Below are 56138 nucleotides of genomic sequence, written 5' to 3' on the forward strand. Positions count from 1 at the left end.
ATATCTTCACACCTGGAACTACCTTGCGCCGGGAGAGGGTCAAGCGAGCTCAAATCATCGCTATCCCGTCGGAAGACGAACTCCAGTCCTAGAGGAAGACGGTCCCCGTGGAACATGGCCGAAGCTGCGTCCACGGTTAGAACCATCCTGGTGTTAAGCCGCTAACCGGCCATATGTAAACCGTTTTCGGCCACGGCCGCCCCCGTGAGACCTGGTCCTGAGATCGATGGGACTCACCGGAGGGCGTGGGCAGCTCCATGCGTCGTCGCGTTCGAGCTGACACTCTTCGCTCCAACCTGGTCAAAGGCCCGGCCCGCCGGTGGGCGCGCAGCCGTTCTAAGGGCGTAGCCCTAATTGGCGGAAGCGTTCCAGGGTGTCTTCCAAACCCCAGGCCTTGGCGATCAGACCGTCGCGGAAGGTGAAGAAGTACACCTCGTCGATGTTCTCGAACCGCCGGCCCGTGGGCGTGTAACCACGCCAGTCACCGAGGTGGGTGCCGGAACACCGGAACCGGGCGGCTACCGTGTCACCGTCGCTGACCAGTTGCACGATCTGCATACGGGTATCGGGGAAAGCGGCGCGGAACGGTGCGATCCAGCGCCGGGCGACCGGGGCCATGGCCGGGGTGTAGAGCTCGTCCAGAACCTGAAGGTCCCCGCCAACCAATACCTCCTGGACCAGCCGGGTGACCACCGCGGTGTTCGGGGACTGCGCGGGGTCGTCAGGGACGGTCATGGTGTGTCCTCCGGGCGGGTGGGACGTGGGTGTGCCGCCACCATACAAGGGCCGCCCCACGTGGCCACCCACAGCGCCGGCGCCTACCAGTCCCTGATCACCCCGGGCCGAGGGTCACCTCCCGCAGGGACAGCTTGGACCCCGCGTAGGGCCTCGAAAACTATGGAGGTCTTCCGGTCTTGGACGGACACGGTCAAGGTGCACCGACCACCCTCCAGCCGTAACGCGAGGGTGGTGCTGCAGTCGTTGTCATGCTCGATCCGAGCAAGCGCCGAGACCTCGATGAGTCGCTCGATGGGCAGGTCGACCACGAGGGAGTCACCATCGACTAACACCGGACAGTGTTGAAGGATGTCCTGCCAGTGACTCCGGCGTCTCGCGCGTCCGTCTTCATCAATCCATCGCTGGCCCGGGGAGTCCGAGAGCACCAGGAACGCGCACTCCGAGCGGCACCGTTCGGGGCTGTCCGGGCACGCCATGACGTGTCTGCTGGCGGCGTTGAGGTGCTCGTGGAGTCTGGTGAGCTTGGCCAGGTTCTCCTCGACCTGCGTCAGCTGCTCGGTGAGCAGCGGTTGCAAGGCGGCTTTGACCTTTGTGCAGGTCCCCGTATCGGCCAGATCCAGCAGGTTCTTGATCTCGGGCAGCTCCAGGCCCAGCTCCTTGGCGGCATCGATGAATTCCAGGCGCTCCAGCGCGTGCTCGTCGAAGGCCCGATAGCCGTTATCCGAACGCTGCGGGGCGAGCAACCCCATGGACTCGTAGTAGCGCAGCGTCGTGGCCGGCACCCCGGAGCGAGCGGAGACCTCGGAAATACGCACGCCCCCACCGTAAGCACCCCCGACTTGACCTTCAACCCATCTCTAAGGTTTACGATCCTCCCCTGACTTACGTAAGCGCCGCGTCCGCGCGCACGTGACGGCCCGCGCCTGGGTTGATGACTGTCCGGTGGGTGGCATCGACGAAGGACAGCGGATGGTCGAGATCCACCGCATCGAGAAGGAGGAGTACCCCATGTCCTGGTGGGAACGGTTGCAAAGTGTGCTGGTGGCGGTCGCCGCTGTGGCCGGCCTGGCGGTGGGAGTGGCCTGGTCGGTCGGTGCGGCCGCCGAGCACGTGGTGCTGCCGGCGTTGATGGTGATGCTCGCGGCGGTGTTCGTGCAGATGGACGCGACCCAGCTCGCCCAGGCCAAACGCGCCCGGGCGGTGGTGGCGGCCAGCCTGGTGCTCAACTTTGTGTTCACCCCGTTGCTGGCCTGGGGACTGGGTGCGGGGCTGCTGGGTGGATCACCGGACCTGCGGATCGGGTTGCTGCTGCTGCTGGTGACCCCGTGCACGGACTGGTACTTGGTGTTCACCGCGATGGCCCGGGGCCATTCCGGGATCGCCGCGGCCTTGTTGCCGGTGAACCTGATCCTGCAGCTGCTGCTGCTGCCGCTCTACGTGCTGCTGCTGGGCGGGCAGGCGGCCATGGTCGATCTCGGCACGCTGGCCGAGTCGGTGCTGCTGGTGCTGGCCGTGCCCTTGGCGGTGGCCCTGCTCGCGCGCTGGGCCTCCGCCCGGTACCGGGGCGTAGCCTGGCGCGAGCAGCGGATCCTGAATCCGGCCGGGCGTCTGGTGCTGCCGCTGCTGTACCTGGCGGTGTTCGCGATGTTCGCCTGGCAGGCCCGCACCGTGCTGGCCCACCTGGACGAGCTGGCCATGTTGCTGGTGCCGCTGGCGGCGTTCTTCGTCATCGCCCCCCTGGCCGCCACCGCCACCGCCCGCGCACTGCGCCTGCCGGCCGACCAGCGAGTGACGCTGACCATGACCACCACCGCCCGGAACTCCCCGATCGCCCTGGCTCTTGCGGTGGCCGCGTTCCCGGACCGGCCACTGATCGCCGTCGCCCTGGTCGTGGGCCCCTTGGTGGAGCTGCCCGTACTGGCGGTACTGGCCCAGATCGTGCGCGCCCCGAAGCAGGTAGAGCGACAGGCGGCCGGCGCCTGACCGGAAAGCAACCCTTTAGCGCAGCGTCGCGGTCCTGGGAAGTGTCCGGTAGACGGCCATATGTAAATCAAACGGCCTCATGCTGGCCGTGCGCAGGAGTGATTCCGTCCCCACTTGTGCGGCACAGCACACACCATGTATTTGCATAACTAAACTCGTGCTCGGATGGGTGGTGGCCCGGCGTCACATCTGCTCCTGCACCCGGCGGACCGACCCACATCCTGCAGCAGACCACACCGGCCGCGCTGCCCGCACACTTCCGGAAGGCAGCTGCCGTGGCCACGACTCTCCAGGAACGCTTGAGCGACCGCCACAACCGCCTCAATGCCATTCGCCTGGTCCTGGCGTCTGTGGTCATCCTGGGCCACGCCTGGCCGCTGACCGGCGCGGACGGCCCGAGCCTCGTTTTCCTGTCCGACGTGGCCGTCAACGGCTTCTTCGTGCTCAGCGGCTACCTCATCGCCGAGAGCAGGGTGCGGACCACGCTGATGCCGTACCTGTGGCGACGGTTCCTGCGCATCTACCCGGCCTTCCTGGTGAGCCTGCTCGTGGTGGCCGTCGTCTTCGCGCCGCTCGCGGCCGCCATCGAGGGCAGGCCGCTCGACCTCGCTTCCGCGGCCGGCTTCGTGCTGAGCAACGCCGACCTGAGAATGTCGCAGTGGGGCATCGACGGGACGCTGACCGCGGTTCCGGCTCCGGACTCCTGGAACGGCTCGCTCTGGACGCTGTTCTACGAGGCCCTCGCCTACGTGCTGATCGGCCTGGTCCTCAGCGTCGCCGTCGCGGCGCGGCACGCCCGGTGGGTGCTCCCGGGGATGTTCCTCGCCGTGCTCGTGCTCCGGCCCTTGGTCGAGGGCCCGCTGGAGGTCACGACCGGCATCTATCTCAGTGGCGCCCGGCTGGTGGGCTACTTCCTGGCGGGTGCGGCGGTCTGGGCCTGGGCGGGAAGGTGGCGTCCCACCTGGGTGCACGTCGTGGGGGCGGGCGTCGTCTACGCCGTGCTGACGGACCAGGGCTGGGCGGACCTGTACGGGCAGCTGCCGCTCGCCGTGCTGCTCCTCGGCCTCGGCGCCAGCCCGTCCCGGAACTGGACCACCCGCACCGACCTCTCCTACGGCGTCTACATCTACGCGTACCCGGTGCAGCAGCTCCTCGTGCTGCTCGGCACGGCGTCGTGGGGCGTCGCCGTCAACTCCCTGCTCGTCGTCCTGCTGACGCTGCCCCTGGCGCTGCTGTCGTGGACGCTCGTCGAGAAGCCCGCCCTGCGGGCCAAGGCGTGGCTCGATCCCCGCGACCGGCCCGACCGGAGGGTCCCCTCCGACGGCGCAGAGGGCCCGCACGCCGCGGCCGTGACGGGGCGCCGTCCGGACTGACCCGGCCGGGCCGCCGGCGTCCTGGCGGTGCACCTGCCCCCAGACCCGGGGAACCCCCACTGCAACATCGCCTCACGGAAAACCGGTAGCTGACCATATGTAAAGCGGTGGACGTTATGTCCCGAATGGGCACCCTCGTCGAGGACGATTGAGGAGCACTGCTTGTCACAGGGCCACTCGGCGTTGCGCGGTGATCATGACCACCGTCGTGGCGTGGGATGCCGATCAGCCGTCGTTCTCTACGAGCTCGCCTTCCCAGGCTTCCTTGCCCTCATGGATCGCGAAGGCGGCGATGACGAACCCGGCCACCGGATCCACCCATGCCGCTCCGGTGAGGGCGAAGATGAGCAGCCCGACCAGAGTGGAGACCGACAACAGCACGCAGATCCTGGTCTCGGCCGCGTCGGCGAGGATGAGATTGTCCCCCAGGGTCGTGCCGACCTTCTTCTTGGCCGCGGCCAGGATCGGCATGATGGTCAGTGAGAGCACCAGGACGATGATGCTCGCCGGGGAGGATTCCGGGGTCTCCCCCGCGAGCAGGGACCGGATCCCTTCGTAAGTGACGTAGGCGGCGAGGACGAAGAAGGTCACCGCCACCAGGCGCAGGGCGATCTTCTCCTTACGCTCATCGGTCACACCGTGGCGCAGCCGCGCGGACAGGCGCAAGGCGACCAGCACCGCGGCGATGGACTCGATGCCCGAGTCGATACCGAAGCCGACCACGGAGACCAGCCCGGCCAGCAGGCCGGCGGTGACGGCAACGACGCCTTCGACGACGTTGTAGCCGACGGTGAACTGGGCCAAGCGCAGCCCGCGACGGGTGAGGGCTTCGGTCTCCATAGGAGACAAGGTGGTGGTGGGGTTGCTCATCGATCACCTTCCGTGGACGTGCCGTAGGTGGGGCAGAGCGCGACCTTCGACCCGGTGGCCGCCAGCAGTGTCTCAGCGGTGGCCAGCAGGTCCATCAGTTCCGGGCGGGCCAGTGTGTAAAAGGTCTGCCGGCCCTCGGTGCGCCCGACCACCAGCCCGCACTCGCGCAGGCAGGACACATGGGCCGAGACGGTGGACTGGGCCAGACCGGTCTGCTCGACGAGGTCCCGCACGCGGGCCTCACCGGCGGCCAGGCGGGCCACGATGGTCAGGCGGGTGGGATCGGACAGGGAGTGGAACAGGGCCACGGCCGGGTCCAGGTCGGCCACACAACTGATGTCCGTCATGAGTCGATGTTATCGCTTAATGGCGATTGATCGTTGAGTGACGATGTGCTTGTGCTTGCCAAGGGCACTGGTCATCGATCAGGCCCACTCGGAGGCCAAGCGCACCAATCGGGCGGGAATGATGCCGTGGGTGAGCTTCTTGGCCGCGGCCAGCACCGACAGGATGATCAGCGCGAGCACCAGGATGATGGTGCTCATTGGGGAAGCCTCGGGGGCCTCACCTTCGGATTGCCCATTGAGGATCTGAGAGGCCGTCCTGTGCCCGTCGGATTCTCCGGTCCGGGCTACGTCGCTTTTCGACAATATCGACGGGTGCCCCAGCCTAAGGGGAGCAAAGACTGGGGCACCCTAACGCCCGTGCACGGGGTGATGAGAACGGGGTGTTCTCACTTGCAAATTATGCCCTCACTGGCTCGGACGAACAGCCCGTAGAGCAGCCAGGGAGCAAGCTATGGGGAATCTTCACGCCGTCTTGAGGAAAGCTATACAAACGACTTCGAAGTCAATACGGGCATCCTCCGATGAGCAGGGGCAGCACTGGCGTGGGTGTCCCACTAATGGTGGTCGCTTCCATCCCTCAAACGGAGCGCGTCGTGTCACCGGATGCGCGGCACCGTCGGGAACAGCCAGAGGGCCCCTGCCATGGCAGGGGCCCTCTGGCTGTTGTTCGAGGACATCCAACAGCAGGTGCTGCGGCAAGATCCAGGGGGCAGTTGTCGGGTCGCTGGACATCGTGGCCATGGCATCTTTGAAGGGGCGCTATGGCCGGAATCGTTCAGGGGTGGGTCAGAGGCCGGTGAAGGTAGAAAAGAAGCGGAAGAACACCGAGGCAGCCACGGCCACGTAGGCGATGGCCACCAGGGTCCAGGCCCACTCGGTGGCGAAGCGCACCAACCGGGGCGGGGCGGGGATGACGCCGTGGGCGAGGTTGCGCACGGTGAGCAGGAGGAACAGCGGGATCATCGCCGCCCACACGATCATGCAGTACAGGCACAGGATGTAGATCGCGAACAGGGCCTGGGACCACAGCCAGATCACGAACACCGCCCCGAGAGTGACCCCGACCTGCAGGCCCGCCCAGTACCAGCGCCCGAGGCGGGCCCCGGCCAGGATCGTCATGGCGGTGGTGATCACCACCGCGAAGGCGACGATGCCGATCAGCGGGTTGGGGAAGCCGAAGAGCTCCGACTGCCAGGTGCCCATGACTTGCCCGCAGGACACCCAGGGGTTGATGTCACAACTGGTGACGTGGCCCGGGTCCTTGTAGAGCTGAAGGCGCTCGAGCACCAGAATCGCCGAGGCGACCCACCCGATCACCCCGGTCACCAACAGGACCAGGGCGAAGGGGCGGCGACGGGCGAATCCGGGCAGGTGCTCCTCGGCGACCGGGCCGGCGCCTGGGTGGCGGTGGGCGCTGGTGGTGGTTTCAGCCATGGTGGATGTCCTTGGGGGTTCCTCGATCAACGGTGGCGTCGGTGGTGCCGTGCTGGTGTCTTCGAGCCAGGACGGCCAGGGCCGCGGCCAACAGGGGCAGGACCCCGGCCAAGAGGATGGAATGGGCCGCGGATTGTTGATCCGCCAGCGGAGAAGGCCCCCAGTCTCGGCCGAGTCCGGAGAACCACTCTGGTTGGATCACCGTCGGTGACAGGGCCGTGAACACCACCCAGATCCCCAGCACGGTGGCCACCGCGAGCAGCACCAAGGCCTGCGTGCGCACCGCTCTGCGGTCCGGTGGGGCGGCCAGCGCGGCGGTAGCGAAAATCAGGCCCAGGGCCACGGCGGTGGTGTTCATCAGCTCGTGGCCGACGTGGGTGTGCAGGGCCACGGCGAAGGCGGGGGTGTAGTAGAAGACGCCCAGCCCGGCCAGCATCAGGATCCCGGCCGGGGCCGGGTGAGCCAGCAGGGCCCCGGCCCGGGAGGTGCGCCATGCAGCGGCGAGCTCGCACCACCCGGTGCTGCCGTCAGTGCGGACCGGAACCAGGGCCGCGGCCAGGCGGCCGGGCGCTCCGGCGATCAGCAGCAGCGGCACCGGGAAGCTCAGCAGCAGGTGGGCGGCGGTGTGGACGCTGAACAGGATCGGGGCGTAGAGGGCCATCGCTCCGCAGGTGACGTAGACCAGCAGCACCAGACCGGCCAGGAATGCGGCCGTGCGTGCCACCGGCCATGGTGCGCCGGTGCGGCGCAGGTGTCGGGCCCCGCCCAGGTAGAGGCAAGCCGCGAGGATCGCCACGGCGATCCACAGCCAGTCGACGCGCCACTGGGTGAACCAACCGGAGAAGCTCAGGGGCGGGGGCAGGAGGTAGCCGGTGAGGATCTCCGCGGGGGTGATGTCAGGTTGTCTCTCCAGAGGCACCGGGGTGGGGGTGCGTGCCAGGGCCACGCCCAGGGCCATCACGGCGCAGAGGATGAAGACCTCCACGGTGATCAGCCGCCACACCCGGCCTAGCGTCGGGGTGCCGGCGGTGATCGCCCGGCGGTTCAGGTATCCCAGCACGCCCAGGACCACGGTGGCGATCGTCTTGGTGATCACCAGCGCCCCGTAGCCGGAGTCCAGCCCGTCCCAACCACCGATCCGGTAGACGGTGTTGATGACCCCCGAGATGGCGACCAGGACGAAGGCCACCCCGGCCAGGGCCGAGAAGCGTTCCAGCACGGTCCGGGCTGACCCGTGGCCGGTGGCGGGGGCGGTCAGCAGCGGGGCGAGCAGGGCGAGCACGATGATCCCGCCGGTCCAGATCCCGGCACCGAGCAGGTGCAGGGCCAGAGCATTGACGGCCCCGTTGTGATCATCGACCCCGGCCACGTGTCCCAGTTGGGACAGCGGGATGACGGCGGCCAGGGCCACCAGGGCGGTGGCGGCCACCGCCGCCGGGGAACGAACGAGCACGGCCAGGGTGGTGGTCAGTGCCGCGGCCACCGCGGTGACGGCCCATGCTTGGCCGGGGATCAGGCGGGTCACGTAGTAACCCAGTTGCCCGGTGAACTCGGCCGAGCCGGACACGGGAGCCCCGATGGTGTCGGCGTAGCTGAGCACGATGATCGCCACCGCCGCCAGGGTCCACACCGCGGCCGCGGCCGCAGCCACCGTCATGGCCCGGGCGAAGGCCGGGTGCTCGGCCCTGGTCTGTCCCGCTCCGGGGACCGGAGTGGACCGGGGCACCACGGTGGTGGCGAAGACCAGCCCGGCCCAGGTGATGCCCATGGCCAGGTGATGCACGGTCGTGGCCAGCGGCAACCCCCAGCGCACCAGGACCCCGGGATCGAGCACTTCCCGGGGCGCGGTGGCCCCGGAGGATCCCAGGGCCACCCACAGCACGGCCAAGGTCCCCACCCCGATACCGATGTAGACGGCAGCCATGGCGCGCCGGCGCCGTCCAGTCGGCGTCGGGCCGGGAGGCGGGGGGAGGACCACCGGCGGGGTGGGCGTGTGGGGTGGGGTGACCATTGGGTCAGTCGGTGGCTGCGGTTTCGACGGCGTCCCGGAAGCCTTCCAGGGACTCGGGGTTGAGCACTTCCCCATCGAGGAAGAACGTGGGAGTCCCACCCACCCCCAGAGCCTCACCGTCAGCGACATCGAGCTCGATGCGCTCCTGGGTGGCCGGATCAGCCACCGCGGCGTCGAAGGCGGCCATGTCCAGGCCGAGGTCTTCGGCAAAGCCGCGGAAGACCGCGCTCTGGTCCTCGGCCGACTCCCCCCACTGTTCCTGGGTCTCGAACATACGCTGGTACATCGCCTCGTACTGTCCCTGCTGGGCGGCGGCTTCGACCGCGAGGGCGGCGTTCATGGAGTTGCGGTGGCCCGGCAGCGGGAAGTAGCGGTGGACGAAGGTGACGGTGTCGGCGTACTCGGCCCGCAGCTCCTCGATGACGGGGTAGGCGGCCCGGCACCCTTCGCACTCATAGTCCAGGAACTCCACCAGCACGGCCTGTTCGTCCGGTGCCTGGGAGAGCACCCGGCTGTTCTCCCGCACGACCTGCCCCTGGCCCTGGGGCACCGTTTCGGGGGTGGAGTTGGCACGGGCGATGAGGATCGGGATGGCCACGGCGGCCACGACGGCGACCAGGAGGACCCACACGATGATCTTGGCCTTGGAGGGCTTCTGCTTTGGGGTGGGCGGGCTGGCGGTAGTACTCACAGGGGTGTCCGTTCTGTCTCCGGCAGCAGGGCGTACCGGTGGAGGGGGCTAGGGGTGGAGGGTCTCATCGTGGCGGTGGGAGGCCGGTTCGATCTGGAAGGTGGAGTGCTCGATGGCTACGTCGAAGTCACGGGCCACGCAGGCCTGCAGATCCGCCAGGACGACCCCGGCGTGCTCAGCGTTCAGGCAGCCGTCGTGGACGGTGACGTGGGCCGAGAGCACCGGGGTGTCGGAGTCGATGCGCGAGGCGTGCAGATCGTGCACACCGACCACGTGCGGCAGGGCTTCCAAGCGGGTGCGGACCTGCTCGAGGTCCAGGCCCTTCGGGGTGGTTTCCATCAGGACCTCGATGGTGTCGCGCAGCAGGATCAGAGCCCGCGGCACGATCAGGGCGGCGATCAACAAGGACACGACCGCATCCGCCCGGGTCCACCCGGTGGTGGCGATGACGATCGCGGAGACGATCACCGCTACCGAGCCCAGGGCGTCGTTGGCCACCTCCAGGAACGCGGCCTTCATGTTCAGGTTCTCCCCCCGGCCCGAGGCGAGGATGACCAGCCCGATGATGTTGCCGACCAGCCCGACCACCCCGAACCACAGCATGGCCGTGGACTCGACCTCGGGGGGCTCCAACAGCCGGCGCACCCCTTCGACGGCGATGAACCCGCCCACAGCCAGCAGCACCGAGGCCTGGGCGGCCGCGGCGACGATCTCGGCGCGCTGGTACCCCCAGGTGCGTTTGTCCGTGGCCGGTTTCAGCGCCAGGGTCGCGGCGGTGAGGGCGATGAGCAGCCCGGCCGAGTCGGTGAACATGTGCCCGGCATCGGCCAGCAGCGCCAGGCTGCCCGAGACCACCGCACCGATGATCTCGGCGACCATAATCGTGGCGGTGATGGCGAACACCACTGCCAGTTTCCCCCTCCGCCCGGCGCCGGCGTGGGAATGATCGTGCTCGCCGCTCATACCGGAATCTCCTGGGTGGTGGCGTCATCGGCGAGGGCCTCGGCGGCGCACTCGGGTGTCCCGCACCGGCACACCGGTTCGACGGTGAGGATAGTGCCCAGCAGGTCCTCCAACGCGTGGGCCAGCTTGGGGTCCGAGAGTTCATAGCGCACGTTGCGCCCCACCGGCACGCCCACGACCAACCCGCAGTCGCGCAGACAGGCCAGGTGGTTGGACAGGATCTGCCGGCTCACCCCGATCCGGGCCGCCAGTTCCGAGGGCACCGCTGGGCCCTGCTGCAGCTGCAGCAGCACCGCGGCCCGGGTGGGATCGGCCAGTGCTTTGCCGAAACGGGACATCACCGCGACCGGGGACAAGATCCTCATCCAATAACCGTACAGCAGAATCTGTATCAAAGGAGATGAGGGGCTTCCCTTGATGATCGGGCAATGTCCAGCTCGTATTCATACGGTGAGGGCGGACGGGGGTGCCGTCCGCCACTGCGGCATCCCCGTCCCCCGAGCCATCGCTGCACCCTAAGGGCTCTCGCTCCAATGCCGAGGCGGAGCAGGATAAGCACTGCCCGCGTCCAGCGGAAGACAGGGCAAGGCCATGAGCACTCTCCGATCCTCTCCGCAGGACTGCTCCCCGTGTGCCGATTCGCTGGCGTGTGCACATCGACAGGATCGTGGCAATCGTTCGAGTCTGCGGCTACAGCTGCGGAGTGCACCCATGCGGTCCATCCGAGTGCACCCATGCGGTCCATCGACGATGATCCTGGCGGGGCACTCCGCACCTGACGGATGAGCCCACCGGCCGGCCTTCACCACATCGGCGAGACTCACCGGTAGGTGTAGTACCCGTCGACGGGCATGGCGTTGACGGAGTGGACGAAGGTGCCCTGGGTCGGGTTCAGCGCCGAGACCATCTTGCCGCCACCGATGTAGATGCCGATGTGGTTGCCGCCGTTCTGGGACACCAGGTCACCAGGCTGCGGGTTGGACGTCGGGGTGGCGGCGGCGATCTGCTGGAAGCTGGTGCGGGGGATGTCGATGCCGTTCTGGGCGTAGACCCAGCCGGTGAATCCGGAGCAGTCCCAGGCCCCGAAGGAGGTCCCGCCCCAGACGTAGCCGGTGCCCACGCCCTGCATGGCCGTGCCCACGATGCCGCCGGCGGCCGGGGCGATCTCGGTGATGGCGGTGGACTGCGGGCTCACGCTCGAGGTGGCGGCGCTCTGCTGCGGGGCCGGGGCTTGGTCGGCGGGGGCGGCGGGCTGCGCGGCGACCGGGGCCTGGTAGGTGTAGGAGGCCAGATCGGCCATCGCCGAGGCCGGAGCCGCATAGGAGGACCCGGAGGCGGCGGGGATTTCGGCGTAGGCCTGGGCCGGAGCGATGGAGCCCACCAGCGCTGCGCCGGCGGCGGCGGCGATGGTGGTGGTGCGCACAGCTCGGGACGAGGTCTCGGCGCGGTGGCGGGCAGCGTTCAGCTTGAAAAGCGACATGGTGGAGTTCCTCCCTTTGCCTACGAGGTGAGCTGTCGGATGCGGGTGGGAGACACCCGGTCGCAGAACGCACGCGCTCTGAGACTTAACCCCAAGGCCCCGGATCACCGGGACCGGTAATGGTTCCCCCGCTTCTGCCAAGCGATTTCTCTTCAGGAACCCCGGGCACCGGCAGAACTCGGCGATGTGCCACGAGGGCGCCGACAGGATCAGTGGTCGGCACGCACTGAAGAGTACAAGGAGATTACGAAACAATCACAATCCGATTCGGGAATGTATAGAGATCGTAAAGAAGTGGTCAAGGCTTGATGAAGACCTGAATTGTTGTCGGCTTTTTCCTGTTAATTTCCCGAGAAAGGCGGGGCGCTCTGCGCTTTGAGTGAGGTGGCTTGTTGGTGCGTGGGCGCTGCGCGGGGAGTCGTCGCCCACACAGCGGTGGGGACAGGAGCCACTTCAAAAGGCGCGGCGGGTGGATCGAGAGCGAAGCCCGCGGCCATCCTGGGATATTTCGCGCTGCATCAAGCCCCGGAAATTTGGGCTCTGTCCATGCTCGCACTGACTGGCGGAACGTTAGCCAGCGTTGTGGTCGAGGAGATGCCCGACCAAGCCCACGAAGGCGACACCAGCGTGCCGGGACCGATCCTGCTCACCGGCGGAGTTGCGCTGTTCGCCGCGATCTCCGTCTACCTCGGTTCCTGAGAAGCCGTGCGCCCCGGCGTCCTCGTCTCGGGGCGCCGACGCGTGCCGACCGTGCTCAGTGGGCGCAGTTGGGACCGCATCCACCGCAGTGTGCACCGTCCTCGGCGGTGAGGACCGCAACGGGAGTGCAGCAGGCGTCTCCGCGCCAGGCCTCCAGCCCCTCCTTGACCGCCACGGCGGCGATCACCAGCGCAGCCAGCGGGTCGGCCCAGGACCAGCCCAGGGTGCTGTTGAGCACCAGGCCTACCAGCAGCACGGCGGAGAGGTAGGTGCACAGCAGGGTCTGCTTGGAATCGGCCACCGCAGAAGCAGAGCCCAGCTCCCGGCCGGTGCGGCGTTCGAACCAGGACAGGAACGGCATGATGAGCAGGCTCACCGCGGCCAGGGCGATCCCGACCGGGGAGTGTTCCGGCTCGGCGGCCCCGAGCAGGGCGCGGATCGCATCGACGGTGACGAAGGCAGCCAGGCCGAAGAAGGAGAACGCGATCACCCGCATCGCCACCTTTTCCCGTCGGTGCGGGTCCGGGGCGGCGAACTGCCACGCCACCGCCGCCGCGGAGAGGACCTCCACGATCGAGTCCAGGCCGAAGCCGATCAGCGCCGAGGAGGAGGCGATGGTGCCGGCGGTCAGGGCGATGACCGCCTCGAGCACGTTGTAGGTGATGGTGCCGGCCACGATCCAGCGCACCCTGCGATGCAGCACCGCCCGGCGTGCATCGGCGATGGGCTTGGGGTCCAGGGTCAGGGAGGTCATGTGCAGGTGCATCCTTCCGGGGAGCAGCAGGTCGGGTCCACGGTGACCACCAGCTCCAGCAGGTCCCCCAGGGCGGCCCCGAGGCGGGGATCGGCCAGGGAGTACCAGGTGCTGCGCCCCTCGGCGGTGGAGGTCACCAGCCCGCACCCGCGCAGGCACCCCAGCTGGTTGGAGATCACCTGCTTGGACACCCCCAGGGCCTGAGCCAGTTCCGAGGGCCGGGCCGGGGCGTCTCGGAGGGACAGCAGGATCCGGGTCCGGGTCCCGTCCGAGAGAGCATGGCCCAACCGGGACAGGGCCGAAGTATGGGTGGGGGTCACCGCGGTCATCCCCCCTACGGTACAGGTTTCTGTGTACTGTTGAGGGGTGGCCTGCTGGCACTCCTCGGGCGCACCAGCGGGTCACCCGGGGCGTGCTGCGTTTGCCGGATCGAGGAGGACCGTGATGATGTCGGAAGTGGCCCCGGCTCTGGCGCTGGGCCTGTACCTGGCCGGCCTGGTGACCGCCTTCGGTGTGCGGTCGTGGATCCACCGGCGCCGCACCGGCTCCAGCGGCTTCCGCGGGGTGAGCGGGGCGCCCGGCTCGCCCGAGTGGTGGGGCGGGATCCTGTTCGCGGCCGCCCTGGTTCTCGGTGCGGCCGGGCCCGTCCTGGCCCTCACCGGCACCGTGGCCGCACCCCGGCTCCCGCAAGCACTGTCCTGGGCCGGGGCGGTCGTCACCGTGGTGGGTTTCCTCGGTGTACTAGCCGCCCAGGCCGGCATGGGCGCCTCCTGGCGGGTGGGTGTCGACGCCACCGAACGCACCGAGCTGGTCACCACCGGGGCTTTCGCCGTGGTCCGCAACCCGATTTTCACCGCGATGCTCACCACCCTGGCCGGCCTGACCCTCCTGGTGCCCACCGTGGTCACTGCAGCGGCGTGGCTGTGCTTGCTGGTGGCCGTGGAGCTGCAGGTCCGTCTCGTCGAAGAGCCCTACCTGCTGAGCACCCACCGACAGGCCTACGCCTCCTACGCCGCTCATGTCGGCCGGTTCATGCCCGGTCTCGGCCGACTCCGCCCCGCACCCCTGGGCGAGCTGACCCCCTGAACCCAGGACCCCACCACTGGCCGACAGTTCCCCCACCCCAGGAGACCAGCACCGTCCGGAGTTCCATGCCCCTGTGATCGGCTGTCGAGGCGCCCAGCCCCTCCTGCGCGCGCACGTTTGGGGGCATGACCAAGCCCTCGAGGCCGGGCCCCCATTCCCCGCGCCGGAAAGTTCGTATAGCTTAACTTTCTATGAGGACCGGGACCGGGCGCACCGGCTCAACAGGTGTTGCCGCCACTTCCCCAGGAGAGCGGTGGGTGCGCCGCCAACCGCTGCCCTGGTTGTTGGGTCCAGCCTTCGTGGCCGCGGTCGCCTACGTGGACCCGGGCAACGTCGCGGCGAACCTCACCGCCGGCGCCCAGTACGGGTACCTGTTGGTGTGGGTGCTGGTGGCCGCCAATGCCATGGCGGTACTCATCCAGTACCTCTCGGCGAAGGTCGGGCTGGTCACCGGATCGAGCCTGCCCGAGTTGCTGGGCGACCGATTGCCCCGGGGCTGGCGGCTGGCCTACTGGGTCCAGGCCGAGCTGGTGGCCGCGGCCACTGACCTGGCCGAGGTAATCGGCGGGGCGATCGCCCTGCACATCCTCTTCGGGATCCCGCTGCTGGCCGGGGGCGTGATCGTCGGGGTGATCTCGATGCTGCTGCTGGTCCTGCAGACCCGCCGGGGCCCTCGGTTTTTCGAGTTCGTCGTGACCGGCCTACTGGCGATCGTCACCGCCGGTTTCGTCACCGGCCTGTTCTTCGGCCCCGTGTCGTGGGACGAGGCCGTCGCCGGGATCGTCCCACGGTTCGAGGGCACCCCGACGGTCCTGCTGGCCGCGAGCATGCTCGGGGCCACGGTGATGCCCCACGCCATCTACGCCCACTCCGCCCTGGCGCGGGACCGCCACGGGCACTCGGTGCCCGCCGAGGCCCTGCCGCGGCTGCTGACCGCCACCCGGTGGGACGTGCTGCTGTCCCTGCTCGTGGCCGGGTCGGTGAACATCGCGATGCTGCTTTTGGCCGCGGGCAATCTCGCCGGGGTGCCCGGCACCGACAGCATCGAAGGAGCCCATGCGGCGATCACCGCCGCCCTGGGCCCGGCCGTCGGGGTCGCCTTCGGCATCGGGTTGCTGGCCTCCGGTCTGGCCTCGACCTCGGTGGGCTCCTACGCCGGATCAGCGATCATGGGCGGGTTGCTGCACGTGCGCATCCCGGTGTTCACCCGCCGGCTGATCACCCTGATCCCGGCCCTGGTCATCATCGCCGTCGGGGTGGACCCGACCTGGGCGCTGGTGCTGTCCCAGGTGCTGCTGAGCCTGGGCATCCCTTTCGCCCTGATCCCGTTGGTGCGACTGAGCAGCAACCGGGATCTGATGGGCGCCTTCGTGAACAAGGTGGCCTTGACTGTCGCCGCCTGGGTGGTCGTGGCCCTGATCGTGTCGTTGAATCTGGCGCTGATCATCCTGACCGCCACCGGGGCCGATTGAGTGGGCCCGGCAGCTCCGGCGCGGCACTCGGTAGCGTGGATCCCATGGACTTGAGTGAGATCACCCCGGTCGCCCAGGACTATCTCAAGGCGATCTGGTCGGCCACCGAATGGGGCGACCCGCCGATCACCACCACAGCCCTGGCGGCGCGGATGGGGACCTCCGCCCCCAACGTCACCGACACCGTCAAGCGACTGGCCGCCCAGGGGCTCGTCGAGTACCAGCCCTACAAACCCGTCACCCTCACCCCGCAGGGGCGCGCGTACGCGGTCGCGATGGTGCGCCGGCACCGACTGCTGGAGACCTTCCTCGTCACCACCCTGGGGTATCCGTGGGAGGAGGTCCACGACGAGGCCGAACGTCTCGAGCACGCCGTCTCCGACGCGATGATCGAGCGCATCGACGCCCAGCTGGGACAGCCTACGGCCGATCCGCACGGGGACCCGATCCCCACCGCGCAGGGACGCACCCGCCGCCCACTCAACACCACCCGGCTCACCAGGGCGAGGCCGGGACGATACGAGATCGTTCGTCTCTCTGATGCCGACCCGCAACTCCTGACCCGGTTCCGCGCCTGCGGCCTCGTGCCGGGCGGGCCTTTTCGTGTCATCGCCCAGGGAGCCAGCGGAACCACCGGTGTACCGGGGAACCAGCACACCGCGATCGATCTGGCCCCGGTGGAAGCCGAGGCCATCTGGGTGACACCCATCACCATCCTCAATACTCTCCGGAGCCTCTGAGAGCTGGTCACCGGACGAGCCCCTCACAGGACGCCGGTCTCAGCCGGCGGAGAGGATCTCGACGATGCGCTCCGGGTGACGGGTCGAGGTCAACCAATAAGGGGTGGGATCCACGGGATCGGTGATCTGGATGCGGACCACCGGGCCCACGGAGACGCGGAAGTTCATGTAGGCGCGGGCGTCAAGCTCGGGGCCCCGCACCCGTTGCACGGCGCTGCCGCGAAACGCTTCGGCCTCGCCCACAAACCGACGCTCGATACGGGCCCGCCCCACCTGCAACGACTCCCCGGTGATCACGATCCCGGTGCTCGAAACAATCAACGCCACCGCAGTGCCGCCGGCGACCACGGCCCCGACGGCCGTCCCGGCCCACATGTTGATCGGGGCCAGGGCAATGAAACCCACCAGGCCCGCGAAGAGCACGAGCAACCACATCCACCACGCGGCCGACAACCGTTCCTCGTACAGGACCGCCCCAGGGGCGGCCTTCGCGGGAAGGTTCTCGGCCCCAGGTTCGGCCGGGGAGGATCCCTGGGCGCTGCGGGACTCATCGGGTGGGCAGACGCCGGGGGACGCAGGATGGGACATGCTGCAACCCTCTCATGACAGCGCCCCCGCGGACCTTCTGGTCCGTGATCCCGGGGAGCAGATCCCGTCCGATCTGGGGTTTCTGGTTCGGCCCGATCACTGCCCCACCCAGAAATGTCTTTGTGATGGGCGACAAGTGAGGAGTGTTCATCGATACCCGGCACTTCGGGAGCCCCCGTCGAGGACCTGGAGGCCACGGTTCTGCTGCCCAAGAATTGCATCCAGTGGTGCAAGAGCAATGCTGCGGGGTGCTGTCACCAGCCACGACAGCGTGCGGATGGGGCCCTCACCGATGTTATGTGGGTGAGGGCCAGCCACAAGCTGGATGGCCCCCACCAAAGCGCGATCAGTGCCCGAGGCCGGTCTTGTGGCTCACGTCCTTGTACCAGTCCGACCAGCCGTGACCGTCCCAGTAGCGGTACTTGACCACGTGGTACACCTTCTTGTCCTGGTGGTGATTGAAGTGGCGCCACTGCCCCCCGCCCCAGGTTTCACCGCCGTGGTGGTTGAAGCTGTACTGGTAGTAGTCACTGCCGTGCTCGTGAGAATTCCCGTACTTGTCCTCGGCGTAGTAGTACTGCTTCACCTGCACCTTGGTGTAGCCCTTCTCGCACTTCACCTTGAAGGGGAACGCGGCGTAATGCTTCCCCTGATACTTCTTGTAATGCGGCTTGTAAGCATCCACATCACAGCCCTTCTGCTGCCCCTGGGTCACCACCGCGGCGGACTGCACCTGGGTGGTCGGCGTGGCCGCGGCTTGGGCCGGTGCTCCGAGGGTGGCGAGGCCGCCTGCGGCCAGAGTGAGCGAAGCCATGGACAATACGGCCTTGGAGAAGTAACGCCGGCTGGGCTTGGCGGTATGCGTGGACAATGCGCGAGTGGATGACATTTTGATCTCCTGGCGAGATGCGGGGATTTATTTTGCCGAGCCCCTACCCCTGTTGCGGAGGCAATTTTTGGTGCGCCGACATCTAAAGCATGTCGGCCAGGTCATTGCGCAGCATCCATCCCGGAGTTGATTTCCCAACTACACCCACGGGTGCACACCGCACCCACCTGAAGGACTGCCATACGGCGCGAGGAAACTTACTGACCCACCAGGTTGGCGACGCGGTCTTAGCACCCTGGATCCGGTGTGGAGTTGTCCAGAATTCCGTCCGACCAGACCTCCTCCACGTGGCGCAGCACCACCAGGCGGTGATGGGCCTGACGCCGGCGTACGAAGTTCTGTGAGTCATGCGAGTTTCCTCGGATTCGGAAGACCCGAGTGGCAACCACCTCTGTCGGTTTTAGAACGAGCCGGTTCAAACCGTTAGGGGCATGACCCTAGCTCGCGATCGGGAGGGAGAAGTAAAATAGAGGGACAAGACTGGCGCTCGGCCCGCCAAGGACCGGGGAAGCATCTCGATGGACATTGCTCCCCACCTGGGACGATGTCAGGAGCTAGGGGGCACTGCGGAAACCGCTGTGTGCAGTGCAGACTGTGCGCGGCGGAGAGTTCCCGAGCTGAGGGCGTGACCATCCTTTCGTGGATGGGCATGCCCTTCTTGCGTGTCCAGTACGTTATTGCCGACACCCACCAACAACAGGCCAGGCAGATGCACGGGTGGCTTTCGGTGCAGGGACTAGCGCCTCAGTCTCGATCCAGCCGCCCATGGCATGGATGGATGAGGACGGCGGCCACGGTGGGCCTCACGGGTTCGCCCCGGCCGCCTCACGAAAAGTTGCGGCGACGCTGGGCATTCCCCAAGCAGCTCGCCAAACTCGAGGAAACTGAGGGGCCAGAGACCGGGAGATGTGACCTGTAGCTGATGATCCCCCACCACCAGGCCGGCCCCAGCATGGCTGCCGCCATCCTGGGGTGCACGGAGGATCCGACCGTGACCTCCTTGGCGCACTCGATCCTCACCAGCCAGCAGCCCGAGATCCAGTACAGGGAAAAGCTGCTGGCCACCCCCACTGACCCCCGAGCCACCCAGACGCCACGGATGGGACGATGAGAGCCCCGACGCAGCCCAGGAGGCCGTCCCGGAGACCTGCTGAAGGGCGCGGCCGATCATGTGGGGCTGGGGTGGGGTGCCAGGCAGGGACAATGGAGGCAACCCGCCGCCTTCTTCAGCGGCGGGTGAAGGAGAGCAGCTCATGAGCACGAAAACGCCCGAGCACACCGGGCAGGCGCACCCCGGGCTGGGCCGGCTGGGCGGTCACGGGGTGAGGCGGTGGCAGCTCGCTGCTGCCGTGGTGGTGGCCTTGGTGGTGTTGATCCTGGCGATGCTCTACAGCGGCTCGGGGGCCGCTCGTCTGGCGGCGGATCCGGGGGCGCTGGTGCGCTGGGGTCTGCCCGTGGTCGAGGTGGTGCACAACAGCGCCCTGGTCGTGGTGCTGGGTTCTCTGCTCTTCGCTTTGGGCGTCGTGCCGAAAAAACGTGGTGGGTTCCGCCGCCGCACAGACGGGCGGAACGGAGGCCAGGAAGCGGAGCACCCCTTGTTCACGGCCACCATGGGTCTGGCCGAGGTGGCGTCGGTGGTGTGGACGGTGGCTGCCGTGGTGGTGCTGGTGCTGTCCTATTCCGATGTGGCGGGGGTGCCGGTCGGCGGGGACGAGGCCTACGCGCAGCAGCTGCTGTACTACGCCACGGATCTTTCCCTGGGGCAGTCTCAGGCGGCGACCGTGGTGGCCGCTGCCGTGGTCACCACCCTGGTCTTCGGCGTCCGGGCCCTGATGGGACTGTTGCTCACCTTCGTCCTGGCGTGCACGGCCCTGGTGGCGATGGCCCTCACCGGTCACGCTGCCGGGGGCGCGGACCACATGGGTGCGGTGAACTCCTTGGGCCTGCACCTGCTGGGCGTGTGCCTGTGGACCGGTGGGCTGGCGGTGCTCGCCTGGCTCTCGCCGCAGCTGAGCGGATCTGACGCGGGCACCGGCACGCTGCCCGCGGGGGCCGGCCGCGGCGCCGGCGTCCGGGGCCAGGTGCCGATGGCCGCCGTGGTGCTGCGCCGCTTCTCGGCGGTCGCCTTCGGGGCCTTCTTCTTGGTGTTCCTCTCCGGGACCATCAATGCGGCGGTGCGCATCGGCTCCTGGGAGCAACTGTTCAGCCCTTACGGGCAGTTGGTGCTCCTCAAGGCCGCCCTGACCCTGGGGCTGGGCCTGGCGGGGCTGGCCCACCGCCGCTGGTTGATCCCCGGTGTGGAGGCCGGCCGTCTCACCGCCCGGCGCGCGGTGTGGCAGCTGGTGGCCGGGGAGCTGCTGGTGATGGGTGCGGTCATGGGCGTGGGCGTGGCCCTGTCCCGCACCGCCCCACCGGTGCCCGAGGAGATCGCCCCGGATGCCACCCCGGCCGAGATCCTCACCTGGTACCCACTGCCAACCGAGCCCACTGCCGCCTCCTGGTTCACCACCTGGCGGGTGGATCCACTGTGGCTGGCGGTGGTGGTCTTCCTCGCCGCCGTCTACCTGTGGGCGTTCGTGCAGGTCCTCCGCCGCGGGGACTCCTGGTCGGTGCTGCGCATCCTCTCCTGGCTGACCGGGCTGGCGGTGCTGTTCTACGTCACCTCCGGTGGGGTGGCCGTCTACGGCCTGGTGCTGTTCTCCGCACACATGGTGGAGCACATGATGTTGACCATGGTGGTGCCGATCTTCCTGGTCCTGGGTGCGCCGGTGACGCTGGTGCTCAAGGCGCTGGAGCCCCGGCAGGACGGGTCCCGCGGGCCGCGCGAGTGGATCCTGGCCCTGGTGCACTCCCCGTTCTCCAAGATCGTGACGCACCCGATCTTCGCCGCGGTGAACTTCGCGGCCTCGATCGTGATCTTCTACTTCACCCCACTGTTCGGGTTCACCCTGCAGTACCACGTAGGGCACGTGTTCATGATCACCCACTTCTTGATCACCGGGTACCTGTTCATGCTCGTGCTGATCGGCATCGACCCGATCCCGTACCGTCCCGGCCACATGATGCGCCTGATTCTGCTGCTGGCCACGATGGTCTACCACGCCTTCGTCGGGGTGGCCCTGATGGGCTCGGACACCCTGCTGCAAGCATGGTGGTTCGCGAACATGGGCCGGGATTGGGGCCGTAGTCCGATCGAGGACCAGCAGTTCGGCGGGGCCCTGATGTGGGGAATCGGAGAGTTCCCCACCGTCGTCGTCGCCGTGGTCGTGGCGATCATGTGGGCGATCGAAGGCAAAAAGGAGAACCGTCGCGTGGACCGGGCCGCCGACCGCACCGACGATGCCGAGCTCAAGGCCTACAACGCGATGATGGCCGGGCTCGCCGAGCGGGACGAACCCACGAGGCGTCCCTGAGCCAGGTCCACGGAGGGAAGCCGTGACCTTCACGGCGGCCTGACAACAGAGGCGACACGACGCACCGCGGTGTAGGCCCGACCGGCACCTGCCGCCAGGGCCTGTCGATTTGGTGGGGCACTCGAGGGCCACCACATAATGGGATCGCCGCCTCGAGCGGCTGATGAACTGAGGGGGGTGGAGGCGTGAGCGCACGTGCACGCCGACTTGCCCGCGGGTGGGCCGGAGCCGGGATGGCCACGGCCTTCGCCGCCGCCTCCCACCTGGCCGCCGGCGGTCACGTTCCTCCGGTGCTGTTGGTGTTGCTGTCCCTGGCCCTGTCCGGGCCGGTGTGCATGGCCCTGGCCGGCCGGGTGCTCTCCCGCTCCTCGTTGCTCACCGGCGTGCTCGTCAGCCAGGGTGTCTTCCATCTGCTCTTCAGCATCGCCGGATCCGTGACGACCGTGGCCGATGCCACCCACCACGCGGCGCTGAGCTCACCGTCCATCGGACCGGCCCTGGTGCTGCAGGCTCAGGCTCAGGCTCACGCGGTGAATGGTGGCACCGGCATGCTGGTCTTCCATGTGGTGGCCGCCGCGGCCACGTACGGGTTCCTGCGCCACGGCGAGGTGGCCGTCGTGGACCTGCTCGACGCCCTGCGACTGCGCGTGCGCCGGCTGTGGCGGGTCCTGTCCGCCCCGGTCGTGGTGCACCGGCCCCGACCTGTCCCACAGGGGCGTCCGCATACGCTGACGGATCAGTCGCTGCTGCGCCCGGTGCGCTCCTACCGCGGACCACCGGCAGGTTGTCGTCGGAGTCTTCTGCTCCCGACCGGGCTCGCCCGGTTGCCCGCCGGCTGAACACCACCACCTCTGTCGGGGCCGGTAGTGGTCGTGGGCGGAGAAGACAGACTCGGCGACTCACGCGCCGCCGGATCGACCACCGGCTCGGCGGCTCTGTCTGACCCACTCATTCATTGCCCCTCGAAGGGACCCCTTTGCCATGCTGACCACCACTTCTGTTCTGCGCCGTACCGCCGCCACCCTGAGCGCGGTCGGCGCCCTGACCGCCCTGGGACTGGTCCCCGCAGCCGCCCATGACGAGGTGCTGAGCACCTCCCCCGAGCAGGGCGCCGTGCTGGAGAGCGCCCCGGAACAGATCGAGCTCTCCTACAGCGGGGAGATCATGGACATCGGCCACCAGGTGCTGGTGACCGGCCCCGAGGGGCAGTCCGTGACCGAGGGCCCGCTCGAGCGCGACGGTTCCCAGGTGGTCCAGCCCCTGGCCGAGACCGGGTCCGAGGAGGGGACCTACCAGGTGGTCTGGCGGGTGGTCTCCAGCGACGGTCACCCCATCGAAGGCACCTACACCTACCAAGTGGGTGACGGCGCGGACACCACCACCGCGGCCCCCAGCCTCAGCAGCACCCCGACCGACGCCCCGACTGACGGCTCGGACAGCTCCGCCCAAGCCCAGGACGCGGCCGCACAGGAGGACTCCGGGGGTCTCTCCGGATGGGCCGTCGGCGCCACCGTGGTAGTGCTGGCCCTGGCCGTGATCGGGCTTCTGGGCTTGATGTCCCGTCGCCGCCGCAAGAGCTGAGCCCCTCGCAGCCCGGCCGGCGCAGATGCTCTACAGCACAGGCCCCAGGGGCGCGGCGACAGCCGTGCTCCTGGGGCCACCCCCGACCGCCCCGAATGCCCAACCGCCCACTCTGAGGACCACGACCGCTGTGAAGTTCGACCTGCCCGGACCGCTGCCACCGCGAGGCCCCGCAGCTCCCCCGGCGGGGCCGGATTCCCCGCAACTCTCCCACCAGGGCTGCCGCGGGGAAGGTGGAGTCTGACATGGGCACCTACCGTTTCCTGCTCAGCGGCCAATGGCTGGGCTTCCTCCTGCTCGCCTGCGCCGCCGCCGTGGTCTCCGTGTACCTGGGCGGCTGGCAGATGGACCGCAACGACCACCTCGTCGGCGAGAACACCAAGATCACGCAGAACTACCGGGCCGAGCCCCTGACCGGCGCGGCCGCCGCCGAGCAGTTCGCCGCCCACGACCCCTCCCTCACCTGGCGCCCCGTCAAGCTCACGGGCGAGTACCTGCCCCAGGACCAGGTCTTGGTCCGCAACCGGCCGCAGAACGGACGCGTGGGCTACGAGGTCCTGGTGCCCTTCCGCACCGGCACCGGGCAGGTGGTGGTCCTGAACCGCGGCTGGATCCCCACGGGCGCATCGGCCAACGGCATGCCCGACGAGGTCCCGACCCCGCCCGCAGGCACCGTGACGGTCTCCGCCCGGCTCCAGCCCGGGGAGCCGGCCGTCAGCCGTGGGGCCCCCGAGGGGCAGATCGCCACCATCGAGCTCGAGCAGTTGCAGGAGCGGTGGGACCGCCCGATCGGCACGGAGGCCTACGGCCAGGTCTTCACCGAGGCCCCGGCGCCCGCGGTGGCCCCCGCCCCGGCCCCCGAGCCGGAAATCGACTCCGGACCGCACCTGTCCTACTCGCTGCAGTGGTACGCCTTCGCGGCTCTCTTCTTCGTGGCCTACGGCTACGCCGCCCGCCAGCAGGCCCGCAACGACGCGTGGGACCGCCAGTTCACCCAGGAGATGGAGCGCCGGCTCGCACGGTTCTACGATGAGGACGGCAACTACATCGGCCAGGGCGACGAGGAGCTCGTCATCCGCCAGCTGGAGATGGCCGACGACATGCCGGCCCACCTGAAGTCGCTCATGCGGCCCCGGCCGCAGCGGCGGCGCTCCCGCCCCACCTGGGAGGACGAGGAGGACGCGATGCTGGACGCCCTGGAGACGCCAGCCGCGGTCCGGAGCGGAACCTAGGCCCCGCTGCGGTCCACGGACGAGTTGCACTGACCCGCAGCGTTAGTGATGCGCTCCGACACGAGGCGGTGGGCCAGGACGGAAAGTCTCGGCCCCCCGCTCACGGCCGGCTCAGGAACTGGCATCCGCCCCCTCAGCGCTCTGCCGGACGGCCTTGGCCGCCAGGAGGTAGGCGAGGATCCACGGCTCGACGAGATACCGGTGGCCCAGCCGCCGCGGCTGGGTGGCCAGTCGGTAGGCCCATTCCAGGCCCATGGGCCCGAGCCAGCGCGGGGCCGATTTCTGGATACCAGAGTACTGGTCGATCACCCCGCCGACGGCGGCGTAGATCGCCGTGGGCAACTCCTCCCAGTGCCGACTCAGGAACTCCTCCTGCAGCGGCATGCCCAGGCCCACGATGACGAAGTCCGGCTGGAACTCCTGGAGCGTTCCGACGATGCGGTCCTCGAGGGCCGAGTTCCACCCTTCGCCGGGCCAGCCCTCGACCGTGCGCTCAGGGTCCTCCGCACGGAGCATGGCGACCGTGGCGGCGTTGCTTTCGGGGCTCGCGCCGATGACGGCCACGCGCCGCACGGGGGTGTTCCGGATCAGGCCGGGCAGCCAGTCCATGGTGCCGATACGGTGCCGCCTGGCGCTGAGCGGCCGCCCGGACTGCCACTTGGCCATTTTGAGGATGGGAAAGCCGTCCGTCAGCACCACGTCGGCCTTGTCGTAAAAGGCGCGGAACGTCGGGTTGACCTCCCACGTGTAGAGACTGTGCAGATTGTGGCCGAGGATCACGGTCTTGCGCCGCTCCTCCCACGTGGCCGCAATCCACTGGTGCAGCTCATTGGTGTCCATCGGTGTCACCCGGATGCCGCTGACCGGGATCTCGATCTTGCCCAGCTTGTCCGTCTGAGTCTGGTACTTAAGCATGTGTTCCCCCACTGGTTCGGCAGTTACTGCCTCATCGGTTGTCGGTCGGCACGTTTGCCCCCGCCGTGGGATCCCCCAGATCCTGACTGGCGCATGGGACACGCTCCCGTGGGCGCAGCATTCGGGGACACCAGCCCGTGTTCCCCCGAATACCCGCCAACATTCACGTTAGCAACGACGGGCCCCCCGGCGTGCCCCCACTTCCGGGTTGCGCCGTCCCCCAATATGTACCTATTTGCATTGATGTGCCTCCGTGCATCCAGCGAGGTTGCGTCCTGCAGAGTGGATGCTCTATTGGCGTCAAGGCGCTGTGATGTCGCGTTGGGCGGTCTCGTCGAGCCAGTGCTGACAGCGCTGGAGGAGCATGACGGTGAAAACCATCGAACCCATCGTGGTAGACGTATCCACGTCTCTCCCACCCAGGTGCAGTACCCCTTGCCCTGCTCGCCTGCTCCACAGGGCCTCGGCGAAGGCCAACCGCTAATCCGCCATATGTAAGGCGGTGGGTGTTGTGTCCTGGATGCGCAAGCCCGCCGGGGACAGCTAAGGGCCCTGCCAGGCACAAGGCCCCTCAGCGTTGCGTGGTGATCGTGACCAGCGTGGTGGAACGGGATGTCGATCAGTCCTCGTCCTCGTCGTCGCTCTCGACAAGCTCGCCCCGGCCTCCTTGCCCTCGGGGAGGGCGAAGGCGAAGAGGATAAGCCCGGCCACCGGGTCTACCCACGCCGCGCCGGTCAGCGCGAAGAGGATCAGCCCGGTCAGAGTGGAGACGGACAGCAGCACGCAAATCCTGGTCTCGGCGGCGCCAGCCAGGATCAGGTCGTCACCCAGGGCCGTGCCGGCCTTCTTCTTGACCGCGGCCAGCACCGGCATGATGACCAGGGAGAGCACCGGGATGATGATGCTCACTGGAGAGGGGTCGGGGGTCTTGCCCTCGGATTGCCAATTGAGGGCCCGCGAGCCAGTCCCGGATCCGTCGGATTCTTCGGTCCGGGCTACGTCGCTCCTCCACATTATCGACGGGTGCCCCAGCCTAAGGGGAGCAAAGACTGGGGCACCCTAACGCCCGTGCACGGGGTGATGAGAACGGGGTGTTCTCACTTGCAAACTATGCCCTCACCGGTCCGGAAGAACAGCCCGTACAGCTACCAGAGGGCAAGTTATGGGGAATCTTCACGCCATCTTGAGGAAAGCTATACAAACGACTTCGAAGTCAAGACGGGAATCCTACGCTGAGCAGGGGCCACACTGCCGTGGGTGTCCTGATGACGGGGGTCACTTCACCCCGTGTTGGCGGGTGAGTCCATCACCGGTCACGGCGACGACGGAAAGACACCGCAACGAGAGCCCGCAGACCGCGACATCGGGCTCTGGGAGCAGGGTTGCTCCCAGCGGGAAACCGGCTTCCTCCGCTACTGTCGAGGACGACACCTCCCGACGCCGCGGCGCGGCCTGAGCCTGACGCGGGGCTGTCCGGGGAGCCTGCCCGAGCGCCCTGAGGAGCACGACCGCCGTGGAGTCCGACCGGCTCAGATCGCTGTCCCCGCACGGATCCGCGGCACCACCGGCCGGACCCGACAACTTGCAGTGCTCCCGCAAGGGCTGCGGCGCGGACGCCGCGTGGCGGATCCGCTGGAACAACCCGCGCATCCACACCCCACACCACCGCAAGAGCTGGCTGGCGTGCCCCGACCACTGCGAGAACCTCGAGAGGTTCCTCCGCGCCCAGGGCTTCTGGAAGGACACCGTCCCGCTCGGCCAAGACGGGCCCGCCGGGCAGGACCGACCGTGAGCGACGACCGGTTCCAGCTCAGCGGGAAATGGCTCGACTTCTCTCTGTGGGCCGGCGCCGCCGCGGCGGTCTCCGTGGACCTGGCCGACTGGCAGATGGACCGCAACGACCACCCCCTCGGGTAGAGGCGGTCATTTCGCAAGGGCTTGGCAGGCGTCGCCACGGCGAGGCGGATATCTTGTTGGCGTCTCGAGCGGCCGATGCCGTTGCCCGCTCGCCCCGCCGATTGGAGGCCCCCTGTGAAGCGCACCATCACCATCACCGCCCTCGTCCTGGGGTGCGCCCTGGTCCTGCCCGGATATACCGGCAGTATCGAGGAAGCAGCAGACGAAGCATCCTCCGGATTTCCCGTTGCCGCAAACGGAATCAACGTCTTGGAGGCGGCCGTGTCGATGCCGTCTGAACACTGACCCCCGGGCGTGCTCCTAGGGCCATGCAGTCGAATCACCTGCCGGAGAACACATCGATTCCTGTCCTGCCCTTGAGCGTGCCCGTTATTCCTCTACACGCTGAAGGCATGAAGATTCGATGAAGAAATGTGCTTCGTTCGGATGGCGGATTACGGCAGACATGAGCGCGCGCTGAATTTATCCTCCGATATCCTCCGAAGCCTCCGCCCGAGAGCCTCGATCGCTTTTCTTGCCCTACGCGCGGAAACCGCCCACCGCAGCCACCGGCGGTCTCCCAGTGCTGACAGGCCGCCGCAGGCGTGCCGAGGGTGTGCATCTTCGGGCCCATCAGGGACTCTCCCCGGCCATGCCCCCGCTAACGGTGAACACACTGATGTTCCCGCCCGAAACGAAGCTCCACTGGGCCGGGAACACGTTGCTGAGCACCCTCGGCAACCAAGACGACCACCCGATCGGCGGCCGTGACCAAAACGTGACATTAGGGGGTGGGCCCTGTATTGTCCTCCTCGTGCCGAGAGCTGATCTTCTTGGCGCCCCCGTGGCACATCGCCGAGTTCTGCCGGTGCTCGGGGTTCCTGAAGAGAAATCGGTTGGCAGAAGCGGGGGAACCATTACCGGTCCCGGTGATCCGGGGCCTTGGGGTTAAGCCGTTCAGAGCGCGTGCGTTCTGCGGCCGGGTGTCTCCCACCCGCATCCGACAGCTCACCTCGTAGGCAAAGGGAGGAACTCCACCATGTCGCTTTTCAAGCTGAACGCTGCCCGCCACCGCGCCGAGACCTCGTCCCGAGCTGTGCGCACCACCACCATCGCCGCCGCCGCCGGCGCAGCGCTGGTGGGCTCCATCGCTCCGGCCCAGGCCTACGCCGAAATCCCCGCCGCCTCCGGGTCCTCCTATGCGGCTCCGGCCTCGGCGATGGCCGATCTGGCCTCCTACACCTACCAGGCCCCGGTCGCCGCGCAGCCCGCCGCCCCCGCCGACCAAGCCCCGGCCCCGCAGCAGAGCGCCGCCACCTCGAGCGTGAGCCCGCAGTCCACCGCCATCACCGAGATCGCCCCGGCCGCCGGCGGCATCGTGGGCACGGCCATGCAGGGCGTGGGCACCGGCTACGTCTGGGGCGGGACCTCCTTCGGGGCCTGGGACTGCTCCGGATTCACCGGCTGGGTCTACGCCCAGAACGGCATCGACATCCCCCGCACCAGCTTCCAGCAGATCGCCGCCGCCACCCCGACGTCCAACCCGCAGCCTGGTGACCTGGTGTCCCAGAACGGCGGCAACCACATCGGCATCTACATCGGTGGCGGCAAGATGGTCTCGGCGCTGAACCCGACCCAGGGCACCTTCGTCCACTCCGTCAACGCCATGCCCGTCGACGGGTACTACACCTACCGCTGAGCCGGACTCGCTGCTGCGGTGCCCCACGGGGTCACCGCAGCAGATCCCCGGACCGCTCTCACCCGGGGCCGGGCCGCCTCTACCTCACGCGCACCTGCTGTGCCCTTCACCTGCTGCGCCCTTCACCTGCTGCGCCCTTCACCTGCTGCGCCCTTCACCTGCTGCGGGAGTGCTTCTTTCCGAAAGCACCCCCGTCGGACATCGGTCGTTTCGGTGACACCGTCCGGGATCAGGCCTGCACTGGGGCGGTGAGTGATGCGCTGGGCGCGGCCGGAACCAGTTTCCGCGGCTAACCGGCCGATCACTTGAGTCCGGCGCCCGCGTCTCCACCGTCCAGACCTAGACCGGTGTCCTCGTCGACTGCTCCCCGGGGGCGCCCACACCGGGGTCCATCCCGGCGGTGGCGAGGCCGTGCACGGCGGCTGGAACGGCCACCAGGCGGTCCTCGACAGCGTCAACGTCGGCTCCGGGCCGGTCCAGGTTTGCCTACGCTGAGCCGGTTCAGGCATCACATACTCCGGGTGCGTCCTCTTTGAACGACCAGCGAGGAGTGCGCACCCGGTCCTTACTTCCCGCCCCAGGCCGGGATCTCCTGCGTCGTCGTCGTTAGCCACCGAGGACGCGCCTCTCCTGCGCTCGAGGATGCACACTCGCCCACATGTCCAGGAGTGGGTGGTGGACGATCTTCCCAAGAAGGCCTTGCAGGAAAGGCTCAGCGCAGTGGGCTACTGTCCTGCCCGTTCATGAGGAGCAAGACCCTTTTTGGGCCTTTCAAGGAGGACGCATGGCTGGTGGTACGGACCCGGAGCGGGCGCGGCAGGAACGCGCTGCGCTGCTGGAGAAGCACTGGGCGGCCGATGCCCGGGCCACCCGCAGGCGGCGGGTCCTGGCGGGCGCGGGTGCGGTGACGGCTGTCGCGGCGGTGGCGGCCCTGGTGACGGTGGCGGTGATCAACGATCCCCCGCCCCAGGCGCGGGAGGACATCGAGATCGCCGGGCTGCAGACCTTCGAGGGCCTCGGCAACTCCCATGTGGAGACCGCGGTGGACTACGAGCAGTCCCCTCCGGTGGGCGGGGACCACGCCAGTGACTGGCTCAACTGCGGGGTCTACACCGAGCCGGTGCCCGAGGAGAACGCCGTGCACGCCTTGGAGCACGGGGCAGTGTGGGCCGCCTACGACCCCTCGGCCCTGTCCGAGGACCAGGCTGAGGCCCTGCGCCAGGCTGTCCCGGACACCTACGTGGTGCTCTCCCCCTACGAGGATCTGGGCGCCCCCATCATGGTCTCGGCGTGGGGGGCTCAGGTCGCCCTGGACTCCCCGGAGGATGAGCGCCTGGAGCAGTTCGTGACCAAGTACTGGCAGTCCCCCGACGCCCCGGAGCCCGGGGCATCCTGCACCGGCGGCATCGATGCCCCCAGCCGGGTCGCATGAGCACCAGCACCACCGGCGCCGCCTCCAGGAGCTTGGCAGGGCACCGGGGACGGTGGGTCCTGCTGGTGCTGGCGGCCGTGCTGTTGGTGGCGGCCGGCTGGGCGGTGGGGCAGCTGAGTGCTCCGAGGTCCTCCACCCCGGCGGAGGGCAGCCCGGAAGCCGGGTTCGCCCGCGACATGCAGACCCATCACCTGCAGGCGGTGGAAATGAGTTCCCTGGTCCGTGACCGCACGGAAGACCCGGAGATCCGCCGGTTGGCCTACGACATCTCCCGCACCCAGCAGCAACAGGTCGGGCAGATGTACGGGTGGCTCTCCGTGTGGGGGTTGCCCCAGGCCTCGTCCCAGCCGACCATGGCCTGGATGGACGACGGCGCGCAGGACCACACGTCCATGCCCGGTATGGACTCCACGGCCCCGGGCCTGGACGCGCGAATGCCGGGTATGGCCACCGCCGAGCAGCTGGCCGAGCTCCAGGACGCCCAAGGCCGGAAGGCCGAACGGCTCTACCTCGAGTTGATGATCCCCCACCACCAGGCAGGTGCGACCATGGCCCAGGCCATCCTGGAGCGCACCGACCATCCCGTGGTGACGTCCCTGGCGCAGTCGATCGCCACCAGCCAGACCTCCGAGATCGACTACATGGAGGACCTGCTGGCCGAGCGACGCACCCCATCATGATGTCCATCCGCACGCCAGGATCAGCACACGTGGCCGGGCCCGTGAAAAGGCTGACGGGCTCAGACGTGAACCGGTCTCCAGGTTCGGCCCAGCTGTGCGCCGGGACCGGAATCCACCGGGGTTCTTCGGCCGCCACCTCCGAGATCCCATGGAAGTCCGGGAAGGGGCCGGTGGGGCACGCCCGCCCCACCGGCCCCGGTCCTGAGCTCAGGGCCCGATCAGGACCCCGGGCCCGTTCTGTGGCGTGCGAAAATGCGACCCTGGCAGTCGATGCTCTCCGTGACCATGGTTGACCCCAGCGTGGAAGGGCCGGTCTGGGTCCCGACCGAGCCCCCGAGTCTGGAGAACTTCCTGGCGCCCACGATGCAACCGATCCCGCTCATCCCGGCCATCGCGCTGGTGCTGGCTGTGCTGTATCTGGCCGGAGCAACCCGGCTGTGGACAGCACGGCGGCGGTGGTCGGTGTGGCGGACCCTGTGCTTCCTCACCGGGTGCGCGGCCACCGCGGTCACCATGGGCGCGGGAATCGAAGGCTACGGGCTGCGCATGTTCTCCGTGTTCATGTTCCAGCAGCTGACTTTGATGATGTTCGTCCCAGCGCTGCTGGTCCTGGGCAGCCCGGGCACTCTGCTGCTGCGGGCCACACCCCACCGCGGACCCGGCGCCGTGGTGCTGCGTCTGGCCCTGTGGGGTTTGCGCTCCCGCTGGGGCAGGCTCGCCATCCACCCCGCCTTCTTGGTCCCGCTGTTCTTGGTCAGCTTCTACGGGGTGTATCTCAGCGATCTGGACGACCGGCTGCTGCCCACCTGGTACGGCCACATCGGGCTGGAACTGCTGTTCTTGGCCTCCGGGATCCTGTTCACCGTTCCGTTGCTGTCGGCCGATCCATTACCGATCAAGCAGACCTACGGCAGTCGCTTGGCCGACATTGTCCCCGAGATGCCGCTGCACGCCTTCTTCGGCGTCATCGTCATGATGGCCCCGCTACCCGTCGTGGAGTTCTTCGCCACGCCCCCCGCCAACTGGGGCATCGACCCGATGGCCGATCAGGTCCTGGCCGGCTCGTTGGCCTGGACCTACGGAGAATTGCCGTCCCTGCTGATCCTGCTGTTCATCATGGCCCAATGGCACCGCGACGATGCGCGCAAAGCCGCCCGCGACGAGACCGAGACCGCCGTCAGGGGCACCCCGGAATTGGATGCCTACAACGCCTACCTGGATCAGCTGCAGCAGCGCACCGAGAACCGCTAGCCCCCACGGGAACCGGCTGACGCCGGCTGGAACGGGCAGGGACGCCGACGCGACCCGCCCGCCCCTGCCGTCATCTAGTGCGTGGTCTGCCGGTGGTCTGCAGGGCCCTGTCTGGCCAGGGACTCAGCTCAGGGTGTGGACGACCCGGACGCCGGCCTTCTCCGCCGGTTCTCGCCCGGTTGTACATCCGTGGTGCTGATATTCGCGGGGCCGGAGAAAACCGTCCGCAACTCGGCGCAGCGGTCCTGGAGGCGAGAACTGCTTCCACAGCCAGGACACAGGAAAAGGATAACCCTGGGCTAATCCGCCTTGGTGGGATGGAGGTTGAGAGGGGCCCGCAGGTCCGGGCCGGTGGGCGGGACCCGCCGGTACATCCGAGAGAAGGAACGCACCAGCATGGTCAACATCCACCACCCGAATTCGGGGACGCGGGGACCAACAGGGGGGCTCAGTCCTCCCGCTGGTGAAGAAGCCACGGCTGGTGGGGGTCGACGCCGCTCGGGGTCTGGCCCTGCTGGGGATGTTCTCCATCCACATTCTGCCCGCCTGGAACCCTGAGACCTACGAGGTCACCCTGCAGTGGCAGCTGTTCGCCGGGCGCGCCGCGGCCCTGTTCGCCCTGCTGGCCGGGGTCGGCCTGGCGTTCTCCACCGGCGGGCGCACATCCCATCGGGGCCGGACGATGACCGCCGATCGGGTGGGGCTGTTCATCCGGGCCGTGCTGATCACCGTGCTGGGTCTGCTCGTCAACCAGCTCATGCCCGGCGACCCGCCCGCCTACAACATCTTGCTCTACTACGGGATGTTCTTCCTGCTGGCCATCCCCTTCCTGCACCTGCCCGCCCGCACCCTGTTCGTCCTCGCCGGGGTGAGCGCCGTGCTCACCCCCGTGCTGATGCTGTCCCTGCGCGGGGTGCTGCCGGCGATGGAGACCTACAATCCCACGATCACCGGGGTGCTCACCGACCCCGGCACCGTGCTGTCCCAGGTGCTGTTCACCGGCACCTACCCCGCCGTCCCCTACCTGACCTACCTGCTCGCCGGCATAGCCATCGGCCGGCTCAACCTGCGGTCCCTGCACGTCCAGGGCCGGCTGTTCACGGCCGGTCTGATCCTGGCCCTGGCCGCGTGGCTGGTCTACTGGGTGCTGATCCTCCAGGCCGGCGGCTACGACCAACTAATGAGCTCCACCCCGTCGCTGAGCCACGAACAGATCGACGAGATCATCATTTGGGGCCCCGACCCCGTCCTGCCCGACACCACGTGGTGGTGGCTGTTGATCCCCGGCCCGCACACCAACACCCCGATCGCCATCCTCTACGGTCTCGGCTCCGGCACGGCCGTGCTGGGGGCGTTCCTGCTCATCGGGCGGAAGGCCGGCGCCTGGCTGCTGCCGCTCAGTGCTGCGGGCTCCATGACCCTGACCCTCTACACGGCCCACCTGCTGGCCTTGGCCGCGATGGTGCACTACGAGGTGCCCCTGCTGTGGTTCCTCATTCACGCCATCGGGGCGGCGGTGTTCGCCGTGGCCTGGCAGCGCGCCTACGGGCAAGGCCCGCTGGAGCGGGCCCTGGCCCGGACCGCCGGCGCGGGGCGCGGGCTCGTCCTCGCCCCCGGTCGTCGCGAATCCTGAGCCCGGACGCGGCTGCAACAGCGGCTGGTTCCCATCGAGCCGGCGATATCGGTAGCGGACACCAAAAACACCCCTACGGACCCCACGGAAGTAAACCGTGCCTTCGCCGGTCGGCCCCTGCTGGGCCACCGGTTCGGTAGTCACGACGACGAACCGGTCCGGCCTTCCGGGCCCGTCGTGGTCCGGGTGCGCCCATTCCTCCGACGGGTGCCCTGCCGTCGGATCCGATCAGCAGGCCAGCGAACATTTTGGGTACCCGAGACAGAACATGAGCACGCCGCCATTGGCCGGCAGGGCACCTGCATGGGCTTTTCGACTGCGGGGCTGGGATCATGTGACGAGGATCGGCACGTGATTCCAGCCCCGTGACGCACGGTGCAGAGGCTCGATGGGCTCAGGCCCTGGAGGCTACCGGGGTCCTTGACCGGTCACCGATGGGCAGGCGGCATAACCCTCTCGGCATCGGTTGCGCCCCTGCAAGGTGGCGCTGGACCTGGATGCCGGCAGACGCGCCGCGGGATAACAGATGCGGGGTGGCCCAGGTACACGACCTGCACCTGTGGACGCTGACCTCGGGGATGAACGTGGCCACCGCCCACCTCGTCGCGGTGCCCGGTGCGGACCATCAGAAAGTGCTCGGCGGTGCTCAGGACGTGTTGAGCGAGCGGTACGCAATTGTGCACGCCACCTTGCCGGCGGGAACCCGCCGACTGCGCCAGTTGCCACGACCTGACCTGGTAAAGGCAGCCTGAGACGGTCCACCCGTGCGACGGCGACTTAGCCACCACCGACGGTGGGCGCATGAATCTCAACTACGCCACCTCCCCGACCGAGAAGTCCCAGGACCATACCGGCTCTATCGTGCCGCTGCTGGGCTTCAGACCCGAGGCCGAGGACCTCCCGGCACTGATCGACCAGTTTGGCATCTTTGACATCACCACCACAGCCCTGAGTCTGCGCTGACCCGTAATCATCGGCCCGACCGGGGGTTCCTGATGGACCCACCGGTCGGGCCGACCGCCGTCCCAGCACCTACTCATTCCCCGTCCAGGACCGGTGGGGTGGCAGACTCATCACATCCCGGCCCGCCGCCCCAGCCACTCCTGACCCGATGGGCTGTTCCTCGCTGGGGTCGGCCCCACCAGGAAGTCCTTCATCTGGTGGAGCCGCCCCTTCGCCGACAGGGACGCGACCGACCAGCAAGGACCTGCCGTGGGATCGACACGTTTGGGTCCGTGTTCAAGGACCATTCAGCTAACCGTGGTCGTATGGCAACGGCGCCCGGCGCCCGGACTTGCTGACCCATCATCTTGGCACTGCCGTGTCGAGCGACCTGCAGGAGAACCCCTTATGACTGACAAGACCTCGGGACCCGCTGTTTCGGGATCCACCGCGCCTGCCCGTGCTGCGGAGACGGCCGCCCCCGACTTCCAGGATCTGGTGGCCCCGGTCCCGGATGCGGTGCGCAAAGAGTCCGTCGCCGTCGGGGTGAGCCGGGCCCCGTCTGCCGGTGCCCGGTGGGCGGCGGAGTTCGCCGGTACTACCGTGCTCGTCTTCGCTGGGGTGGGCACGGGGATTTTCGCCACCCAGGTGATTGATTCCGCATTGGGCTTCGGGCTGGGGCTGCTGGCGGTACTGGTGGCTTTTGGACACGTCTCCGGGGGACACTTCAATCCGGCAGTGACCCTGGCGGCGGTCGTGTCCGGGCGCACTCCGGCCAAGGTCGCCCTCGGCTACGTGGTGGCCCAGGTGCTCGGGGCGCTGGTCGCGGTGGGCATGCTGTGGGCGGTGCTGATGACACTGATTGATGCCTCCACCACCGCCCAGGCCTTGGGGGCGGTGGCCAACGGCTACGGGGAGAACTCCACCTCCCAAGCCGGTTGGTCCACCGTGCTTCTGGTCGAGTTCGTGGCGACGACGCTGTTCGTCCTCGTGGTCCTGGGCTCGACAGCCCCACGGGCCAACGCGGTCCTGGCCCCGGTGGCGATCGGGGCGAGCTTCGCCTTCCTGCTCACCATCCTGGCGCCTTTCGACGGCGGGTCGCTGAATCCGGCCCGCTCCACCGGCACCGCGGTTATCGGGGGTGTTGAAAGCCTGTCTCAGCTGTGGCTGTTTTGGGTTGCCCCGTTGCTGGGGGGTCTGGTGGCGGGTCTGATCTACCGTGTGGTAGATCTGGGCCGCTCACCCCGCCGCGCCACCGTGCCGCCCGCCGAAGACGCCACAGCGAGCACCGACACCTCCATCGCCCCGGGAGCGTGAGGGAGCCGAGCGGTGTCTCGTCACGGGATGGTCCTACTCGCCATGGCGTCTTCTCGGAGCCTTCCGGATTAACCCGTGCCAGCGCAGGTCAGCCGGGCGCCGGCGCTGAGGACGGGTCGAGCAGAGTCCCCGGAAGGGCTGTATCCCATCTGGGACGCCTGGAATTTTCTGCGTTGGCGGGACGGTCAGGGAACACGCGTCAGTGACCGGTCGCCGTTTCTAGCCTGCGCATGGTCACTGGTCTGTGCATGGTCACTGGGCTGTGGTGCGCAGTGCTGGTGCGCTCCTGGCAGGTGGAGGCGAACGTCTGCTCCAGTGCGTTGTTCGGCGTGGTGGGTCACGAGCACGACGATGCGGTCGGACAGTGCTGAGCGCAGGTCGGAGATCAGCGAGTGGGCAGCGGGTGCGTCGAGGTGAGCGGTGGGTTCGTCGAGGAGCAGGACGTCGGCGCGGGTGAGCAGCGCCCTGGCGACGGCGATGCGTTGTCGTTGGCCTCCCGAGAGGCTCCCTCCGCTCGGGCCGACTGGTGTGTCCAGGCCCTGGGGCAATCCACCCATGAAGGACTCCAGGCCCACGCGGGTAAGGACCTCATGCATGTCCTCATCGGTGGGCCGATCGTTTTTCCCCCGGGCGAGCAGGAGGTTCCCGCGGATGGTGGAGTCGAACAGGTGTGCCTCCTGGGGGCACCAGGCGAAGCGTCGCCGCAGCTGCCGGGCGTCGAAGGTGGTGCTGTCGGAGCCGTTGACCTGCCATGAGCCCTCCGCGGCGGGCAAGTGGCCCAGGAGGGTCGCCAGCAGGGTGGATTTGCCTGAGCCGGAGGGACCTTCAACGACGAGCCACCGGCCCCGGCGCACGGTGGCCTGGAGGTGGCGGAATGCCGGGGCCGGCGCCTGCGGCCAGGTGACGGCCAGGTCGGCCAGCGTCAGCTCTTGGACCTGAGCCGGAACCAGCCCGGCGGGGGGCCGAGGTCGCTTATGGCGGGTGGTTGTGGCGGTGACGGCATGGACCTTGCGCAGCGACTGGGCCAGCGCGGGCCACTGCTGTACCGCATCGACCGCGCCGAGCAGCGGATCGATCAGGCCCAGGGGCAGCAGCACGAGTGCGGCGACGACCGGTGCGGAGATTGTGCCTGCCGCCCGGGCTTCGGCGGTGGTTGCCAGCATGAGCACGGAGGAGAGGGAGCAGGCCAGCACCACGACGGCCTCGCCCAGGCCCCGCGCCCAGGCAGTGGACCGGGTTGCGGTGTCCGCGGACTGCTCGAGGTCGTCGAGCCGGGCGAGCATGTCCTTGGCTCGATCGTTGGCGCGCAGCTCGTCGGAGGCGGCGACCATCGCGGCGAAGCGGCGGATCACGCTGGAGCGCACGACGGTGAGGTGGCGGGCCGCGGATCGGTCGGCCAGCAGCGCCGCGACGGGCCCGGCGAGCAGCCCGCCGAGGACGGCGACCAGTAGCGTGGGCACCGCGCTGGGGCACAGGGCCATGACGGCGACGACAGCCCCCAGGGCGGTGCCGGCCCCGGCCATCGGTGGCAGCAGGACCCGGGGGGCCAGGTCGCGGACCCGGTCGGCGGCGTCGACCAGGTGCTCCAGGGCCGCCCCACCGGTGGCTAGAACCCGGGAGGCCAGGCCTCGGGCGGCCAGCCCGGCCCAGATCCGGGACCTGAGCTCGGTGGTGGCGGACAGGACGGCGTCGTGGGTGGCCAGTCGTTCGGCGTAGCGCAGCACGGCGCGGCCGATGCCGAAGAAGCGGACGCCGACGATGGCGACCATCAGGTACATGATTCCCGGCTGCTCGCTGGCGCGCACGATTAGCCAGCCCGACAGCGTGGTGAGGGCGGCGGCGAACAGGGCTGAGGCCGTCCCCAGGGCCGCTGCCCCCAACATGCGCCAGCGAGTGGAGGCGAGGAACGCCCTGAGCTCGCCCAACGCACCACCGGAGGTCTCGGCGAGTGAAGAAGTGAACGCCTCGCCCTGGCGATCGGAGGCCTGCTGCTCCTCCGGGGCGGTGGTTCCTGGCTGGCGATGCGCCCCCTCCCCGCGGGGGCTGGCGGGCTGCCCCAGGAGCACTTTCTGGTCGGCGAGGGCGGTGATCTCGGTTTCGTGGGAGGCCAGGATCACGGTGGTGGTGCCGCGCAGGTTGTCGATGAGGTTTCTGATGCGGTGCGCGTTGGTGGGATCGAGGTGGGCGGTGGGCTCGTCGAGGAGCAGCAGCCGGGCCCCGGCGGTGATGCGGACCAGGCCCCGGGCCAGGCCCAGGCGGCGCAGTTCCCCGGGGCTGAGTTGGTTCGGGTCCGCCTCGGCCAGCCCGGTCAGTCCGACTCGCGCGAGGGCGTGGTGGGTGGAAGCGGTGTCGTGGGCGTAGAGCTGGATCTCGTCGAGGACGGTCTCGCCGACGGTGTGGATGTGCTGAGGCACCCAGGCCACTGCAGCCGGGTCGATCCCGTGGATGGTTCCTTTTTGGGCTTCGATGGTTCCGGCGAGGACCCCGAGCAGGGTGGATTTGCCGCTGCCGCTGGGGCCTTCGACGCTAGTGATAGTTCCGGAAGGGATTTCGGCGTCGAGACCGGATACTGCTGGGGAGGGCCGTCCTGGGTAGCGCACGACCACGCCACTGATTCGCACCGCGGGTGCCTGGTCCGCTGGGGTGTCCGGCTGGGGGTTGATCGTTGCGGGGTTCGATTCCGGTGGCGTCGGTCTGCGGATGTCGGGGGCCGGGGGCTCGGCGACGATCTCACGGGAGCAGTGCAAGGCTGCCATGCCGTCCTGGGAGGCGTGGAAGGCTGCGCCGAGGTCGCGGAAGGGGGCGAAGCATTCGGGGGCGAGGATGAGGGCAATGAGTCCCACCAGGAGGTCGAGGTCACCGTAGACGAGGCGCACGCCGACGAACACCGCCACGACGGCGACCGAGAGCGTGGCGATCAGCTCGAGCACGAGCGCGGAGAGGAACGCGGTGCGCAGGGTCACCATGGTTGTGTGCCGGTGCTGCTCGGAGACATCGCGCAGCGCCGCAGCCTGCTCCTCGATCCGTCCCAGGCCCACGAGGACGGGCAGTCCACGGGCGAGTTCGACCAGGTGGTGGGAGAGTCGTTGAAGGGCGGCGGAGGACTCCTCAGCCTTGTCCTGGGAGTGCAGCCCGATCAGTGCCATGAACACCGGAATCAGGGGCACGGTGAGCACGATGATGAGGGCGCTGACCCAGTCGGCGGCCAGGATCCGCGCCCCGACCAGCAGAGGCACGGTGGTGGCGGCGGTGACCGAGGGCAGCACGCGCGCGTAGTAGTCGTCGAGGGCGTCGAGGCCGATGGTGCCCACAGTGGTCGTGGCGCCGACGTCGTGGCCGCCCCCGGCCAGGAGGCGGGTGGCGAGTTCTCGGCGCAGCCCCCGCTTCGCCCGACCGGCGGCGCGGACGGCGACGACCTGGGTGGCCCAGGTGGTTGCGGCACGCAGCAGCCCGGCACCGACCCCGACCAGCAGAGCCCGTTGCCAGGCCGCCGTGTCATGAGCGATGACCCCGACGATGCCGCGGGCCAGGGCTTCGGCCATGCCGATCAGAGCCAGAGCCTTGAGCGCTCCGAGGAGGCCGAGGGTGAAGACTGTGGCAGCACCACCGGGGCCCAGCGGGGGACGTTTCATGCCTGCTGGTTCCCGTCCGTGCCCGTCCCCGGCACACCCTCACGTCGGGTACCCGCGGCGCGGCTCGGGGCAACGGCGGGAAGGACGGGGTGGGGGGCGGGAAGATGGCCGGTGGTCAGGCGCCGGCGGAACACCCAATAGCTCCAGCTCTGAGCGAGCATCACCGAGGGCAAGCCGATGGCCGCCACGACGGTCATGACCCCCAGGGTGTAGTCGCTGCTGGAGGCGTTGGCCACCGTCAGGTGGTGGGCGGGGTCGATCGTGGAGGGCAGGACCACGGGGTAGACGTTGGCGAAGATTGAGGTAAGGCCGCAGAACAGCAGTGCGGCGGAGCCGGCGAAGGCGCGGCCTTCCCGGCCCAGGCGGGCGCTGGTCCACCCGAAGAGCGCGGCGACGACCGCGGCACCGACCAGGGGCCAGGTCCAGGCCTTGTCGTGGAGCACTTGAACGGCCAACACCCACACGGTGAGCGGCACCAGCGCGGCCGGGCCGAAACGGAGGAGGAACTGGCGGGCACGCACCCGGACCGGGCCCTCGGTCTTCAGTCCCAGGAAGGCCGAGGCGTGCACGAGGCAGAAACCGACCAGCGCCAGCCCACCGAGCAGCGCGTAGGGCGTGAACCAGGCGAAGGCCCCGCCGACGCGGTCGCCGTTGGCGTTCAGCGGCAGGCCCGTAGTGGTCAAAGCCAAGGCAGCACCGAGCCCGAAGGCGACCAGGAACGATCCCCCGCCCAGGGCCCGGTCCACCCACCGCCGCCACCGGTCGCTGTGGACCTTGCCGCGGTACTCGATGGACACCGCCCGGAAAATCAGCCCGACCAGGACGAACACGAAGGGGACGTACAGGGCAGAGAACAAGGAGGCGTACCAGTCGGGGAAGGCGGCGAAGAGCCCGGCGGCTGCGGTGATCAGCCACACCTCGTTGCCGTCCCACACCGGGCCGATGGTATTGAGCATCTGCCGGCGCTGGCGCTCATCGCGGGTACTGGTGAGCATGAGCATCCCCACGCCCAGGTCGAAGCCGTCCAGGAGGATGAACCCGGTCCACAGCACCGCGATGGCGATGAACCAGAGAGTGGGAAGCAGTTCCATGTCAGGGGCCGTTCTGTGGTCGTCGGGCTCAGTAGGCGAAGGCCAGCACGTCATCGCGCCGACCGGTCATGCCCTCGGGATGGGCGGGGTCATCTTCGTGGTGGGCGAGCTCGGGCATGGCCGAGGCGACCCCGCCGCGCACGTAGCGCACGAGCAACCTCGTCTCCACCACCAGCAGGACCGCGTAGATCAGCCCGAGGGTGATGAGGGAGAAAAGGATCTCCTCCCCGCTGACTCCCGGGGAGACGGCAGCGGCGGTGTACATGTACACCCCGTCCACACCACTGGGGTTGGGATTCGGGACGACCACGAACGGTTGCCGTCCCATCTCGGTGAACACCCACCCGGCAATGTTGGCCCCGAAGGGTGCCAGGATGGAGGCCACCGCCACCCACATCAAGGGCTTGGAAGCCGGGACGGTGCCCTTCCGGGTGAGCCACAGCGTCAGCGCCGCGAAGCCGGCGGCGAGCATGCCGAAGCCGATCATCAGGCGGAACCCCCAGTAGGTGACCTCCATTAGGGGCAGGTAGTCGATCTTTTGGCCGGCCCGTTCGCCGTACATGGGGTCTTCAGGCAGGTGGGTGCCGTAGGCGGCCTCGTACTGTGGGATGAGGGTGTTCACGCCCTTGACTTCGGTGTCGAAGTCCCCGTGGGCCAAAAACGACAGCAGGCCCGGGATCTCGATGACGTTGGTCACCTGGTCACAGTCCTGGGCTCCGAGCGGGCCCACGGCCAGCACCGAGAAGCTGGTGCCATCGTGGCAGGCCGCCTCAGCGGCGGCCATCTTCAGCGGCTGCTGGTCGAACATGAGCTTGCCCTGCAGGTCCCCGGTGGCGGCGACCCCGCCGAAGGCGACGGCGGCGACCACCGCACCGATGCGCAGGCTGGACAGCCACACCGCGTGGTCGACCCGGTCCCGCCCGGGAATATCGGCCCGCTCTCCCACGACCACGGCACCGGAGTCGTCGACGGTGTCGATGTTGTCCCGGCGGCGCTGCCACAGCTGGTACCAGGAAACCCCGATCAGGAACGCCGCGCCCACTGCCACCGCTCCGGCCAGGGTGTGGGAGTAGGCCACCAGGGCCGTGTTGTTGGTCAGCACCGCCCACACGTCGTTCATCACCGGGCGGCCGTCCACCATCTCCACGCCCACCGGGTGCTGCATCCAGGAGTTGGCGACGATGATGAAAAAGGCCGAGACCACGGAGCCGAGCACCGCGGTCCACAGCGTGGCCAGGTGCAGCTTCTTGGGCAGGCGGTCCCAGCCGAAGATCCACAGGCCCAGGAAGGTGGACTCGAAGAAGAAGGCGAGCAGGCCCTCCATCGCCAGCGGTGCGCCGAAGACGTCGCCGACGAAGCGGGAGTACTCGCTCCAGGCCATCCCGAACTGGAATTCCTGCACCAACCCGGTGGCCACGCCCATGATGAAGTTGATCAGGTAGAGCTTGCCCCAGAACTTCGTCATCCGCAGCCAACGCTCGTTGCCGGTGCGCACCCACATCGTCTGCATGAGCGCCACCAGCAGACCCAGCCCGAGCGTGAGCGGGACCATCACGAAGTGGTAGACGGTGGTGATCCCGAACTGCCACCGGGCGATCTCCAACGGATCCATGGGTTGTCCCCCAAGCCTTTTTACAGTGGTGTAGAAGTAGTTCTACGAGTCGTAGAACTACTTCTACACCACTGTAGAACACGTGGGTCGGTCCGCTAGAATCAGCTGGTGGCAACCAACGAATCGAAACGTGCAACCTCCTTAGGTGACCTGGAGCGATCCATCATGGAGATCCTCTGGCAGGCGGACACCCCCCTGTCGGCCTACGACCTCCAGGACCAGCTCCCCCTAGCCACCGACAGCGGTCGCCCCCGCGCCGCCACCACCGTGCTCACCGTCCTGTCCCGCCTGGAGCGCAAAGGCTTCGTCACACGGGAACGCACCTTCCGCCCCCACCGGTACCACGCCGCAGCGTCCCGCGAAGAGCACATGGCCTCCCTCATGCACGAGGTCCTCGGAACAGCCAACGACCGGGCCGCCGTACTCGAACGCTTCGTCGGGGGCGTCAGTTCCGAGGAGGCACAAACTCTGCGGCGCCTCCTCGACGACCACTGAGTCCATGTGATCAGCGCCTCGATCGGCCTCGCGGCATTTGCTCTCGCCCTGGCCTGGCCCGTCCCGATCCTTTTCTCGCACGCCAAGTGGCCGACCCGCGCCCCCGCCACCGCACTGGTGCTCTGGCAGGCCGTCGCCCTGGCCGGCGGGCTGTCGATGCTCGGGGCCTTGCTCACCTTCGGCCTGGCCCCTTTTGGGCCGGACTTGGTCACGGGCGGCATCAGCTTCGCCGCTAGCTTCTTGGGAGATCAGCCATGGGTGCCCGCAGGCCCGATGCACATCCTCGCGCTGTCCGGAGCAGTTCTGCTCGGCGGGCATCTGCTGCTGAACCTGATGGTCACGATTGTGCGCGCCGAACGCGATCGCCGGCGCCATGCCCAGCTGGTCCTGCTCCTGAGCACACCGTTGCCCGATGCCCCCGGCACCCGGCTCCTCGACAACCCCGCCCCTGTCGCCTACTGCCTCCCGGGGGCGTTCACCACGATGACCGTCCTCTCTGCCGGATTGCTGTCACTGCTCGATGAAAACGAGCTGGACGCGGTGATCGAGCACGAGAAGGCACATGCCACCCAACGCCATGACATCGTGCTGATGCTATTCCGCGCCTGGAAGGCTTCCCTGCCCTGGTTCCCCATCGCCGACCGCGCTCACCGCGAAGTCGGGCTCCTCGTCGAGATGCTCGCCGACGACCGCGCCCGCCGGAGCGTCGACGACCGTACCCTCGCCCGAGCCGTCGCCCTTGTCAGCACCGGTGGATCCGCTGCTCCCTCGCACCGCTTCCAAGGCACCTGGACAGGCGCGGCCCCTGCCGAGGACGCCCGTCATCGCATCCTGCGACTGGAGGCCACGCCCGTGCCGGCGGGACAAAAGGCAACAGTCATCGGCGCAGCCGCTGCGCTCATCATCGTGCCCACCATCTTGCTGCTCGCCCCCGGCCTCACCAATCTGCTCGACTGACCACAGGCGCGAACCACCCTGGCTGCCACGGCAACACCTGACCCATGACTCGGCGCCCTGACACCGAGATCTACCGCGTCACATGAGGTACATCAGCGCCACTTTGCCACCGATTCAGGAACCTCGAATCGGAGGGCGGCAGCTCTGCGCGTCATACAGCGTTGCGTGCCCGCACGACACCGCATTAACGGGAGCGAAGACGTATCCTCAGGAGGATTGTCCGTGCTCCTACGCGCACACCAATGTTTGATGCCTGCGGTCCGTTGCTCGATCTTTCCGTCGTTGCCCGCGACGTCCTGGGGGAAACACCATCATGCCCCGTGACTCCTCTCGCCGCCCTGCCAAGCCCGACCTCCGTCACCGCGCCTCCTCGCCGGTGAGCGCCCTCGCCGCGTTCTCGGCCCTCGTGGCGCTGAGCGTGGCCGTCAGCTCGGGCGTCACTCCGGGGGCCGGCGAAGAACGAGGGGCTGCCTTCGGGGTGTCGGCGGGCTCCTCGGCCTCCTCGGAGCGGTCGGACAGCGGGTGGAGCCTCTTCGCGTCAGGTCAGGAGCGGCAGCACCCTCCGGCGGCACCGTTGCGGCAGAACCGTTCCACCTCGCCCGTCCGTGACGGCGCCGCAGGCAACGGGTCCTGGCGCCAAGGCACCGGGCCGGGCGACGCCGCCCGGAACGCGGCCTCGACGGTGCGCCCGGGGCGGCACGCACCGAGGCTGTACTCGGGCGAGCTTCCCGTCAACACCCTCATCGCCCCCACCACTCCCGGGGCCGTCCTGACCGGGGGAACCTTCGGGTGGCGGATCGCCCCCGATCGCGGCGACCGCGAGTTCCACAACGGCACCGACGTTTCCGCCGCCGCAGGGCTGCCGGTCGTGGCGGCCGCCGAGGGCGAGGTGACGGCCGTGTTCTGGGACGTCTGGGGCGGCAACCGTGTGGAGGTCACCCACGCGGACGGACTGAGAACCACCTACAACCACCTCCAGGACGTCAGGGTGGCCACCGGTGACCGGCTGACCGCGTCCGAGCAGCTCGGTTCCGTCGGTGCCACCGGAACCCGGGTCACGGGACCAAATCTGCACCTCGAGACCTGGGTCGACGGGCAGGCCGTGGACCCCCAGTCCTTCGACTGGGTCGACGGTCTCCGCGTCATTCCCGCCTCCCGCAGCAAGTACTCCTTGGAGGTGCCCGTGCCGGCTCTCCCGGAGGACGAGACCGCCGCCAAGAAAAAGGCCGCCTCGGGTGAGGACGCTGCAGGGCAGAAGAAGGCCTCCCAAAAGAAGGCTGCGGAGCAAAAGGCCGCTGCGACCAAGAAGGTCACGAAGGAGCCACAGCCCACGGCCGAGCCTTCCTCTCCTGCAAAACCCAGCCCCACACCGACTCCTGCACCGCCAGCAGCGCAAAAGCCCACGGCCCCCCAGACCAAGCCGGTAGAGCCCGCCAAACCAGCACCTGCTGCGACCCCGCCCGGGCCCAAACCCGCACCGTCCAAACCCGCACCGCCCAAACCCGCACCGCCACCGTCCGCGGACACTGGGAAAGAGAAGGAGCTCCTGCCCGGGGTGGCGCCCCGGGTTCCGGACACCGAACGGGACACCGATCGCGACGGCACCCTCGACATTGAAGACACCGACCTCGACGGGGACGGCATCGACAACGAGGCTGACGACAACCTCGACGGCGATAAGTTCATCGATGAGGTTGATCCGGACATGGATGGGGACGGTCTGCTCAATGAAGGGGACCCGGACATCGACGGGGACGGCATCCTCAATGACAAGGAAGGGGAGCCCATACGCCCGGCACGCATGGCGACCACCAAACCAACCCCCGAGACTGGTGAGCCGAGCGATCCTGTAGAGATCACGGCCCCTACCCGGGGAACTCAGACTGCCGGAACCTCGCCGGTCAACGGTGCAGTGCCGGCCCGCTGAGTTACACCTGGTCTCATATCTTGGTCTCCTGGCGCAGTCGGTGGACGTTGATGAGCGTGAGGGCGAGCAGGAGCAAGGGGGTCAGACCAGGGTGGCTACGGTGCGGTCATAGCGGAGTCCGAGGCGTTTGAAACGCAAGACCCCCGAGTTGGTGCGCTCGACCACCCGCCGGTGCCGACTTAGGTGGGTCTTGGCTTCGACCCCACGGCGGGTATCACGCACCTTGATGCCCCCGCCGGTGCAGGTACCGCCGGCACCTTGGGTAGGCGAAAACCCTTGTCCGCGTGCAGCTTCACCGGGCGGCGCCGTGGCCGCACAAGGTGTCGGAGCTGACCGCGCACACCGGGGTTGGTCCCCATCGGGGGTCGAAGAGCCGGCTGTCGTGGGTGTTGGCGGCCGGGGCGAGAACGTGCAGGGGCAGGCCGTTGCGGTCGGTGAGCAGGTAGTACTTGGAGCCCGGGTTCGCGTGGTCGGTGGAGTTCGGGCCGGTCAGCTCGCTCCCCTTTTTTGGGCCCGTACCGACACCGAGCCGATGCTGGCCCCTGCCCAGTCGAGGATCTGCTTCTCGGAGAGCTCCTCGAGCACGGCCCGGTGGGGCTTCTCTCAGACCCCGGCCGCCTGTCACTCGCGCAGACGCAACCAGGCGGTGTGTCCGGACCCGCGCCCCAGAGTCGGTGGCAGGGCCGCCACCGACACCGAGGTATGCAGCACGAACAAGATGCCCTGCACAGCGGCCCGGTCATCGATCCGCGGCCGCCTACCGGGACCTCGCGGCGGCGGCAGGGGCGGGATGAGCGGGGCGATCAGCTCCCACAGTCGATCATCCACTGCGGCTTCATCGTGGCCATACAGGAATGGTCACCCAGCCGGACGAGGGCGATCAACGATCGGCCAGGTCTTGAGAACAGATGTACGATAACCGCGATGAGTCACGACCACGGCATGTTCGGTTGGGCTTTGTTCGGATATCTCGCAGCCCTGGTGCTAGGCCTGGGCGCGGTGGTCTACGCCGCGGGATGGTGGGCATCCCGGCACCGGGGGCGGTGGCCGATCCACCGCACCGTGCTGTGGTACACCGGACTCTTCTGCGCCGGGGCCGGGCTGGTGGGTCCAATTGCTGAAGCCGCCCGCACGAGCTTTTCCGCCCACATGGTCGGGCACCTGCTATTGGGCATGGTCGCGCCACTGTGTCTGGTGCTCAGTGCCCCGGTCACCCTTGCTCTGCGGGCGTTGCCTGTGGTTCATGCCCGCGCGCTCTCCCGGGTCCTGCGCACCGTTCTCGTGCGTGGGCTGACCCATCCGATGGTCGCGGTGGTGCTCAACGTCGGGGGCCTGTGGGCGCTTTACACCACCGACCTGTACGGCTTGATGCACACCTCGGTGTGGCTGTATGCGCTCGTCCACGCCCACGTCTTCCTGGCCGGCTATCTTTTCACCGCCGCGATGGTGGGGATTGACCCGAACCCGCACCGGAGCTCCTTCGCCCTGCGGACCGCAGCGCTCATTGGGTTTCTCACAGCCCATTCGATCTTGGCCAAGTGGCTTTACGGTCACCCGCCCGCCGGCGTTGACTTCGCCGACGCGCGGATCGGGGCGCAGATCATGTATTACGGTGGGGATGCCGTGGACGTCACCTTGATCGTTGTTTTCTGCGCCCAGTGGTACACCGCCACCCGCCCCCGTGGAATACCCCTGACAGACACCCATGCATCGCGCTGAGTACACACCCGGCGCCAGCGTCCGTCCAGATCCCTAGGGGAGAATACGTCCATGGAGTACTTCGCGGCTGTGCTGCCGTCCATCTGCATCGGCGTCATCTTCTGGCTGATCATGCGTTCGATTTTCCGTGGCGACCGCACCGAGCGCGCCGTTGAATCCGCTTCCCAGGACGACGCAGCACGCTGGTACGAGGACCTCAAGCAACGCGAGGGCGACGCCCTCTCCTTCCGTCCGCCCTCCGTCGCCGACAACGAGCCCACGCGCTGACCCCGGGTCATCATGTGAGCGGGGGCTGGCGGCTGATCGCCTCAGGTGATGGGAAACGCGTCCCCCGCGACGGGGCTGTGGCCCACCCCGTGACATGCCCGTCGACGGGGCGACCTACGCATCACGGACCCGTAAGCCAGGACGGCCTCAGATCGTCGGTTGCGGCAGCTCCCGGATCCGCTGATACAGACCGCCCGTTGCATCCTCGGGTTGTGAAGACGGCGGAGAAGCCGTGACGGTTCATGGTGCGGGAGATCGTCAACCACACCGACCACCAGCTCACCGGTGAACCCGTCCACGACTGGCCCACCCGCACCGCCGGTCCCGCCCGGGCGGCACGGCCACCCGGGACACCGAGGTTCACAGCACTCACAGCACAGCGATCAGGACAGGGAGGACATATGACGGATCCGCTCACCGGGCGTGTTCTGGTGGTCGACGACGAGGTCGACCTGGCGGAGCTGGTCGCGGAATATCTGCGCAAGGCCGGCCTGGAGGTCGCGGTGCGCCACGACGGCACGGAGGCGGTGGTCGCGGTGCGGGACTTCGCCCCGGACGTGCTCGTGCTCGACCTCGGGCTGCCGGGGATCGACGGGATCGAGGTGTGCCGTCAGGTGCGGACCTTCTCGGACTGTCACGTGCTGATGCTCACCGCCCGCGACGACGAGGTCGACAAGATCGTGGGCCTGTCGGTGGGAGCCGACGACTACGTGACCAAGCCGTTCAGCCCGCGCGAACTCGTGGCGCGGGTCCAGGCCATGCTGCGCCGGGCCCGCACCCGCCCCGTGCCGGTGCCCTCGGAGCCGGCCGGGCAGGGGTTGGTGATCGGGGACCTGGTGGTGGACGAGGCCGCCCGCCAGGTGCACCTGGGCGGGGCACCGGTGGCGCTGACCCGGATCGAGTTCGACCTGCTGGCCGCCCTGGCCGCCCACCCGCAGCTGGTGCTCTCGCGCCGGCAGCTGGTGGAGATGGTGTGGGACACGCACTGGACCGGGGACGCGCACCTGGTGGACGTGCACATCGGGCGGATCCGCAAGAAGCTCGGCGACGAGGTCACGAGCCCCCGGTTCATCCACACCATCCGCGGGGTCGGCTACCGGATGGGCACGGGGCGATGAGCCCCACCGTCTCCGACCGCACCCGGCGCTGGTCCTGGAGCCCGTTGACGGTGCGGTTGATGCTGGCCCAGACCGCGGTGCTGGCCATCGGGCTGATCATCGTGGTGATCACTGCAGTGCTGGTCGGGCCGCGCATGTTCTACCACGAGCTCGTCGAGTCCGGTCACGCCGATGAGGCCCTCGGACTGGTGCACCTGGAGGACGCCTTCCGCTCGGTGAGTCTCACGGCCCTGGCCATCGGCGGGTTGCCGGCGCTCTACATCGCCGGGATGCTCACCTTCTACCTCTATCGCACGATCGGGCGGTCCCTGGCCTCCTTCAGCACCGCCGCCGGTGAGGTGGCCGCGGGCAACTACGATGTGCGCGTCACCTCCACCAAGCTGGGCCCGGAGTTCGACGCCCTGGCCTCCTCTTTCAATGAGATGGCGGCCAAGCTCGCCGCCGTGGACACCACCCGCCGACAGATGCTGGCCGATCTGGCGCATGAGATGCGCACCCCGCTGGCCAGCCTCAAAGGCCACCTGGAGGGCATCGAGGACGGGGTGGTCGAACTCGACGAGCACACCACCGGCATCCTCCACGCCCAGATCACCCGCCTGGAGCGACTGGCCCGCGACATCCGCCAGCTCACCACCGCCGAAGAGGGTATGACGCGGCTGCAGCTCACGCCCCAGGACCCGCAGCACCTGGCGGCCCAGGCGGTCGCGGCCATCGAGCCCGACGCCCTGGGTAAGGGCGTGTCGATCACCTCGCTGAGCACCGGCATGGAGGTCACGCCAGTGCCGCTGGACCCGGAGCGGATGGGCCAGGTGCTGAGCAACCTGCTGGAGAACGCCCTGCGGCACACCCCACCGGGGGGCACCATCACCCTGCACACCGATCACGCCCCGGAGGCGGTCACCTACACGGTGACCGATTCCGGGGAAGGCATCAGCGAGGAGGCCCTCCCGCACGTCTTCGAACGCTTCTACCGTGCGAATACCGGCCGGGAAGCCCACCGCGGCGGCTCGGGGCTGGGGCTGGCGATCAGCAAGGCCCTGGTCGAGGCCCAGGGCGGGACCCTGGAGGCCGCCAGTGCCGGCCCCGGGCGCGGGGCCAGCTTCCGCATCCACCTGCCTCGCCACCGGCCCACCGACTGAGCCCCAGCGCACGCGGAGCTGAGGTTCGAGAACGACTGCGGGCCGTGCCCGCCACCAAAGCTTCGAGGCCTGGTGGCGGGCACGGCCCGCAGGGGTGCAGAGGCACCTACCTGCGCGAGGTCCCGGTGGTCCCGCCGAGCACGAGCCGGCGGGTGCCTTTCACGCTGAGGCTGACGAACCGTTCCAGCGGGCCCTGGCCCAGGGCGCGGTACCAGGCGACCGCGAACAAGGCCGCCAGCGCCACGTGGATCAGGAACCACAGGTACGGCTGGTCGTAGTGGATCTCGAAGGACAGGCCCACCAGGTGGGCGGTGTAGAGGGTCAGGGTCATTGCGCCCATCGCTGCCAGCGGCAGCAGCCAGGCCTCGGCCTTGCGGGCGATCAGCAACAGGGCCCCGAGCACGGTCAGGCCCACGCCCAGGCTCGCCGCGATCGCCAGCGGGGTGTTGGTGTGCGGGGTGGCGATCGCCAGCCACCACACCGTGGAGGTCGGCAGCGAGTCCGGTCCCCACACCAGCACTTCCTCCAGCTCGTGCTCGCCCATCGCAGAGGCGTCCAGCAGCCGCTGGTAGCCGCCGAAGGCGTAGAGCAGGAAGTAGGAGGTGGCCTGAGCAAAGATCGCCATTCCGACACCGATGACCAGCAGCCGGATCTGGACCTCCTGCTTGCGCAGGTTCAACCGGCCCAGTCCCATTCCGACCAGCAGATAAGTCATGTACGGCAGGGCCGGGTAGGTCCCGGTCAGCAGCAGCTGGGAGGCCGTGGCCCCCGGCTCCGTGAGGACGGTGCTGAGGGTGGGGTTGTTGTTGCTCCAGGCGGGCAGCTGATCGAGCAGGCCCTGCATCAGCAGCGGGGACACGATCCCGAAGACCGCCGCACAGACGAACAGCGCCTTCGGGCCGGCGTGCAGGAACGGGATCGCCAGCAGGAAGAACACCCCGTAGTAGATCAGGATGTTGTCCGCCGGGGCGTCTTCGGGCATCAGCGTCCCGATCCACAGACCGACTGCGGCGATGAGCACTGCCCGTACCAGCAGCCCGATCCGGTCAGCGGTCATCGTCGCACCCTCGTGCGGGTGGCGCCCACCGGAGGTCAGCGCCAGACCGACCCCGGCCAACAGGGCGAACAGTGCCGCGGAGTCCCCGGAGAACAAACGCCAGGACCAGCTGGCTTCCCCGGTCTCCTCGTTCCAGGCCGGCAGCAGGTGAATGGCCATCAACCCGATCAGCGCCAACCCCCGGGCCGCGTCGATCCCCACCAGCCGGCGTGTGGGCCGTATCAGTGCATCGTCCAGTCCCGCTGGATCGGTTCTCTCCGCTCGCGACATCGCGCTCATGACTCCCCCTGATCGAGCCAGCCCTTCCAGGGCCAGCGAAGCGTGCGGCCCGCAGGACCGCGTCCACGGCCCCGGGGCACCCGGAGCTGATCTATCTTCAGCATGTCCGCCACGTTTGGCGCTGACCTCGCGGAATCCTCAAGATTCCGTGAAGACTTCGACGGGCTCTTACCCCGGGCGAGCCCTCACCCGGCCACGGGCCCGTCTGGCGACGCCCGGGGCCCGCACAGCATCGCTCTGGCGCGTCACAGTCGCCGCGAAAGCATTCTCAGGATGGCAAGGGTTTGCGCCGTGCGCCTTCCGGTTCCCCGGATGGGACCACGCGGCGCCTGTTGCACCCGTGGAGCAGCCCGTTCCTGACAGGGCCGTTCGGGGTTGGGGGACCAATGAGCGAGACCACCATGGGCCGGACCACCAGTGGCGGAGCTTACCGGTGGGCGGTCGAGGCCTCCGTGAGGACCACCTACCGGATGGACGAGCCCGTGATCGCGGCGGTGAGGGCCTCCATCGCCTCCTGTCACGGTGTGGCCCGATGCACGGGCGCCCCCGGGGTGTCCGTGCGGATACTGCTGGAGGCCGAGAGCTGCGCCGCCGCCTACAGCACGGCCCTGGTGCTGCTGGCGCGGACGGTGCTGCCGTTGCTGGAAGGATCCACGCTGATGGATCTGAACGTCACCACTGACGAGACGCCACCTGAGCATATCGTCCTGCCCGTCCCAATCGCTGTCGTGGGAACGGTTCATTGATTCTTGCCCCGGACCGCAGCCGCCCAGTCGAGGAGATCCCCGGTCTCGCACCGTCAGTGTCGGTCGACCCGGTGACTGTCTCCGCACCAGCCACCTGAGCACACGACCAAGGTCTGGGTGCGGAACCGGTCTCAGGCCTGTCGATGTCTGCCCAGCACGAGCCGGCGGACGATGCGCACGATCCCGGCGACGACCCGCTCGAGGGGGCCTTGCCCGAACACCTTGTGCCAGATCAGGGCAAAGACCAGGGCCACCCCCATGTGGATCAGGAACCACATGGGCTGGTCGTAGTGCAGCTGCGCGGACAGGCCCAGCAGATGGGCGGAGTACACGGTCAGCGTCATCGAGCCCATCGCCGACAGCGGCAGCAACCAGTTTCCCGCCCCGCGGGCCAGCAGCAGGAACAGACCCAGCACCGCTATCGCCGAGCCCAGACCCAGCAGCAGGGCCAGCGGGGTGTTGGTGTAGGGACCGGCGATGGCCAGCCACCACCAGGTGGTCGTGGGCAGAGCAGGATCGGGACCGAAGTTGATGATGTCATCGATCAGCTCTTCGTCCAGAGCCGGGGTGTGGGCCAGGAGCTGGTCGTAGCCCCCGGCCTGGAGAATCAGCACCCAGTAGGCGAACCACGCCGTCACCGCCAGGATCACTCCCAGCGACAGCAACGTCGTCTGGATCCCGACGTCGGCCAGATCCAGCCGCCCGATCGCCACCCCGGCCAGCAGATAGGCCAGGTACGGCAGGGCGGGGAAGGTCCCGGTCAACACCAGCTGGGCGGTAGTGGCCCCGGGATTGCCGACCAGGTCAGTCAGTGCTGGGTTGTACCGCTCGACGGCCGGCAGGACGTCGCGCAACAGGTACATGAGCACCGGACCGGCCAGAGCGAAGAACCCCGCCCAAGTGAACAACGCCCGCGCGGACAGAGACAGGAACGGGACCGCCAGCAGGAAGATGACCCCGTAGTAGACCAGGATGTTTACCGCCGGGACCTCGGCAAGGCTGTCTCCTGGGATGACTTCGTTGATCACCAACCCCAGACCCGCGATCAACAATGCGCGCACCACCACCCCCACCCGGTCCGCCGTCATCGCCCGCCCAGTGTGCGGGCTCTGCCCGCCGGTGCTGAAGGCCAGACCCACCCCGGTCAGCAGGGCGAACAGCGCCGCGGAGCGGCCGGCGAAGACCGTCCACTGCGCGGTGGGCTCGAAGGAAACCGGGTCCCAGGACGGCATGATGTGGATGGAGATCATTCCGATCAGCGCCAGCCCGCGGGCGGCGTCGATCCCGATCAGGCGCTGCTTGCGTGCCCCGGTGTCCGCGGTGCTTGCACCGCTCGCCGCAGCAGGTTCTGCCCCAGTGCGGGAAGTGGACCATCGTGGACTGTTCTGTGTCCACGGGGCGCTGCGCGCCGGGCGTCCTTGGAAATCCGTCATGACGAGCTACCCCCTGTGCTGCACTGGCGGGCCCCCTGCCCGCCGGACCGGGCCCCAACGCCCGGTACAGGATTTACTTGAGCAAGGGCGGGTATAGCTGAAGTATTCGTTTTCTAAGATCTGCCTGTGAAGGCTGGTTCGGCTGACGAGAGCGAGTCGTGCGGCGGGGACCAGACATGGACGGCCCTTCCGAGACCTTGCCCGAACTCCTCAGGACGGATGGTGCGGTAGCGAGCTTCACGGGCCCTCGTGCGTGCGGGCCACCGCCACCACATCGCGGCGGAACTCCTCAGGACAGGGCCTGGGCACGGGGTCGTCCTGACCGTAAGAACGGATCCTCACAAGTAAAAGGAGTCGGGGAACCCGGGGCAGTCCCTACCGTGGCGCCCTCTTCCCCTAAGAGGTCATTTCATAATGAGTTCGACGTAGCCCTTGAGTGCTGACGGGGTCCTCGGTGACCCTGGTGGGCATGATGGGGGATCTCGTACCGGACTCGCTGTGGGAGCGAGTCGAGCCGTTGCTGCCACCACGCCCACCCCGGCGCCACCAGCACCCAGGGCGCAAGCCCGCCGATGACCGGACAGCTCTGGCCGGGATCGTGTTCGTGCTCAAGACCGGGCTCGGCTGGAACCAGCTGCCCCGGGACCTGCTCGGCGTCTCCGGAGTGACCTGCTGGCGGCGCATGAGGGACTGGACCGAGGCCGGAGTGTGGCCGGCGGTACACGAAGTGCTGTTGGCTGAGCTGCGCGCGGCCGGGGCACTGGACCTAGACCGGTGCGCTGTGGACGGCTCGCACGTGCGGGCCCTCAAAGGGGGGACCACATCGGGCCCAGCCCCGTCGATCGCGGCCGGCCCGGTTCCAAGCACCACCTGATCGTTGAGGCGAACGGCATCCCGCTACAGGTCACCCTCACCGGCGGCAACCGCAACGACGTCACCCAGCTGTTGCCCCTGGTCGACTCGATTCCGCCGATCCGCGGGTTGCGTGGTCGGCCCCGCCGCAAGCCCCGGGAACTGTTCGCGGACCGTGGCTATGACCACGACAAGTACCGGCGGCTGCTGCGCGCCCGCGGGATCACTCCGCGCATCGCCCGTCGAGGCGTCGCCCATGGTTCCGGGCTGGGCCGGCATCGCTGGGTGGTGGAGCGCGGCTTCGCCTGGCTGCACTCCTACAAGCGACTCCGGACTCGGTGGGAACGCCGGGCCGACCTCCATCTCGGACTGCTGCAACTGGCCTGCGCGCTGATCTGCCACAGACGCCTCACCGCATTATGAAACAAGTTCTAAAGACCAGTCTGGGGTTGCAGGGTCATCACAGGCCGGTGAGTCTGGTAAGCCGGGCGAGAACCGCCTCGGGCGCACCGATGGCGTCCACGACGGCCCAGCCCCGAGCACCGGCGAACTCCAGATAGGCCGTCCGGGCCGCGCGCAGATACTCCAGCGACTCGTCGTCCTGCCCGCGATCGAGAATCCGTGCATGGGCGGTCTCGGTCGGGACGTCGAGAACCACCACGACGACGCCGTCCAGCACCATCACCGCCAACCACGGCAGGACCCGGCCCGACGGCAGACCCCGGACCCGCCGCAGCACCAGCTGGCACACCAGGTGTCGATCCATCACCACCAGACCGTCCCGACCCGCGGCACGGACCTGGGAGACCAGGACGTTGGCGGTGCGCACCACGGTCTCGAACCGGTCCGCCCACCGCACCGGCACCTCCACCCCAACGCGCGCCGAGGTGCGTGCCAGCCAGCGGCGACCGGACCGGTTGCGCAGCACGATCGCCTCCCGCCCCGCCCCCTGCTCCGCCGCCACCAGCGCCGAGGCTGTCGTCGTCTTCCCGGCCCCGTCGATGCCCAGCAGCACGACGGTCCGGGCCCGGCGCGCTGGCAGGCTCCCGGGCCGCCGCGCTCGAGGCGCCCCAGCGGCAGGGCGCCTGCGGCGCCCCTTCATCGGGATGTTCCTGATGCTGCTGAACGGGACACTGCTCCGCCTTTCCGGCTGTTAGGGGCTTCGCTTACCTTGTGCCGATCTGGCCCACGAGATGCGCACCCCGCTGATCAGCCTTAAAGGACACCTGGAGGGTATCGAGGACGGGGTCGTGACCCTGGACGAGCGGACCGCGGCGATCCTGCACGCCCAGATCACCCGGCTGCAACGCCTAGCCCGCGGCACCCGCGCCCTGACCCGGGCCGAAGAGGGCATGACCCACCTCCAGCCCACCGCCCAGGACCCTGCGCAGCCGGTCACCGAGGCGATCGAGACCATCGCTCAGGCCGCGGCAGGCAAAAACATCACGGTGACCAGCACCGGCCTGCCCGCCGCCCCGGTGCAGATCGATCGGGAGCGGATGCGCCAGGTGCTGGGCAACCTGCTGGAGAACGCACTGCGCCACACCCCATCGGGAGAGACCATCACCGTGCGCACCGACCACACCTCCGAGGCGCTCACGATCACGGTCCCCGACACCGGAGAAGGCATCCCCCAGCCAGCCTGCCCCACATCTTCGAACGCTTCTACCGCGCCAACACCGGCCGGGAAGCCCACCGGGGCGGC

At 68.5% G+C, this 56138-nt stretch carries 54 protein-coding genes, 2 pseudogenes and 2 riboswitches (2 of these 58 only partly in view); of the genes and pseudogenes, 33 read left to right on the forward strand and 23 right to left on the reverse strand.

The genetic code is table 11. The features are described 5' to 3' along the window. Positions 1–92 carry the final stretch of a Mov34/MPN/PAD-1 family protein gene (locus ACZ2G1_RS03585; RefSeq protein ID WP_470377710.1) on the forward strand. 322 nt of this gene lie to the left of the window's left edge, so 92 of the gene's 414 nt are visible here — the last part of the coding sequence; the start codon falls outside the window, past its left edge; it ends in the stop codon at positions 90–92. A gap of 244 nt (positions 93–336) precedes the next feature. Here ACZ2G1_RS03585 and ACZ2G1_RS03590 read toward each other — a convergent pair whose 3' ends face one another. Together ACZ2G1_RS03590 and ACZ2G1_RS03595 are read right to left on the reverse strand one after the other, a co-directional pair. Then, positions 337–735 carry an ester cyclase gene (locus ACZ2G1_RS03590; RefSeq protein WP_284563864.1) on the reverse strand — a complete coding sequence of 133 codons (399 nt, stop codon included), beginning with the start codon at positions 733–735 and terminating at the stop codon, positions 337–339. An 83-nt stretch (positions 736–818) separates the two neighbouring features. Then, positions 819–1553 (reverse strand): MerR family transcriptional regulator, encoded by a 735-nt coding sequence (locus tag ACZ2G1_RS03595; RefSeq protein WP_284563863.1) that lies wholly within the window; start codon positions 1551–1553, stop codon positions 819–821. Between the two features lie 154 nt (positions 1554–1707). Between ACZ2G1_RS03595 and ACZ2G1_RS03600 the strand changes: the two genes are divergently transcribed. Continuing rightward, the gene (locus ACZ2G1_RS03600) at positions 1708–2721 is read left to right on the forward strand and encodes an arsenic resistance protein (protein WP_336650633.1); all 1014 of its coding nucleotides are present in this window, start codon (positions 1708–1710) and stop codon (positions 2719–2721) included. A gap of 299 nt (positions 2722–3020) precedes the next feature. Then, positions 3021–4094, forward strand: a complete 1074-nt coding sequence (locus ACZ2G1_RS03605; RefSeq protein WP_470377493.1) for an acyltransferase family protein — start codon at positions 3021–3023, stop codon at positions 4092–4094. A gap of 225 nt (positions 4095–4319) precedes the next feature. Here the strand turns inward: ACZ2G1_RS03605 and ACZ2G1_RS03610 are convergent, their stop codons facing one another. From ACZ2G1_RS03610 to ACZ2G1_RS03645, 8 genes are all read right to left on the reverse strand, one after another. Further along, positions 4320–4964 (reverse strand): cation diffusion facilitator family transporter, encoded by a 645-nt coding sequence (locus ACZ2G1_RS03610; protein WP_101851597.1) that lies wholly within the window; start codon positions 4962–4964, stop codon positions 4320–4322. Next, positions 4961–5311 (reverse strand): ArsR/SmtB family transcription factor, encoded by a 351-nt coding sequence (locus ACZ2G1_RS03615; protein ID WP_101851596.1) that lies wholly within the window; start codon positions 5309–5311, stop codon positions 4961–4963. The genes ACZ2G1_RS03610 and ACZ2G1_RS03615 overlap by 4 nt, the downstream gene beginning before the upstream one ends. 786 nt (positions 5312–6097) lie before the next feature. Continuing rightward, on the reverse strand, positions 6098–6745 hold the full coding sequence (locus ACZ2G1_RS03620; protein ID WP_019311269.1) for a vitamin K epoxide reductase family protein: 648 nt from the start codon (positions 6743–6745) through the stop codon (positions 6098–6100). Beyond that, positions 6738–8669, reverse strand: coding sequence for a bifunctional copper resistance protein CopD/cytochrome c oxidase assembly protein (locus ACZ2G1_RS03625; protein ID WP_180814633.1), 1932 nt, complete (start codon positions 8667–8669; stop codon positions 6738–6740). Before ACZ2G1_RS03625 ends, ACZ2G1_RS03620 begins: the two co-directional genes overlap by 8 nt. 91 nt (positions 8670–8760) lie before the next feature. Beyond that, on the reverse strand, positions 8761–9447 hold the full coding sequence (locus ACZ2G1_RS03630) for a DsbA family protein (RefSeq protein ID WP_019311267.1): 687 nt from the start codon (positions 9445–9447) through the stop codon (positions 8761–8763). 48 nt (positions 9448–9495) lie between these two features. Then, positions 9496–10410 (reverse strand): cation diffusion facilitator family transporter, encoded by a 915-nt coding sequence (locus tag ACZ2G1_RS03635; RefSeq protein WP_019311266.1) that lies wholly within the window; start codon positions 10408–10410, stop codon positions 9496–9498. Continuing rightward, positions 10407–10775 carry an ArsR/SmtB family transcription factor gene (locus ACZ2G1_RS03640; protein WP_284563862.1) on the reverse strand — a complete coding sequence of 123 codons (369 nt, stop codon included), beginning with the start codon at positions 10773–10775 and terminating at the stop codon, positions 10407–10409. The genes ACZ2G1_RS03635 and ACZ2G1_RS03640 overlap by 4 nt, the downstream gene beginning before the upstream one ends. Positions 10776–11230: 455 nt before the next feature. Beyond that, entirely contained in the window at positions 11231–11890 is a 660-nt protein-coding gene (locus ACZ2G1_RS03645; RefSeq protein WP_470377494.1) for a C40 family peptidase, read from the reverse strand. A 5-nt stretch (positions 11891–11895) separates the two neighbouring features. Continuing rightward, positions 11896–12049, reverse strand: a riboswitch (cyclic di-AMP (ydaO/yuaA leader). Between the two features lie 387 nt (positions 12050–12436). Here ACZ2G1_RS03645 and ACZ2G1_RS03650 point away from each other — a divergent pair. Beyond that, positions 12437–12589, forward strand: a complete 153-nt coding sequence (locus ACZ2G1_RS03650) for a hypothetical protein (protein ID WP_156125410.1) — start codon at positions 12437–12439, stop codon at positions 12587–12589. A 55-nt stretch (positions 12590–12644) separates the two neighbouring features. Here ACZ2G1_RS03650 and ACZ2G1_RS03655 read toward each other — a convergent pair whose 3' ends face one another. Both ACZ2G1_RS03655 and ACZ2G1_RS03660 read right to left on the reverse strand, forming a co-directional pair. Further along, a complete protein-coding gene (locus ACZ2G1_RS03655; protein WP_019311262.1) occupies positions 12645–13343 on the reverse strand; it encodes a cation efflux transmembrane domain-containing protein in 699 nt (232 codons plus the stop codon). Next, on the reverse strand, positions 13340–13672 hold the full coding sequence (locus tag ACZ2G1_RS03660; RefSeq protein ID WP_019311261.1) for an ArsR/SmtB family transcription factor: 333 nt from the start codon (positions 13670–13672) through the stop codon (positions 13340–13342). The genes ACZ2G1_RS03655 and ACZ2G1_RS03660 overlap by 4 nt, the downstream gene beginning before the upstream one ends. A gap of 115 nt (positions 13673–13787) precedes the next feature. Here ACZ2G1_RS03660 and ACZ2G1_RS03665 point away from each other — a divergent pair, with 115 nt between their 5' ends. The 3 genes from ACZ2G1_RS03665 to ACZ2G1_RS03675 all read left to right on the forward strand — a co-directional run bounded on the left by ACZ2G1_RS03665 (position 13788) and on the right by ACZ2G1_RS03675 (position 16641). Next, positions 13788–14429, forward strand: a complete 642-nt coding sequence (locus ACZ2G1_RS03665; RefSeq protein WP_019311260.1) for a methyltransferase family protein — start codon at positions 13788–13790, stop codon at positions 14427–14429. Positions 14430–14620: 191 nt separating this feature from the next. Then, a complete protein-coding gene (locus ACZ2G1_RS03670; protein ID WP_101851593.1) occupies positions 14621–15901 on the forward strand; it encodes an Nramp family divalent metal transporter in 1281 nt (426 codons plus the stop codon). Between the two features lie 44 nt (positions 15902–15945). After that, complete coding sequence (locus tag ACZ2G1_RS03675; protein WP_019311257.1) at positions 15946–16641, forward strand: metal-dependent transcriptional regulator; 696 nt, start codon at positions 15946–15948, stop codon at positions 16639–16641. 39 nt (positions 16642–16680) lie between these two features. On the opposite strand, the gene ACZ2G1_RS03680 is transcribed toward ACZ2G1_RS03675, so the two are convergent. Together ACZ2G1_RS03680 and ACZ2G1_RS03685 are read right to left on the reverse strand one after the other, a co-directional pair. Continuing rightward, the gene (locus tag ACZ2G1_RS03680; RefSeq protein ID WP_470377711.1) at positions 16681–17076 is read right to left on the reverse strand and encodes a DUF3093 domain-containing protein; all 396 of its coding nucleotides are present in this window, start codon (positions 17074–17076) and stop codon (positions 16681–16683) included. A 499-nt stretch (positions 17077–17575) separates the two neighbouring features. Next, positions 17576–18118, reverse strand: a complete 543-nt coding sequence (locus ACZ2G1_RS03685; RefSeq protein ID WP_284563860.1) for a hypothetical protein — start codon at positions 18116–18118, stop codon at positions 17576–17578. 952 nt (positions 18119–19070) lie between these two features. Between ACZ2G1_RS03685 and ACZ2G1_RS03690 the strand changes: the two genes are divergently transcribed. The 5 genes from ACZ2G1_RS03690 to ACZ2G1_RS03710 all read left to right on the forward strand — a co-directional run bounded on the left by ACZ2G1_RS03690 (position 19071) and on the right by ACZ2G1_RS03710 (position 24344). Beyond that, positions 19071–19229 carry a hypothetical protein gene (locus tag ACZ2G1_RS03690; protein WP_470377712.1) on the forward strand — a complete coding sequence of 53 codons (159 nt, stop codon included), beginning with the start codon at positions 19071–19073 and terminating at the stop codon, positions 19227–19229. 142 nt (positions 19230–19371) lie between these two features. Then, on the forward strand, positions 19372–21531 hold the full coding sequence (locus ACZ2G1_RS03695; RefSeq protein ID WP_284563957.1) for a bifunctional copper resistance protein CopD/cytochrome c oxidase assembly protein: 2160 nt from the start codon (positions 19372–19374) through the stop codon (positions 21529–21531). A 185-nt stretch (positions 21532–21716) separates the two neighbouring features. Beyond that, the gene (locus tag ACZ2G1_RS03700; protein ID WP_336650717.1) at positions 21717–22370 is read left to right on the forward strand and encodes a hypothetical protein; all 654 of its coding nucleotides are present in this window, start codon (positions 21717–21719) and stop codon (positions 22368–22370) included. A 142-nt stretch (positions 22371–22512) separates the two neighbouring features. Continuing rightward, positions 22513–23112 carry a copper resistance CopC family protein gene (locus ACZ2G1_RS03705; protein WP_284563955.1) on the forward strand — a complete coding sequence of 200 codons (600 nt, stop codon included), beginning with the start codon at positions 22513–22515 and terminating at the stop codon, positions 23110–23112. Between the two features lie 245 nt (positions 23113–23357). Then, positions 23358–24344 (forward strand): SURF1 family cytochrome oxidase biogenesis protein, encoded by a 987-nt coding sequence (locus ACZ2G1_RS03710; RefSeq protein ID WP_284563954.1) that lies wholly within the window; start codon positions 23358–23360, stop codon positions 24342–24344. A 111-nt stretch (positions 24345–24455) separates the two neighbouring features. Here ACZ2G1_RS03710 and ACZ2G1_RS03715 read toward each other — a convergent pair whose 3' ends face one another. Both ACZ2G1_RS03715 and ACZ2G1_RS03720 read right to left on the reverse strand, forming a co-directional pair. Then, a complete protein-coding gene (locus ACZ2G1_RS03715) occupies positions 24456–25259 on the reverse strand; it encodes a WecB/TagA/CpsF family glycosyltransferase (RefSeq protein WP_284563953.1) in 804 nt (267 codons plus the stop codon). 543 nt (positions 25260–25802) lie between these two features. Next, positions 25803–26168: a cation diffusion facilitator family transporter gene (locus ACZ2G1_RS03720; RefSeq protein ID WP_348651682.1), complete on the reverse strand. Its 366-nt coding sequence runs from the start codon at positions 26166–26168 to the stop codon at positions 25803–25805. 673 nt (positions 26169–26841) lie between these two features. Between ACZ2G1_RS03720 and ACZ2G1_RS03725 the strand changes: the two genes are divergently transcribed. From ACZ2G1_RS03725 to ACZ2G1_RS03775, 11 genes are all read left to right on the forward strand, one after another. After that, positions 26842–27051 carry a hypothetical protein gene (locus tag ACZ2G1_RS03725; protein WP_336650714.1) on the forward strand — a complete coding sequence of 70 codons (210 nt, stop codon included), beginning with the start codon at positions 26842–26844 and terminating at the stop codon, positions 27049–27051. Further along, complete coding sequence (locus ACZ2G1_RS03730; RefSeq protein ID WP_255219702.1) at positions 27048–27176, forward strand: hypothetical protein; 129 nt, start codon at positions 27048–27050, stop codon at positions 27174–27176. The genes ACZ2G1_RS03725 and ACZ2G1_RS03730 overlap by 4 nt, the downstream gene beginning before the upstream one ends. Positions 27177–27290: 114 nt before the next feature. Beyond that, a complete protein-coding gene (locus ACZ2G1_RS03735; RefSeq protein ID WP_284563951.1) occupies positions 27291–27461 on the forward strand; it encodes a hypothetical protein in 171 nt (56 codons plus the stop codon). Between the two features lie 572 nt (positions 27462–28033). Beyond that, a riboswitch (cyclic di-AMP (ydaO/yuaA leader) is annotated at positions 28034–28189 on the forward strand. A 5-nt stretch (positions 28190–28194) separates the two neighbouring features. After that, entirely contained in the window at positions 28195–28854 is a 660-nt protein-coding gene (locus ACZ2G1_RS03740; protein WP_470377494.1) for a C40 family peptidase, read from the forward strand. A gap of 784 nt (positions 28855–29638) precedes the next feature. Next, positions 29639–30286 carry a DUF3105 domain-containing protein gene (locus ACZ2G1_RS03745; RefSeq protein WP_035964797.1) on the forward strand — a complete coding sequence of 216 codons (648 nt, stop codon included), beginning with the start codon at positions 29639–29641 and terminating at the stop codon, positions 30284–30286. After that, on the forward strand, positions 30283–30966 hold the full coding sequence (locus tag ACZ2G1_RS03750; protein ID WP_144943352.1) for a DUF305 domain-containing protein: 684 nt from the start codon (positions 30283–30285) through the stop codon (positions 30964–30966). The genes ACZ2G1_RS03745 and ACZ2G1_RS03750 overlap by 4 nt, the downstream gene beginning before the upstream one ends. Before the next feature lie 285 nt (positions 30967–31251). Beyond that, a complete protein-coding gene (locus ACZ2G1_RS03755) occupies positions 31252–32217 on the forward strand; it encodes a cytochrome c oxidase assembly protein (RefSeq protein ID WP_144943356.1) in 966 nt (321 codons plus the stop codon). A gap of 463 nt (positions 32218–32680) precedes the next feature. After that, entirely contained in the window at positions 32681–33850 is a 1170-nt protein-coding gene (locus ACZ2G1_RS03760) for a heparan-alpha-glucosaminide N-acetyltransferase domain-containing protein (RefSeq protein WP_336650737.1), read from the forward strand. Between the two features lie 533 nt (positions 33851–34383). Next, positions 34384–34602, forward strand: a complete 219-nt coding sequence (locus tag ACZ2G1_RS03765) for a hypothetical protein (RefSeq protein WP_144943351.1) — start codon at positions 34384–34386, stop codon at positions 34600–34602. 49 nt (positions 34603–34651) lie between these two features. Beyond that, complete coding sequence (locus ACZ2G1_RS03770; protein ID WP_186367325.1) at positions 34652–34813, forward strand: hypothetical protein; 162 nt, start codon at positions 34652–34654, stop codon at positions 34811–34813. Between the two features lie 387 nt (positions 34814–35200). Beyond that, the gene (locus ACZ2G1_RS03775; protein ID WP_144943350.1) at positions 35201–36109 is read left to right on the forward strand and encodes an aquaporin; all 909 of its coding nucleotides are present in this window, start codon (positions 35201–35203) and stop codon (positions 36107–36109) included. 185 nt (positions 36110–36294) lie between these two features. On the opposite strand, the gene cydD is transcribed toward ACZ2G1_RS03775, so the two are convergent. Genes cydD through ACZ2G1_RS03790 form a run of 3 tightly spaced genes read right to left on the reverse strand, consistent with a single transcriptional unit; the run spans position 36295 to position 42444 of the window. Continuing rightward, entirely contained in the window at positions 36295–39741 is a 3447-nt protein-coding gene (gene cydD, locus ACZ2G1_RS03780; RefSeq protein ID WP_144943349.1) for a thiol reductant ABC exporter subunit CydD, read from the reverse strand. Further along, complete coding sequence (cydB, locus tag ACZ2G1_RS03785; RefSeq protein WP_019311286.1) at positions 39738–40832, reverse strand: cytochrome d ubiquinol oxidase subunit II; 1095 nt, start codon at positions 40830–40832, stop codon at positions 39738–39740. Before cydB ends, cydD begins: the two co-directional genes overlap by 4 nt. Before the next feature lie 28 nt (positions 40833–40860). Continuing rightward, positions 40861–42444: a cytochrome ubiquinol oxidase subunit I gene (locus tag ACZ2G1_RS03790; protein WP_019311285.1), complete on the reverse strand. Its 1584-nt coding sequence runs from the start codon at positions 42442–42444 to the stop codon at positions 40861–40863. A 108-nt stretch (positions 42445–42552) separates the two neighbouring features. Here ACZ2G1_RS03790 and ACZ2G1_RS03795 point away from each other — a divergent pair, with 108 nt between their 5' ends. The 3 genes from ACZ2G1_RS03795 (at position 42553) to ACZ2G1_RS03805 (ending at position 45823) form a co-directional block, all read left to right on the forward strand. Further along, positions 42553–42939, forward strand: a complete 387-nt coding sequence (locus ACZ2G1_RS03795; RefSeq protein ID WP_257879654.1) for a BlaI/MecI/CopY family transcriptional regulator — start codon at positions 42553–42555, stop codon at positions 42937–42939. 6 nt (positions 42940–42945) lie between these two features. After that, positions 42946–43896 carry a M56 family metallopeptidase gene (locus ACZ2G1_RS03800; protein ID WP_019311283.1) on the forward strand — a complete coding sequence of 317 codons (951 nt, stop codon included), beginning with the start codon at positions 42946–42948 and terminating at the stop codon, positions 43894–43896. Between the two features lie 574 nt (positions 43897–44470). Continuing rightward, positions 44471–45823, forward strand: coding sequence for a M23 family metallopeptidase (locus ACZ2G1_RS03805; protein ID WP_336650700.1), 1353 nt, complete (start codon positions 44471–44473; stop codon positions 45821–45823). Positions 45824–45836: 13 nt separating this feature from the next. On the opposite strand, the pseudogene ACZ2G1_RS03810 reads toward ACZ2G1_RS03805, so the two are convergent. After that, positions 45837–46675, reverse strand: a pseudogene (locus ACZ2G1_RS03810) (IS5 family transposase). Between the two features lie 72 nt (positions 46676–46747). On the opposite strand from ACZ2G1_RS03810, the gene ACZ2G1_RS03815 reads away from it, so the two are divergent. From ACZ2G1_RS03815 to ACZ2G1_RS03830, 4 genes are all read left to right on the forward strand, one after another. Next, the gene (locus tag ACZ2G1_RS03815) at positions 46748–47542 is read left to right on the forward strand and encodes a cytochrome c oxidase assembly protein (RefSeq protein ID WP_284563947.1); all 795 of its coding nucleotides are present in this window, start codon (positions 46748–46750) and stop codon (positions 47540–47542) included. A 51-nt stretch (positions 47543–47593) separates the two neighbouring features. Continuing rightward, entirely contained in the window at positions 47594–47809 is a 216-nt protein-coding gene (locus ACZ2G1_RS03820) for a hypothetical protein (RefSeq protein WP_101851583.1), read from the forward strand. 401 nt (positions 47810–48210) lie between these two features. After that, positions 48211–48927, forward strand: a complete 717-nt coding sequence (locus ACZ2G1_RS03825) for a response regulator transcription factor (RefSeq protein WP_101851582.1) — start codon at positions 48211–48213, stop codon at positions 48925–48927. Then, positions 48924–50066 carry a sensor histidine kinase gene (locus ACZ2G1_RS03830; protein WP_257879653.1) on the forward strand — a complete coding sequence of 381 codons (1143 nt, stop codon included), beginning with the start codon at positions 48924–48926 and terminating at the stop codon, positions 50064–50066. The genes ACZ2G1_RS03825 and ACZ2G1_RS03830 overlap by 4 nt, the downstream gene beginning before the upstream one ends. Positions 50067–50172: 106 nt before the next feature. Here the strand turns inward: ACZ2G1_RS03830 and ACZ2G1_RS03835 are convergent, their stop codons facing one another. After that, positions 50173–51324 (reverse strand): DUF1624 domain-containing protein, encoded by a 1152-nt coding sequence (locus ACZ2G1_RS03835; RefSeq protein WP_257879652.1) that lies wholly within the window; start codon positions 51322–51324, stop codon positions 50173–50175. A gap of 464 nt (positions 51325–51788) precedes the next feature. Here ACZ2G1_RS03835 and ACZ2G1_RS03840 point away from each other — a divergent pair, with 464 nt between their 5' ends. After that, a complete protein-coding gene (locus ACZ2G1_RS03840) occupies positions 51789–52148 on the forward strand; it encodes a hypothetical protein (protein WP_101851579.1) in 360 nt (119 codons plus the stop codon). Between the two features lie 131 nt (positions 52149–52279). Here the strand turns inward: ACZ2G1_RS03840 and ACZ2G1_RS03845 are convergent, their stop codons facing one another. Further along, complete coding sequence (locus tag ACZ2G1_RS03845) at positions 52280–53398, reverse strand: heparan-alpha-glucosaminide N-acetyltransferase domain-containing protein (protein ID WP_470377495.1); 1119 nt, start codon at positions 53396–53398, stop codon at positions 52280–52282. 652 nt (positions 53399–54050) lie between these two features. Here ACZ2G1_RS03845 and ACZ2G1_RS03850 point away from each other — a divergent pair. Further along, positions 54051–54856 (forward strand): IS5 family transposase gene (locus ACZ2G1_RS03850; protein ID WP_470376661.1). Its coding sequence is split into 2 segments (ribosomal slippage): positions 54051–54390 and positions 54390–54856, totalling 807 coding nucleotides; the frame shifts between segments, so codons are not numbered across the junction. 37 nt (positions 54857–54893) lie between these two features. Here ACZ2G1_RS03850 and ACZ2G1_RS03855 read toward each other — a convergent pair. Next, positions 54894–55448, reverse strand: a complete 555-nt coding sequence (locus tag ACZ2G1_RS03855; RefSeq protein WP_101851577.1) for a nucleoside/nucleotide kinase family protein — start codon at positions 55446–55448, stop codon at positions 54894–54896. Between the two features lie 178 nt (positions 55449–55626). Here ACZ2G1_RS03855 and ACZ2G1_RS03860 point away from each other — a divergent pair. Further along, positions 55627–56138, forward strand: a pseudogene (locus ACZ2G1_RS03860) (sensor histidine kinase); it runs 135 nt beyond the window's last position.

The organism is Kocuria sp. KKT182, assembly GCF_055635395.1.

Bases quoted from the DNA above. Each gene is read 5' to 3' on its own strand.
- ACZ2G1_RS03590 (WP_284563864.1), bottom strand. From the start codon at position 735: ATGACCGTCCCTGACGACCCCGCGCAGTCCCCGAACACCGCGGTGGTC.
- ACZ2G1_RS03600 (WP_336650633.1), top strand. From the start codon at position 1,708: ATGGTCGAGATCCACCGCATCGAGAAGGAGGAGTACCCCATGTCCTGG.
- ACZ2G1_RS03610 (WP_101851597.1), bottom strand. From the start codon at position 4,964: ATGAGCAACCCCACCACCACCTTGTCTCCTATGGAGACCGAAGCCCTC.
- ACZ2G1_RS03615 (WP_101851596.1), bottom strand. From the start codon at position 5,311: ATGACGGACATCAGTTGTGTGGCCGACCTGGACCCGGCCGTGGCCCTG.
- ACZ2G1_RS03620 (WP_019311269.1), bottom strand. From the start codon at position 6,745: ATGGCTGAAACCACCACCAGCGCCCACCGCCACCCAGGCGCCGGCCCG.
- ACZ2G1_RS03625 (WP_180814633.1), bottom strand. From the start codon at position 8,669: ATGGCTGCCGTCTACATCGGTATCGGGGTGGGGACCTTGGCCGTGCTG.
- ACZ2G1_RS03635 (WP_019311266.1), bottom strand. From the start codon at position 10,410: ATGAGCGGCGAGCACGATCATTCCCACGCCGGCGCCGGGCGGAGGGGG.
- ACZ2G1_RS03640 (WP_284563862.1), bottom strand. From the start codon at position 10,775: ATGAGGATCTTGTCCCCGGTCGCGGTGATGTCCCGTTTCGGCAAAGCA.
- ACZ2G1_RS03645 (WP_470377494.1), bottom strand. From the start codon at position 11,890: ATGTCGCTTTTCAAGCTGAACGCTGCCCGCCACCGCGCCGAGACCTCG.
- ACZ2G1_RS03650 (WP_156125410.1), top strand. From the start codon at position 12,437: ATGCTCGCACTGACTGGCGGAACGTTAGCCAGCGTTGTGGTCGAGGAG.
- ACZ2G1_RS03655 (WP_019311262.1), bottom strand. From the start codon at position 13,343: ATGACCTCCCTGACCCTGGACCCCAAGCCCATCGCCGATGCACGCCGG.
- ACZ2G1_RS03660 (WP_019311261.1), bottom strand. From the start codon at position 13,672: ATGACCGCGGTGACCCCCACCCATACTTCGGCCCTGTCCCGGTTGGGC.
- ACZ2G1_RS03665 (WP_019311260.1), top strand. From the start codon at position 13,788: ATGATGTCGGAAGTGGCCCCGGCTCTGGCGCTGGGCCTGTACCTGGCC.
- ACZ2G1_RS03670 (WP_101851593.1), top strand. From the start codon at position 14,621: ATGAGGACCGGGACCGGGCGCACCGGCTCAACAGGTGTTGCCGCCACT.
- ACZ2G1_RS03675 (WP_019311257.1), top strand. From the start codon at position 15,946: ATGGACTTGAGTGAGATCACCCCGGTCGCCCAGGACTATCTCAAGGCG.
- ACZ2G1_RS03680 (WP_470377711.1), bottom strand. From the start codon at position 17,076: ATGTGGTTGCTCGTGCTCTTCGCGGGCCTGGTGGGTTTCATTGCCCTG.
- ACZ2G1_RS03685 (WP_284563860.1), bottom strand. From the start codon at position 18,118: ATGTCATCCACTCGCGCATTGTCCACGCATACCGCCAAGCCCAGCCGG.
- ACZ2G1_RS03690 (WP_470377712.1), top strand. From the start codon at position 19,071: ATGGCTGCCGCCATCCTGGGGTGCACGGAGGATCCGACCGTGACCTCC.
- ACZ2G1_RS03695 (WP_284563957.1), top strand. From the start codon at position 19,372: ATGAGCACGAAAACGCCCGAGCACACCGGGCAGGCGCACCCCGGGCTG.
- ACZ2G1_RS03705 (WP_284563955.1), top strand. From the start codon at position 22,513: ATGCTGACCACCACTTCTGTTCTGCGCCGTACCGCCGCCACCCTGAGC.
- ACZ2G1_RS03710 (WP_284563954.1), top strand. From the start codon at position 23,358: ATGGGCACCTACCGTTTCCTGCTCAGCGGCCAATGGCTGGGCTTCCTC.
- ACZ2G1_RS03715 (WP_284563953.1), bottom strand. From the start codon at position 25,259: ATGCTTAAGTACCAGACTCAGACGGACAAGCTGGGCAAGATCGAGATC.
- ACZ2G1_RS03740 (WP_470377494.1), top strand. From the start codon at position 28,195: ATGTCGCTTTTCAAGCTGAACGCTGCCCGCCACCGCGCCGAGACCTCG.
- ACZ2G1_RS03745 (WP_035964797.1), top strand. From the start codon at position 29,639: ATGGCTGGTGGTACGGACCCGGAGCGGGCGCGGCAGGAACGCGCTGCG.
- ACZ2G1_RS03750 (WP_144943352.1), top strand. From the start codon at position 30,283: ATGAGCACCAGCACCACCGGCGCCGCCTCCAGGAGCTTGGCAGGGCAC.
- ACZ2G1_RS03755 (WP_144943356.1), top strand. From the start codon at position 31,252: ATGGTTGACCCCAGCGTGGAAGGGCCGGTCTGGGTCCCGACCGAGCCC.
- ACZ2G1_RS03770 (WP_186367325.1), top strand. From the start codon at position 34,652: ATGAATCTCAACTACGCCACCTCCCCGACCGAGAAGTCCCAGGACCAT.
- ACZ2G1_RS03775 (WP_144943350.1), top strand. From the start codon at position 35,201: ATGACTGACAAGACCTCGGGACCCGCTGTTTCGGGATCCACCGCGCCT.
- cydD (WP_144943349.1), bottom strand. From the start codon at position 39,741: ATGAAACGTCCCCCGCTGGGCCCCGGTGGTGCTGCCACAGTCTTCACC.
- cydB (WP_019311286.1), bottom strand. From the start codon at position 40,832: ATGGAACTGCTTCCCACTCTCTGGTTCATCGCCATCGCGGTGCTGTGG.
- ACZ2G1_RS03790 (WP_019311285.1), bottom strand. From the start codon at position 42,444: ATGGATCCGTTGGAGATCGCCCGGTGGCAGTTCGGGATCACCACCGTC.
- ACZ2G1_RS03815 (WP_284563947.1), top strand. From the start codon at position 46,748: ATGAGTCACGACCACGGCATGTTCGGTTGGGCTTTGTTCGGATATCTC.
- ACZ2G1_RS03820 (WP_101851583.1), top strand. From the start codon at position 47,594: ATGGAGTACTTCGCGGCTGTGCTGCCGTCCATCTGCATCGGCGTCATC.
- ACZ2G1_RS03825 (WP_101851582.1), top strand. From the start codon at position 48,211: ATGACGGATCCGCTCACCGGGCGTGTTCTGGTGGTCGACGACGAGGTC.
- ACZ2G1_RS03830 (WP_257879653.1), top strand. From the start codon at position 48,924: ATGAGCCCCACCGTCTCCGACCGCACCCGGCGCTGGTCCTGGAGCCCG.
- ACZ2G1_RS03840 (WP_101851579.1), top strand. From the start codon at position 51,789: ATGAGCGAGACCACCATGGGCCGGACCACCAGTGGCGGAGCTTACCGG.
- ACZ2G1_RS03845 (WP_470377495.1), bottom strand. From the start codon at position 53,398: ATGATCTCCATCCACATCATGCCGTCCTGGGACCCGGTTTCCTTCGAG.